At 61.0% G+C, this 55,288-nt stretch carries 55 protein-coding genes, 1 tRNA gene and 1 pseudogene (1 of these 57 cut by a window edge); 32 read left to right on the top strand and 25 right to left on the bottom strand.

Going from position 1 to position 55,288, the window contains the following annotated elements; translation table 11 throughout:
* The 13 genes from relA to rpoS all read left to right on the top strand — a co-directional run.
* A protein-coding gene (gene relA, locus ACRCYW_RS05875) for a GTP diphosphokinase (RefSeq protein WP_438549208.1) crosses the window boundary here: on the top strand, positions 1–726 show its 3' portion. The gene continues 1,485 nt to the left of window position 1, outside the view; the window shows 726 of its 2,211 coding nt (coding positions 1,486–2,211); the start codon falls outside the window, past its left edge; the stop codon is at positions 724–726.
* A 71-nt stretch (positions 727–797) separates the two neighbouring features.
* Positions 798–1,595, top strand: coding sequence for a nucleoside triphosphate pyrophosphohydrolase (gene mazG, locus ACRCYW_RS05870; RefSeq protein WP_438549207.1), 798 nt, complete (start codon positions 798–800; stop codon positions 1,593–1,595).
* 141 nt (positions 1,596–1,736) lie between these two features.
* Positions 1,737–3,374: a glutamine hydrolyzing CTP synthase gene (pyrG, locus tag ACRCYW_RS05865; RefSeq protein WP_438549206.1), complete on the top strand. Its 1,638-nt coding sequence runs from the start codon at positions 1,737–1,739 to the stop codon at positions 3,372–3,374.
* 89 nt (positions 3,375–3,463) lie between these two features.
* Positions 3,464–4,765 (top strand): phosphopyruvate hydratase, encoded by a 1,302-nt coding sequence (gene eno / locus ACRCYW_RS05860; protein ID WP_438549205.1) that lies wholly within the window; start codon positions 3,464–3,466, stop codon positions 4,763–4,765.
* Positions 4,766–4,952: 187 nt separating this feature from the next.
* Positions 4,953–5,270 (top strand): cell division protein FtsB, encoded by a 318-nt coding sequence (gene ftsB, locus ACRCYW_RS05855; protein WP_438549204.1) that lies wholly within the window; start codon positions 4,953–4,955, stop codon positions 5,268–5,270.
* The gene (ispD, locus tag ACRCYW_RS05850; RefSeq protein ID WP_438549203.1) at positions 5,260–5,949 is read left to right on the top strand and encodes a 2-C-methyl-D-erythritol 4-phosphate cytidylyltransferase; all 690 of its coding nucleotides are present in this window, start codon (positions 5,260–5,262) and stop codon (positions 5,947–5,949) included. The genes ftsB and ispD overlap by 11 nt, the downstream gene beginning before the upstream one ends.
* A 37-nt stretch (positions 5,950–5,986) precedes the next feature.
* Complete coding sequence (gene ispF, locus ACRCYW_RS05845; protein ID WP_438549202.1) at positions 5,987–6,463, top strand: 2-C-methyl-D-erythritol 2,4-cyclodiphosphate synthase; 477 nt, start codon at positions 5,987–5,989, stop codon at positions 6,461–6,463.
* Entirely contained in the window at positions 6,463–7,521 is a 1,059-nt protein-coding gene (gene truD / locus ACRCYW_RS05840; RefSeq protein ID WP_438549448.1) for a tRNA pseudouridine(13) synthase TruD, read from the top strand. Before ispF ends, truD begins: the two co-directional genes overlap by 1 nt.
* A complete protein-coding gene (gene surE / locus ACRCYW_RS05835; protein WP_438549201.1) occupies positions 7,502–8,248 on the top strand; it encodes a 5'/3'-nucleotidase SurE in 747 nt (248 codons plus the stop codon). The genes truD and surE overlap by 20 nt, the downstream gene beginning before the upstream one ends.
* 4 nt (positions 8,249–8,252) lie before the next feature.
* Positions 8,253–8,870, top strand: coding sequence for a protein-L-isoaspartate(D-aspartate) O-methyltransferase (locus ACRCYW_RS05830; protein ID WP_438549200.1), 618 nt, complete (start codon positions 8,253–8,255; stop codon positions 8,868–8,870).
* Positions 8,867–9,448, top strand: coding sequence for a YqaA family protein (locus ACRCYW_RS05825; protein WP_438549199.1), 582 nt, complete (start codon positions 8,867–8,869; stop codon positions 9,446–9,448). Before ACRCYW_RS05830 ends, ACRCYW_RS05825 begins: the two co-directional genes overlap by 4 nt.
* A gap of 9 nt (positions 9,449–9,457) precedes the next feature.
* Positions 9,458–10,519 carry a LysM peptidoglycan-binding domain-containing protein gene (locus ACRCYW_RS05820; protein WP_438549198.1) on the top strand — a complete coding sequence of 354 codons (1,062 nt, stop codon included), beginning with the start codon at positions 9,458–9,460 and terminating at the stop codon, positions 10,517–10,519.
* Between the two features lie 46 nt (positions 10,520–10,565).
* Positions 10,566–11,549 (top strand): RNA polymerase sigma factor RpoS, encoded by a 984-nt coding sequence (rpoS, locus tag ACRCYW_RS05815; RefSeq protein WP_438549197.1) that lies wholly within the window; start codon positions 10,566–10,568, stop codon positions 11,547–11,549.
* A 64-nt stretch (positions 11,550–11,613) separates the two neighbouring features.
* On the opposite strand, the gene tsaD is transcribed toward rpoS, so the two are convergent.
* Positions 11,614–12,627, bottom strand: coding sequence for a tRNA (adenosine(37)-N6)-threonylcarbamoyltransferase complex transferase subunit TsaD (tsaD, locus tag ACRCYW_RS05810; protein WP_438549196.1), 1,014 nt, complete (start codon positions 12,625–12,627; stop codon positions 11,614–11,616).
* 179 nt (positions 12,628–12,806) lie between these two features.
* On the opposite strand from tsaD, the gene rpsU reads away from it, so the two are divergent.
* The 5 genes and pseudogenes from rpsU (at position 12,807) to ACRCYW_RS05785 (ending at position 17,682) form a co-directional block, all read left to right on the top strand.
* Entirely contained in the window at positions 12,807–13,022 is a 216-nt protein-coding gene (gene rpsU / locus ACRCYW_RS05805) for a 30S ribosomal protein S21 (protein WP_005309452.1), read from the top strand.
* A gap of 15 nt (positions 13,023–13,037) precedes the next feature.
* Complete coding sequence (locus ACRCYW_RS05800; RefSeq protein WP_438549195.1) at positions 13,038–13,481, top strand: GatB/YqeY domain-containing protein; 444 nt, start codon at positions 13,038–13,040, stop codon at positions 13,479–13,481.
* A gap of 83 nt (positions 13,482–13,564) precedes the next feature.
* Positions 13,565–15,350: pseudogene (dnaG, locus tag ACRCYW_RS05795) on the top strand (DNA primase).
* Positions 15,351–15,533: 183 nt separating this feature from the next.
* Complete coding sequence (gene rpoD, locus ACRCYW_RS05790; protein ID WP_438549447.1) at positions 15,534–17,426, top strand: RNA polymerase sigma factor RpoD; 1,893 nt, start codon at positions 15,534–15,536, stop codon at positions 17,424–17,426.
* Positions 17,427–17,605: 179 nt separating this feature from the next.
* Positions 17,606–17,682, top strand: a tRNA-Ile gene (locus ACRCYW_RS05785).
* A gap of 48 nt (positions 17,683–17,730) precedes the next feature.
* Here the strand turns inward: ACRCYW_RS05785 and ACRCYW_RS05780 are convergent.
* The 6 genes from ACRCYW_RS05780 to purH all read right to left on the bottom strand — a co-directional run bounded on the left by ACRCYW_RS05780 (position 17,731) and on the right by purH (position 25,440).
* Positions 17,731–18,201 (bottom strand): tetratricopeptide repeat protein, encoded by a 471-nt coding sequence (locus ACRCYW_RS05780; protein ID WP_438549194.1) that lies wholly within the window; start codon positions 18,199–18,201, stop codon positions 17,731–17,733.
* Positions 18,202–18,441: 240 nt separating this feature from the next.
* Positions 18,442–21,018 (bottom strand): alpha amylase C-terminal domain-containing protein, encoded by a 2,577-nt coding sequence (locus ACRCYW_RS05775; protein ID WP_438549193.1) that lies wholly within the window; start codon positions 21,016–21,018, stop codon positions 18,442–18,444.
* 270 nt (positions 21,019–21,288) lie between these two features.
* Complete coding sequence (locus ACRCYW_RS05770) at positions 21,289–21,840, bottom strand: cytochrome b/b6 domain-containing protein (protein WP_438549192.1); 552 nt, start codon at positions 21,838–21,840, stop codon at positions 21,289–21,291.
* Positions 21,821–22,195 carry a cytochrome b562 gene (locus ACRCYW_RS05765; RefSeq protein WP_438549191.1) on the bottom strand — a complete coding sequence of 125 codons (375 nt, stop codon included), beginning with the start codon at positions 22,193–22,195 and terminating at the stop codon, positions 21,821–21,823. Before ACRCYW_RS05765 ends, ACRCYW_RS05770 begins: the two co-directional genes overlap by 20 nt.
* Before the next feature lie 261 nt (positions 22,196–22,456).
* Positions 22,457–23,746: a phosphoribosylamine--glycine ligase gene (gene purD / locus ACRCYW_RS05760; protein WP_438549190.1), complete on the bottom strand. Its 1,290-nt coding sequence runs from the start codon at positions 23,744–23,746 to the stop codon at positions 22,457–22,459.
* A 101-nt stretch (positions 23,747–23,847) separates the two neighbouring features.
* Complete coding sequence (purH, locus tag ACRCYW_RS05755; protein WP_438549189.1) at positions 23,848–25,440, bottom strand: bifunctional phosphoribosylaminoimidazolecarboxamide formyltransferase/IMP cyclohydrolase; 1,593 nt, start codon at positions 25,438–25,440, stop codon at positions 23,848–23,850.
* A 418-nt stretch (positions 25,441–25,858) separates the two neighbouring features.
* Here purH and zntR point away from each other — a divergent pair, with 418 nt between their 5' ends.
* The 3 genes from zntR to ACRCYW_RS05740 all read left to right on the top strand — a co-directional run bounded on the left by zntR (position 25,859) and on the right by ACRCYW_RS05740 (position 27,156).
* Positions 25,859–26,296 carry a Zn(2+)-responsive transcriptional regulator gene (zntR, locus tag ACRCYW_RS05750; protein WP_438549446.1) on the top strand — a complete coding sequence of 146 codons (438 nt, stop codon included), beginning with the start codon at positions 25,859–25,861 and terminating at the stop codon, positions 26,294–26,296.
* Complete coding sequence (locus tag ACRCYW_RS05745; protein ID WP_438549188.1) at positions 26,286–26,822, top strand: dihydrofolate reductase family protein; 537 nt, start codon at positions 26,286–26,288, stop codon at positions 26,820–26,822. The genes zntR and ACRCYW_RS05745 overlap by 11 nt, the downstream gene beginning before the upstream one ends.
* A gap of 118 nt (positions 26,823–26,940) precedes the next feature.
* On the top strand, positions 26,941–27,156 hold the full coding sequence (locus tag ACRCYW_RS05740) for an alternative ribosome-rescue factor A (protein ID WP_438549187.1): 216 nt from the start codon (positions 26,941–26,943) through the stop codon (positions 27,154–27,156).
* A gap of 221 nt (positions 27,157–27,377) precedes the next feature.
* On the opposite strand, the gene hemW is transcribed toward ACRCYW_RS05740, so the two are convergent.
* The gene (gene hemW / locus ACRCYW_RS05735) at positions 27,378–28,523 is read right to left on the bottom strand and encodes a radical SAM family heme chaperone HemW (RefSeq protein ID WP_438549186.1); all 1,146 of its coding nucleotides are present in this window, start codon (positions 28,521–28,523) and stop codon (positions 27,378–27,380) included.
* A 160-nt stretch (positions 28,524–28,683) separates the two neighbouring features.
* Positions 28,684–29,280, bottom strand: a complete 597-nt coding sequence (gene rdgB / locus ACRCYW_RS05730; RefSeq protein ID WP_438549185.1) for an RdgB/HAM1 family non-canonical purine NTP pyrophosphatase — start codon at positions 29,278–29,280, stop codon at positions 28,684–28,686.
* Positions 29,281–29,514: 234 nt separating this feature from the next.
* On the opposite strand from rdgB, the gene ACRCYW_RS05725 reads away from it, so the two are divergent.
* The 3 genes from ACRCYW_RS05725 (at position 29,515) to ACRCYW_RS05715 (ending at position 32,442) form a co-directional block, all read left to right on the top strand.
* Positions 29,515–30,681 carry a multidrug effflux MFS transporter gene (locus ACRCYW_RS05725; protein WP_438549184.1) on the top strand — a complete coding sequence of 389 codons (1,167 nt, stop codon included), beginning with the start codon at positions 29,515–29,517 and terminating at the stop codon, positions 30,679–30,681.
* A gap of 157 nt (positions 30,682–30,838) precedes the next feature.
* Complete coding sequence (locus tag ACRCYW_RS05720; protein WP_438549183.1) at positions 30,839–31,888, top strand: oxidoreductase; 1,050 nt, start codon at positions 30,839–30,841, stop codon at positions 31,886–31,888.
* Positions 31,889–32,196: 308 nt separating this feature from the next.
* Positions 32,197–32,442: a hypothetical protein gene (locus ACRCYW_RS05715; protein WP_050719122.1), complete on the top strand. Its 246-nt coding sequence runs from the start codon at positions 32,197–32,199 to the stop codon at positions 32,440–32,442.
* Positions 32,443–32,545: 103 nt separating this feature from the next.
* Here the strand turns inward: ACRCYW_RS05715 and ACRCYW_RS05710 are convergent, their stop codons facing one another.
* Positions 32,546–33,001, bottom strand: coding sequence for an NfeD family protein (locus ACRCYW_RS05710; protein WP_438549182.1), 456 nt, complete (start codon positions 32,999–33,001; stop codon positions 32,546–32,548).
* Entirely contained in the window at positions 32,998–33,918 is a 921-nt protein-coding gene (locus ACRCYW_RS05705; RefSeq protein ID WP_438549181.1) for an SPFH domain-containing protein, read from the bottom strand. The genes ACRCYW_RS05710 and ACRCYW_RS05705 overlap by 4 nt, the downstream gene beginning before the upstream one ends.
* Positions 33,919–34,116: 198 nt before the next feature.
* Here ACRCYW_RS05705 and cysG point away from each other — a divergent pair, with 198 nt between their 5' ends.
* The 5 genes from cysG (at position 34,117) to cysC (ending at position 40,465) form a co-directional block, all read left to right on the top strand.
* Positions 34,117–35,544 (top strand): siroheme synthase CysG, encoded by a 1,428-nt coding sequence (cysG, locus tag ACRCYW_RS05700; RefSeq protein ID WP_438549180.1) that lies wholly within the window; start codon positions 34,117–34,119, stop codon positions 35,542–35,544.
* A gap of 93 nt (positions 35,545–35,637) precedes the next feature.
* On the top strand, positions 35,638–36,564 hold the full coding sequence (gene cysD, locus ACRCYW_RS05695; RefSeq protein WP_438549179.1) for a sulfate adenylyltransferase subunit CysD: 927 nt from the start codon (positions 35,638–35,640) through the stop codon (positions 36,562–36,564).
* Positions 36,565–36,575: 11 nt separating this feature from the next.
* Positions 36,576–38,003 (top strand): sulfate adenylyltransferase subunit CysN, encoded by a 1,428-nt coding sequence (gene cysN / locus ACRCYW_RS05690; protein WP_438549178.1) that lies wholly within the window; start codon positions 36,576–36,578, stop codon positions 38,001–38,003.
* Positions 38,004–38,007: 4 nt separating this feature from the next.
* Positions 38,008–39,732: an SLC13 family permease gene (locus tag ACRCYW_RS05685; RefSeq protein ID WP_438549177.1), complete on the top strand. Its 1,725-nt coding sequence runs from the start codon at positions 38,008–38,010 to the stop codon at positions 39,730–39,732.
* Positions 39,733–39,871: 139 nt separating this feature from the next.
* Complete coding sequence (gene cysC / locus ACRCYW_RS05680) at positions 39,872–40,465, top strand: adenylyl-sulfate kinase (RefSeq protein ID WP_438549176.1); 594 nt, start codon at positions 39,872–39,874, stop codon at positions 40,463–40,465.
* Positions 40,466–40,692: 227 nt separating this feature from the next.
* Here the strand turns inward: cysC and ACRCYW_RS05675 are convergent, their stop codons facing one another.
* The 13 genes from ACRCYW_RS05675 to ACRCYW_RS05615 all read right to left on the bottom strand — a co-directional run bounded on the left by ACRCYW_RS05675 (position 40,693) and on the right by ACRCYW_RS05615 (position 52,042).
* Positions 40,693–41,040: a hypothetical protein gene (locus ACRCYW_RS05675; RefSeq protein ID WP_438549175.1), complete on the bottom strand. Its 348-nt coding sequence runs from the start codon at positions 41,038–41,040 to the stop codon at positions 40,693–40,695.
* 195 nt (positions 41,041–41,235) lie between these two features.
* On the bottom strand, positions 41,236–41,853 hold the full coding sequence (locus ACRCYW_RS05670) for a nucleotidyltransferase domain-containing protein (RefSeq protein ID WP_438549174.1): 618 nt from the start codon (positions 41,851–41,853) through the stop codon (positions 41,236–41,238).
* A gap of 22 nt (positions 41,854–41,875) precedes the next feature.
* Entirely contained in the window at positions 41,876–42,304 is a 429-nt protein-coding gene (locus ACRCYW_RS05665) for a nuclear transport factor 2 family protein (RefSeq protein WP_438549173.1), read from the bottom strand.
* Between the two features lie 147 nt (positions 42,305–42,451).
* Positions 42,452–43,402: an alpha/beta hydrolase family protein gene (locus ACRCYW_RS05660; RefSeq protein WP_438549172.1), complete on the bottom strand. Its 951-nt coding sequence runs from the start codon at positions 43,400–43,402 to the stop codon at positions 42,452–42,454.
* Positions 43,403–44,053: 651 nt separating this feature from the next.
* On the bottom strand, positions 44,054–45,682 hold the full coding sequence (locus ACRCYW_RS05655; protein WP_438549171.1) for a methyl-accepting chemotaxis protein: 1,629 nt from the start codon (positions 45,680–45,682) through the stop codon (positions 44,054–44,056).
* Between the two features lie 248 nt (positions 45,683–45,930).
* On the bottom strand, positions 45,931–46,782 hold the full coding sequence (locus ACRCYW_RS05650) for a TIGR03899 family protein (RefSeq protein WP_438549170.1): 852 nt from the start codon (positions 46,780–46,782) through the stop codon (positions 45,931–45,933).
* Between the two features lie 170 nt (positions 46,783–46,952).
* On the bottom strand, positions 46,953–47,423 hold the full coding sequence (locus ACRCYW_RS05645) for a DUF3299 domain-containing protein (protein WP_438549445.1): 471 nt from the start codon (positions 47,421–47,423) through the stop codon (positions 46,953–46,955).
* Between the two features lie 23 nt (positions 47,424–47,446).
* Positions 47,447–48,694, bottom strand: a complete 1,248-nt coding sequence (locus tag ACRCYW_RS05640; RefSeq protein ID WP_438549169.1) for an ABC transporter permease — start codon at positions 48,692–48,694, stop codon at positions 47,447–47,449.
* A 73-nt stretch (positions 48,695–48,767) separates the two neighbouring features.
* Positions 48,768–49,454 carry an ABC transporter ATP-binding protein gene (locus tag ACRCYW_RS05635; RefSeq protein ID WP_438549168.1) on the bottom strand — a complete coding sequence of 229 codons (687 nt, stop codon included), beginning with the start codon at positions 49,452–49,454 and terminating at the stop codon, positions 48,768–48,770.
* A gap of 4 nt (positions 49,455–49,458) precedes the next feature.
* Positions 49,459–50,028, bottom strand: a complete 570-nt coding sequence (locus ACRCYW_RS05630; RefSeq protein WP_438549167.1) for a DUF2796 domain-containing protein — start codon at positions 50,026–50,028, stop codon at positions 49,459–49,461.
* 40 nt (positions 50,029–50,068) lie between these two features.
* A complete protein-coding gene (locus tag ACRCYW_RS05625) occupies positions 50,069–50,359 on the bottom strand; it encodes a hypothetical protein (RefSeq protein ID WP_438549444.1) in 291 nt (96 codons plus the stop codon).
* Between the two features lie 43 nt (positions 50,360–50,402).
* Positions 50,403–50,945: a YtfJ family protein gene (locus ACRCYW_RS05620; RefSeq protein WP_438549166.1), complete on the bottom strand. Its 543-nt coding sequence runs from the start codon at positions 50,943–50,945 to the stop codon at positions 50,403–50,405.
* A gap of 221 nt (positions 50,946–51,166) precedes the next feature.
* Positions 51,167–52,042: a hypothetical protein gene (locus tag ACRCYW_RS05615; RefSeq protein WP_438549165.1), complete on the bottom strand. Its 876-nt coding sequence runs from the start codon at positions 52,040–52,042 to the stop codon at positions 51,167–51,169.
* Between the two features lie 140 nt (positions 52,043–52,182).
* Here ACRCYW_RS05615 and ACRCYW_RS05610 point away from each other — a divergent pair, with 140 nt between their 5' ends.
* Entirely contained in the window at positions 52,183–52,515 is a 333-nt protein-coding gene (locus ACRCYW_RS05610) for a hypothetical protein (RefSeq protein ID WP_438549164.1), read from the top strand.
* Between the two features lie 26 nt (positions 52,516–52,541).
* Here the strand turns inward: ACRCYW_RS05610 and ppa are convergent, their stop codons facing one another.
* On the bottom strand, positions 52,542–53,072 hold the full coding sequence (ppa, locus tag ACRCYW_RS05605; RefSeq protein ID WP_349921090.1) for an inorganic diphosphatase: 531 nt from the start codon (positions 53,070–53,072) through the stop codon (positions 52,542–52,544).
* Positions 53,073–53,251: 179 nt separating this feature from the next.
* On the opposite strand from ppa, the gene mpl reads away from it, so the two are divergent.
* Positions 53,252–54,631, top strand: a complete 1,380-nt coding sequence (mpl, locus tag ACRCYW_RS05600; protein ID WP_438549163.1) for a UDP-N-acetylmuramate:L-alanyl-gamma-D-glutamyl-meso-diaminopimelate ligase — start codon at positions 53,252–53,254, stop codon at positions 54,629–54,631.
* 1 nt (position 54,632) lies between these two features.
* Complete coding sequence (locus ACRCYW_RS05595; RefSeq protein ID WP_438549162.1) at positions 54,633–55,244, top strand: flavin prenyltransferase UbiX; 612 nt, start codon at positions 54,633–54,635, stop codon at positions 55,242–55,244.
* Positions 55,245–55,288 lie beyond the last annotated feature (44 nt).

Here is a 55,288-nt window from a genome sequence, read left to right as displayed (position 1 = left end):
GATCGGGACAAGAACATCGCCGCCGGCAAGGAGCTGCTGGAGAAGGAGCTGGACAGGCACAACCTCACCCTCTCCAAGGTGGACAAGGTGGTGCTGGAGCGTTTCCATGCGGAGGAGCTGGAGGATCTGCTGGCGGGTATCGGCAGCGGCGACATCCGCATCAACCAGCTGCTGAACTACCTGGACACCCGCTACAACAAGCCGACGGCGGAGGAAGAGGATCGCCGCCTGCTGGAGAAGCTGGAGCAGAAGGCCAACGTGCCGTTCCGCCCCAAGCCCAAGGATCACATCGTGGTGGAAGGGGTCGGTAACCTGATGACCCACATCGCCCGCTGCTGCCAGCCCATCCCGGGGGATAGCATCCAGGGCTTCATCACCATGGGGCGTGGCGTTTCCATCCACAGGGACGACTGCGAGCAGTTGAAAGAACTGACCCGCCGCAACCCGGAGCGCCTCATCGATGCGGTCTGGGGGGAGAACTACTCCGGCGGTTACGGCCTCACCATCCGCATCCTCTCCAATGACAGATCCGGCTTGCTGCGTGACATCACGACCGTACTCGCCAACGAGAAGATCAACGTCATGGGGGTGCGCTCGCGCTCCAACGTGCGCGAGCAGACCGCCGAGATCGACATGGAGCTGGAGATCTACAACATCAACGCCTTCAACCGGGCGCTCGCCAAGCTCAGCCAGCTCAACGACGTGATCAGCGCCAAGCGCCTGTGATATCGACCGACCGGCCCCTGTGGCCGGTTGTTTTTGATGACCCTTTTCAACGAATCGAAAGTGAAGATCCCATGACCCAGCGCTACGACCTCCCCCAACTGCTCGATATCATGGCCCGCCTGCGGGATCCGCAAGGGGGCTGCCCCTGGGATCTCAAGCAGAGCTTCCAGACCATAGTGCCTCACACCCTGGAGGAGGCCTACGAGGTGGCCGATGCCATCGAGACCCGGGATTGGGAAGGGTTGAAAGGGGAACTCGGCGATCTGCTGTTCCAGGTGGTGTTCTACGCCCAGCTCGGCAAGGAACAGGGACTGTTCGATTTCGCGGACATCGTCGACACCGTGAGCGAGAAGCTCATTCGTCGCCATCCCCATGTGTTCTCCGACGCAGATCTGGGCGACGAACAGGCGGTGAAACAGAACTGGGAGGCGGAGAAGGCCAGGGAGCGGGCGGCGCTCGATAAAGAGAGCGTGCTGGACGACATCCCGCTGGCGCTGCCGGCCCTGACCCGGGCCGCCAAGATCCAGAAGCGTTGCGCCACCGTCGGTTTCGACTGGAAGACCCTCGGCCCCGTGGTGGACAAGATCCACGAGGAGATCGACGAGGTGATGGAAGAGGCGCTGATGGTCGATGTGGACGAGGGGCGGGTGAGCGACGAGCTCGGCGACCTGCTGTTTGCCACCGTCAACCTGGTGCGGCATCTGGGCAAGGATCCCGAGCAGGTGCTGCGGGCCGCCAACGCCAAGTTCGAGCGTCGTTTTCGACAGGTTGAGCAGTTTATTGCCGCTGAAGGGCTGAAAATGACCGATTGCACCCTGGAGAAGCTGGACGCCGCCTGGGACAGGGCCAAAGAAACCGAACAAAGTTGATTTGGCGCAAGACGGGGGGGCGGGGAGCCTGATAGATTTTTGTTCATTGTTTGGGAGAGGGGGTTTTGGTATACTGTTTCCCCGTCCTGCTTCATCCCCGAAGCACCCCTTAAAATTCCCTAAACTTCTTTCAGGTTCAGCATGACGACCAAATATATTTTTGTGACTGGTGGCGTTGTTTCATCCCTCGGCAAAGGCATTGCCGCAGCTTCTCTGGCAGCCATTCTGGAAGCCCGTGGTCTGGATGTGACCATCATGAAACTGGACCCCTATATCAACGTGGATCCGGGTACCATGAGCCCGACCCAGCATGGTGAAGTGTTCGTAACCGAGGACGGGGCCGAGACCGATCTGGATCTGGGTCACTACGAGCGTTTCATCCGCACCAAGATGACCCGCCGCAACAACTTCACCACCGGCCGCATCTATGCCGACGTGCTGCGCAAAGAGCGTCGTGGTGACTACCTGGGCGCCACCATCCAGGTGATCCCGCACATCACCAACGCCATCAAGGAGCGGGTGATTGCCGGTGCCGAAGGCCATCAGGTTGCCATCGTCGAAGTGGGCGGTACCGTGGGCGACATCGAGTCCCTGCCGTTCCTCGAGGCCATCCGTCAGCTGGCGGCCGAAGTGGGTCGCAACAACGCCATGTTCATGCACCTGACCCTGGTTCCCTACCTGGCCGCCGCTGGCGAGGTGAAGACCAAGCCGACCCAGCACTCCGTGAAGGAGCTGCTCTCCATCGGGATCCAGCCGGACGTGCTGATCTGCCGCTCCGATCGCGCCATCCCGGCCAATGAGCGCGCCAAGATCGCCCTGTTCTGCAACGTACCGGAGCGCGCCGTCATCTCCATGAAGGACGTGGACTCCATCTACAAGATCCCGGCCCTGCTGAAGTCCCAGAACCTGGACTCCTACTTCACCGAGCGCTTCGGTCTGGAGTGCAAGGAAGCGGATCTGTCCGAGTGGGAGCAGGTGGTCTTCGAAGAGGCCAACCCGACCGCGGAAGTGACCATCGGCATGGTGGGCAAGTATGTCTCCCTGCCGGATGCCTACAAGTCCGTCAACGAAGCCTTGAAGCACGGCGGCCTCAAGACCCGTCTGTCCGTCAGCATCAAGTACATCGACTCCCAGGACATCGAGACCCGTGGCTCCGAGCTGCTGGAAGGCCTGGACGCCATCCTGGTACCGGGTGGCTTCGGCGAGCGCGGTGTGGAAGGCAAGATCCTGGCCGCCCAGTACGCCCGTGAGAACAAGATCCCCTACCTGGGTATCTGCCTCGGCATGCAGGTCGCCATGATCGAGTTCGCCCGCAACGTGGCCGGCATGACTGGTGCACACTCCTCCGAATTCAAGAAAGACTCTCCGTTCCCCGTGGTCGGCCTCATCACCGAGTGGGTGGATGAGGAAGGCAACGTCGAGACCCGTAGCGAGAAGTCCGATCTGGGGGGCACCATGCGTCTGGGCTCCCAGCTCTGCCACCTGGTGGAAGGCTCCAAGGTGCGTCAGATGTACGGTTCCCCGACCATTTACGAGCGTCACCGTCACCGTTATGAGGTGAACAACAAGCTGTTGCCGCAGATCGAAGCGGCCGGTTTGCAGGTGACCGGTCTCTCCGCCGACAAGAAACTGGTGGAAATTATCGAGATCCCGGATCACCCTTGGTTTGTAGCGGCGCAGTTCCACCCGGAGTTCACCTCGACTCCTCGCGATGGACACGCCCTGTTCGCCGGCTTCGTGAAGGCCGCCGGCGAGTATCAGAAGCGTAATCTGAAGTAATTGAAAATAAATGCGGTTGAGGCCCTGTGCCGCAGCCGCTTTTTTTGGCATATTTTTGTTGTTTTTTTACGAAACCTGAGGAAATACACATGTCCAAGATCGTTAAAGTGATCGGTCGTGAAATCATCGACTCCCGTGGTAACCCGACCGTTGAGGCCGAAGTTCACCTGGAAGGTGGTTTTGTTGGTATGGCAGCCGCTCCGTCTGGCGCGTCCACCGGTTCCCGCGAAGCGCTGGAACTGCGTGACGGCGACAAGAGCCGTTTCCTGGGTAAGGGCGTGCTGAAAGCCGTCGACGCCGTCAACGGCCCGATCGCTCAGGCTCTGCTGGGCAAAGATGCCAAGGACCAGGCCACTCTGGACCAGATCATGATCGATCTGGACGGTACCGAGAACAAATCCAAGTTTGGCGCCAACGCCATCCTGGCCGTCTCCCTGGCTGCCGCCAAGGCTGCTGCCGCCTCCAAGGGCCTGCCGCTGTACGCTCACATCGCCGAGCTGAATGGTACCCCGGGTGTCTACTCCATGCCGCTGCCCATGATGAACATCATCAACGGTGGTGAGCACGCCGACAACAACGTCGACATCCAGGAGTTCATGATCCAGCCGGTTGGCGCCAAGACCCTGAAAGAAGCCATCCGCATGGGTGCCGAAGTGTTCCACAACTTGGCCAAGGTACTGAAGGCCAAGGGCTACGCTACCGCCGTGGGTGACGAAGGTGGCTTCGCGCCCAACCTGAAGTCCAACGCCGAAGCGCTGGAAGTGATCGCCGAAGCCGTTGCCGCTGCCGGTTACAAGCTGGGCACCGACATCACCCTGGCCATGGACTGTGCCGCGTCCGAGTTCTACGACGCCGAGAAGAAAGAGTACAACCTGAAGGGCGAGGGTCGTACCTTCACCTCCAACGAGTTCTCCGACTACCTGGCCGACCTGACCACCAAGTTCCCGATCGTCTCCATCGAAGATGGCCTGGACGAATCCGACTGGGAAGGCTTTGCCTACCAGACCAAGGAACTGGGCAGCAAGATCCAGATCGTGGGTGACGACCTGTTCGTAACCAACACCAAGATCCTGAAGCGTGGCATCGACAACGGCATCGCCAACTCCATCCTGATCAAGTTCAACCAGATCGGTTCCCTGACCGAAACCCTGAACGCCATCAAGATGGCCAAAGACGCTGGCTATACCGCCGTCATCTCCCACCGCTCCGGTGAGACCGAAGACGCGACCATCGCCGACCTGGCTGTGGGTACCGCTGCTGGCCAGATCAAGACCGGTTCCATGAGCCGTTCTGACCGTGTTGCCAAGTACAACCAGCTGATCCGTATCGAAGAAGCCCTGGGTGCCAAGGCTCCGTTCCGCGGTCTGAAAGAAGTGAAGAACCAGGCCTAATGCCTGACTGCACTTGAGCTGTTGAAAGCCCCGCCACTTCGGCGGGGCTTTTTTATATCCACTGCTGCCGCCCCCTTCTCGCCATTCGTCGTATTTTTTATTCCGAGCCAGCCCGTCTGGAACACAGGCTTTCTTTTGTCTTGCCTGCGAATATGGGAAACTAGGCCGCTTGAAGGAGACTCAGTGCATGCGGCTACTCACTCTAATCCTGCTCCTCCTGTTGGGAGGGCTGCAATATGACTTCTGGCTGGGGAAGAACGGCCTCTCCGACTATCGGGAGCTCTCCAACGCCATCGATCGGCAGCAGCAGGACAATCTGGTTCTCAAGGACCGCAACAACCTGATTTATCGTGAGATCGACGATCTGACCTCGGGCCTCGAGGCCATCGAGGAGCTGTCTCGCAACGATCTTGGCTACATCAAGCAGGGTGAGACCTTCTATCGGATCATTCCCAAGGAAAAAGAGCAGGGGACTGAGCCGGATGGGGAGCCCTATGACGACTGATCCGGCCGTCGGTCTGACCGCCATAGTCCCGGCCGCCGGCATCGGCAGCCGGATGGGCGCCGACTGCCCGAAGCAATACTTGCCGCTGGCAGACAAGACCATACTCGAGCACACCCTAGGTGTTTTATTGTGCCACCCTGCGATTGAGCGGGTCATCGTCGCCGTCTCCCCCCAGGATCACTGGTTCGAACGACTGCCGGTGGCGGCGGACCCGCGCATCCTGCGGGTCGAAGGGGGGGCCGAGCGCGCCTATTCGGTGCTCAATGCCCTGCGAGTCGTCAAGACGCCCTGGGTGCTGGTGCACGATGCCGCCCGTCCCTGCCTGCGCCACGCCGATCTCGATGCCCTGATCGCCACCGCCATGGCGTGCGATGGCGCCATCCTCGGCAGCCGGGTGCGGGACACCATGAAGCGCACCGACGCCGCCGGCAACATAGTGGCGACGGTGGAGCGCGAGCAGCTCTGGCATGCCCTGACCCCCCAGATGTTCCCTACCGCCCCCTTGACGCGGGCGCTGGAGGAGGGGCTGGCCCTGGGGGCCGCCATCACAGACGAGGCCTCCGCCATGGAGCGGGCGGGTTTCACGGTGCGCATGGTGGAAGGGCGGGCCGACAACATCAAGGTGACCCGGCCCGAGGATCTCGCCCTGGCCGGGCTGTTTATAAGTCAGCAGGCATAATCCGTTTTTGCGACGAAAGTGACGTAGAGGAGCAGACATGATCCGCATTGGTCATGGTTTTGATGTACACAAGTTTGGCGGGGTCGGCCCCTGCATGCTGGGCGGCGTCGCCGTCCCGTACGAGCAGGGTCTGCTGGCCCACTCCGATGGTGACGTGGTGCTGCACGCGGTGAGCGACGCCCTGCTCGGCGCCATCGGTGCCGGCGACATCGGCCGCCACTTCCCCGATACCGCCGCCGAGTTCAAGGGGATCGACAGCCGCATCCTGCTGCGGGATGTCTATGCCCGGGTACAGCGGGCGGGTTACGCCATCGGCAACCTGGACGTGACCATCATCGCCCAGGCCCCCAAGATGGCTCCCCATATCGAGGCCATGTGCGCCGTGCTGGCGGCGGATCTGCAATGTGAATTGAACCGGGTGAATGTCAAGGCGACCACCACGGAACAGCTTGGGTTCACGGGGCGCAAGGAAGGGATCGCCACCGAAGCCGTCGTCTTACTGGTGAAACAATGATGCTGGAACAGCTTAGCTATCTGCACGGGGTGCCGACCGCCCGCGGTATTCTCAAGGCCGAGGCCAGCGACTTCGTGGTGGTCGAGGATCTCGGCTTCGAGCCCTGCGGCGAGGGGGAACACATCTTCGTGCGGGTGCGCAAGACCGGCGAGAACACCGCCTGGGTGGCGGGCCTGCTGGCGGATGCCGCCGGGGTTGCCCGCAATGCGGTGACCTGGGCGGGCCTCAAGGATCGCCATGCTGTGACCGAGCAGTGGTTCGGCATCCACCTGCCGGGCAAGGGGGAGCCGGATCTCTCTGTCATCCAGAGTGACAGCATCCAGATCCTTCAAGCCAAGCGTCACAATAAGAAGTTGCGGGTCGGCTACCTCAAGGGCAACCACTTCCGTCTGCGCCTCACCGGGCTCGAACAACCCGAGGGGCTGGAGTCCCGCCTGCAGGCCATCGCTGCCCAGGGGGTGCCGAACTACTACGGCGAACAGCGTTTCGGTCGGGGTGGCAACAATCTGGAGGCGGCCAAGGCGATGTTCGCCGGCAAGCGGATCAAGGATCGCAACAAGCGCTCTCTCTACCTCTCCGCCGCCCGCAGCATGTTGTTCAATGCCATCGTCAGCGCCCGTATCGAGCAGGGGCTGGCCCATCGGTTGCTGGCCGGCGACTGCGTGATGCTCAAGGGAAGCCACTCTATCTTCAGCGAAGAGACGCTGACTCCGGAGCTGGAGGCGCGTCTGGCCTCTGGCGATGTGCAGCTCACCGCTCCCCAGTGGGGCCGTGGTCGCCTGGCGAGCCAAGGCGCCGCCGCCGAGTTCGAGCAAGGGGTGTTGGCTCTCTATAGCGAGTGGTGTGAGGGATTGGAGAAGGCCGGGCTGGATCAGGACAGGCGCCCGCTGCTGCTCAAGCCACAAGCCATGGAATGGAGTCTGGAAGCCGGGGTGCTGACCCTGTCGTTCTTCCTGCCGGCCGGTGCCTTTGCCACCAGCCTGGTGCGCGAGTTAATGCAGGCCAAAGAGGCCGATCACGGTTTCAGGGATCCCACCGATGCGAATTCTGGTCAGTAATGACGATGGAGTACACGCCGAGGGCATTCGTGCCCTCAGCACGGCGCTGGCGGCCTGTGGCGAGGTCATCGTGGTGGCGCCGGATCGCAACCGCAGCGGGGCGAGTCACTCCCTGACGCTGGAAGTGCCGCTGCGGGTCACCCGCATCAGCGAGACCGGGTATTATACGGTCAAGGGCACGCCGACGGACTGCGTCCACCTAGCGGTCAACGAGTTGGTGCGCCCGGAGCCCGACATGGTGGTGGCCGGCATCAACCACGGCGCCAACCTGGGGGATGACGTCATCTACTCCGGTACCGTGGCGGCGGCGACCGAGGGACGCCACCTGGGCTTCCCGTCCCTCGCCATCTCCCTGGTGGGCAAGACCCACTTCGCCACGGCGGCCCACTATGCGGCCCAGCTGGTGCGGGGCCTGATGGTGCACCCCTTGCCAGCGGATCAGATCCTCAACGTCAACGTACCTGACTTGCCCCTCGAGCAGATCAAGGGGATCCGGGTGACCCGGCTCGGCAATCGCCACCGGGCCGAGTCGGTGATCCGCGCCGAGGATCCCCGTGGCCAGCCCATCTACTGGATCGGCCCGCCGGGCAGCCAGCAGGATGCGGGGGAGGGGACGGACTTTGCCGCCATCGAGCAGGGTTATGTCTCCATCACCCCCTTGACCATCGACATGACCGCCTACAGCAGTCTGGCCGGTCTGGGTGCCTGGCTGGATCTGCAGGGATGATGCTGTGATAGTTCAGCGCCTGTTAAATCAGCTGATCGCCCAGGACGTGCGGGATTTTCGCGTGCTCGCGGCGATCGCCAAGGTGCCACGCCAGCTGTTCGTGGATGAGGCCATGGCCCACAAGGCCTGGGACAACACGGCCCTGCCCATCGGCCACGGCCAGACCATCTCGCAGCCCTACATGGTGGCGCGGATGACCGAACTGTTGATCCAGAACGATCCGGCCCATGTGCTGGAGATAGGCACCGGCTCGGGTTATCAGACCGCCGTGCTGGCCCACCTGGTGGAGCACGTCTACACGGTGGAGCGGATCAAGTCCCTGCAGTTCCAGGCCAGGCGTCGGCTGCGCCAGCTCGACCTGCACAATGTGTCGGCCAAGCACGGCAACGGCTGGCTGGGTTGGCCCAACAAGGGCCCCTTCGACGCCATCCTGGTGACGGCGGCGGCGAGCGAGGTCCCCAAGGCCCTGACCGATCAGCTGGCCGACGGCGGCCGTCTGGTGCTGCCGGTGGGTGACAGCCAGCAGACTTTGCAGCTGATCGAGCGTTCAGGCTCCCAGCTGACCAGCCGGATCCTGGAGCCGGTGCGTTTCGTTCCCCTTATCGACGGAGATGTTGAGTGAAGTTGTTTTCCCGCCTCTATGTGTTGGTGATGCAGTGGGCTCGCCACAAATATGCCCCCTGGTATCTCGCCATCACCGCCTTCATCGAATCCATCTTCTGGCCCATTCCGGTGGATGTGATGCTGGCGCCCATGGCGCTCGGCAAGCCCAAGCGGGCCTGGCACTACGCCGGCCTCGCAACCTTCTTCTCCGTACTTGGGGCCCTGTTTGGCTATCTGCTTGGCTATGCCCTCTGGGATCCCGTGGTGCAACCCCTGGTGGTCTCGGTCGGCTATGAGGACAAGATCGCCCTGGCCGAGCAATGGTTTGAGCAGTGGGGGATCTGGGTGATTTTTATTGCCAGTTTCACGCCGATCCCCTACAAGGTGTTTACCGTCACGGCGGGACTGCTCCACATGGCGCTGTTGCCCTTCATCCTGACCTCTCTGATCGGTCGCGGCATGCGCTTCTTCCTGGTGGCGGGCCTGATGCGCTGGGGCGGTGAGAAGATGGAGCGCAAGCTGATGCACTATGTGGATGTGCTGGGTTGGCTCTGTATTGGTTTGGCCGTTGCGGCCTATTTCTGGTTTAGTCGTTAAGGATCCACTATGCGTTCGCGTGTTTGGCAAGGTAGCAGTGTCGTCGTGTTGTCATGGCTGCTGCTTGCCTGCTCTTCCAGCAAGACAGCTGCCCCGGTGCAGAGTCTGGGCAATGACCCCATTGCCTCGACCATACCGACCCGTCAGGCCATGGCCAAGCCGGGCATTCAGGGCGGCAGTTACACTGTGGTCAGGGGGGACACCCTCTACTCCATCGCCTTCCGCTCCGGCATGGACGTCGCATCGCTGACCAGCCTCAACGGCATCAGCCCGCCCTACAACATCTACCCGGGCCAGCAGCTCCGGCTGGATGGCTCCTCCGGCGCCGTGGCCAGCACCGGTATGGCGATCAGCCGCCCGGTCGCCACCGGCAATGGCACCTATGAGGTGCGCCGTGGTGACACCCTGAGCAGCATAGGCCGCCAGTTCAATGTCTCCAACCAGACCCTGGCCCAGCGCAACAATCTGCAGGCTCCGTATGGTCTTCATGTGGGTCAGGTATTGAGCGTGCCGACGGCGGCCAGCACGGGTGGCAGCCAGATGGTGGCGAGCACGGCCGTGACCAGTTCGGGGCCCAAACCTCTGGCCACCGCACCGGCAGGTACGACCACTCCATTCATCTCGCAAAAAAGCATTGCTCCGGCATCTTCAACAGCATACGCTCAGGCGAAAGAACAAAAAACCAGCAGCTCCTCGTCGACACTCGCGTGGCACTGGCCGACCCAAGGGCGGATCGTCGAAGGTTTCTCTGTTGCGGAACAGGGTAACAAGGGCATCGATATCTCGGGTCAGAAGGGGCAACCCATCTACGCCGCAAGCGGTGGCAAGGTGGTTTACGCGGGCAGTGCACTGCGAGGTTACGGCAAGCTGATCATTCTGAAGCACAACGATGACTACCTCTCCGCCTATGCCCACAACGACGAGTTGCGGGTGAAGGAGGGAGACTCCGTCAAGGGCGGATCTGTCATCGCGAATATGGGTAGCACGGATGCACCGGATGTGCGCTTGCACTTTGAAATCCGGTACAAAGGCAAGTCAATCAACCCAATGGGTTATTTGCCAAAGCGTTAACCCAGAGAGCTAGGTCTTACTCTGGTTCAGTTCAGGGAGACATATCATGAGCCAAGAACAACTGGTAATGCAGGATGCAGAGTTAGAGTTCGACGAAGAGCTGGAGGCCCAGGAGGAAGAAGAGGTTCAGGAGGTGACCGCAGAAGCCGAGGAGACTATCTCCGACGAGCTGCTGGTGCCCGAACTGAACAAGGTCATGGACGCCACCCAGCTCTATCTGGGGGAGATCGGATTCTCCCCCTTGCTCACGGCCGAAGAGGAAGTCTACTACGCTCGCCGTGCCTTGCGGGGTGATAAAGCCGCCCGCAAGCGCATGATCGAATCCAACCTGCGTCTGGTGGTGAAGATAGCCAGACGCTACAACAATCGCGGCCTGGTGCTGCTGGATCTCATCGAAGAGGGCAACCTCGGTCTCATCCGCGCGGTCGAGAAATTCGACCCGGAGCGCGGCTTCCGTTTCTCCACCTATGCCACCTGGTGGATCCGCCAGACCATAGAGCGGGCCATCATGAACCAGACCCGCACCATCCGTCTGCCCATCCATGTGGTCAAGGAGCTGAACGTCTATCTGCGTACCGCCCGGGAGCTCTCCCACCGCCTCGATCACGAACCCACCGCCGAAGACATCGCCCATGCGCTGGATCGCTCGGTGGACGACGTGAACCGCATGCTCAAGCTCAACGAGAAGATCACCTCGGTGGATACCCCCATCGGTGGCGATCGGGACAAGGCGCTGCTGGACGTGCTCTCCGACGAGCGCGGCATGGGCCCGGAGCTGGAGTCTCAGGACGACGACATGCGCGCCAGCATAGTGCACTGGCTGGAGGAGCTGAATCCCAAGCAACGCGAGGTACTGGCCCGCCGCTTCGGCCTGCTCGGCTATGAGCCGGCGACCCTGGAGGACGTGGGGGCCGAGATCGGGCTGACCCGGGAGCGGGTGCGCCAGATCCAGGTGGAGGGGCTACGCCGTCTGCGGGAGATCCTGCTGGGGCAGGGGCTCTCCATCGAAGCGCTGTTCCGTACCAACTAGGAGAGTCAGAAACAACAAAAAGGGGCCAGAGGCCCCTTTTTTATGTGGCAATGGATCCTGTGGATCACACCGGATCCAGGGTGTCCAGCGGCCAGCGCGGCACCGCCTTGACCACCAGAGGTTCGAACACCCCGGCCTTCAGACGCTGCATGCCGGCGTAGGCGATCATGGCACCGTTGTCGGTGCAGTACTCGGTGCGCGGGTAGAATACCTCGCCGTGCAAACTTTCCATCAGCTCCGCCAGCTGGGCGCGCAGGTGACGGTTGGCACTGACGCCACCGGCCACCACCAGGCGGTTGAGGCCGGTTTCCTTCAGGGCGCGGCGGCACTTGATGGCCAGCGTATCGACCACCGCGTCCTCGAAGGCGCGGGCGATGTCGGCACGGGTCTGCTCATCGTCGCCGTTGGCGGCTATGGTGTTGGCGGCAAACGTCTTGAGGCCGGAGAAGCTCATGTCTAAGCCCGGTCTGTCAGTCATGGGACGGGGGAAGGTGAAGCGCCCCTTGGTGCCCTTCTCCGCCAGGCGGGAGAGCAGGGGACCCCCCGGGTAGTCCAGCCCCATCAGCTTGGCGGTCTTGTCGAAGGCCTCGCCGGCGGCGTCATCGATGGACTCTCCCAGCAGCTGATAGCTGCCGATGCCGTCGACCCCTACCAGCATGGAGTGACCGCCAGAGACCAGCAGTGCCACGAAGGGAAACTCGGGGGCCCGCTCTTCCAGCATGGGGGCCAGCAGGTGGCCCTCCATGTGGTGCACGGCCACCGCCGGTTTGTTCCAGGCCATGGCCAGGGAGCGACCTATGGTGGCCCCCACCAGGATGGCGCCAACCAGGCCCGGACCTGCGGTATAGGCGATGCCGTCGATGTCATCCTTGCTGAGTCCCGCCTCCTTCAAGGCGGCCTGGATCAAGGGGATCGTCTTGCGCACATGATCCCGGCTGGCGAGCTCGGGAACCACGCCGCCGTAGTCCGCATGCAGCTTGACCTGGCTGTATAACTGATGGGAAAGGATCCCTTTTTGATCGTCGAAGATCGCGATCCCGGTTTCGTCACAGGATGTCTCTATGCCCAATACACGCATTGCTAAAAAATTTCACTGCTAAAATGAGACGGCTATGGTAACCTTCGCGGGTTTTTTAAACCAGAGCGATCTCTGCGGGTTTACTTTCATTCCCTGTCCAGAGTATAATTTCGCACCATTTTAAGACATGCTGATCGATTGAAGGTCAGCTAACCAAATATCACTGAGGTGAAAGGCACATGCCAGTAATCAAAGTCCGTGAAAATGAGCCGTTTGACGTTGCTCTGCGTCGCTTCAAGCGTTCTTGCGAAAAGGCCGGTATCCTGTCCGAAGTTCGTAGCCGTGAGTTCTACGAGAAGCCGACTACCATTCGCAAGCGCGCCAAAGCGTCCGCCGTCAAGCGTCACGCCAAGAAGCTGTCCCGCGAAAACGCACGTCGTATCCGCCTGTACTAATCGGGGGAGCATGCCGTGTCTCTGAAGGATCAACTCAAGGATCAACAAAAGCTCGCCATGCTGGCCAAAGACAAGGCCCGGCTGGGAGCGATCCGTCTGTTGATGGCCGAGATCAAGCAGCGTGAAGTCGATACCCGTGTCGAGCTCAATGATGAGGATATCCTCGCTGTGGTGACCAAGATGGTCAAACAGCGCCGCGATTCCATCAGCCAATTTGAAGCTGCCGGTCGTCAGGATCTTGCCGACAAAGAGTCCGCCGAGATCCTGGTGCTGCAGGAATTCCTGCCGCAACAGCTGACCGCAGACGAGATTGCCAGCCTGATCGAGCAAGCCATCGCGCAAAGCGGTGCTGCCGTCATGGCCGATATGGGTAAAGTCATGGCTGTCTTGAAGCCGAAAATTCAGGGGCGTGCCGATGTCGGCGCCGTCAGTGCGCAGGTGAAAACCCGCTTGGCGTAACAGGCATTTCTCTTGTTAGTCGAAAGAAGCCGTGCTTCCCTGTGAATGCGCGGCTTTTTTATTTTCAATGAAACAGGACGGTTATGGCAGGCAGGATCCCACAATCCTTTATCGATGATCTGCTCGCACGCACAGACATCGTCGAGCTGATCGACTCGCGAGTGCGGCTGAAGAAAGCCGGCAAGAACTATCAGGCTTGCTGCCCGTTTCATAACGAAAAGAGCCCCTCTTTCACCGTCAGCCAGGAAAAGCAGTTCTATCATTGCTTCGGTTGTGGCGCCCACGGCAATGCCATCGGCTTCGTCATGGAGTACGACGGTCTCGAATTTCCCGATGCCATCGAAGAGCTCGCCAACCTGCAGGGGATGCAGGTGCCTCGCGAGCAGAATGCGGGTGGCGGCAAGGCTCAGCCGGCCGTCAGCAAGGATCTCTATGAGCTGATGAGCCAGATCGCCCGCTTCTACGAGAGCAACCTCAAGAGTGCCCCCCTGGCGGTGGAGTACCTCAAGGGGCGCGGCCTGACCGGTGAAGTGGTCAAGCGCTTCAACATCGGCTATGCCCCGGGTGACTGGGATCAGGTAAGACGGCGCTTTGGCAGCAGCCGGGATCACGAGCAATTGCTCATCTCCGGCGGCATGCTGATCCCCCGCGACAGCGGCCCCGGCAGCTACGATCGTTTCCGCGATCGCATCATGTTCCCCATTCGCGACAAGCGTGGCCGGGTCATCGGCTTCGGCGGCCGGGTGCTGGGGGACGGTACGCCCAAGTACCTGAACTCGCCGGAGACCCCCATCTTCCACAAAGGCAGGGAGCTGTTCGGTCTCTATGAGGTGAAGCAGGCGCACAAGGATCCTCGCCGGATCCTGGTGGTGGAAGGCTATATGGACGTGGTGGCGCTCGGCCAGTACGACATCGACTATGCGGTGGCGGCGCTGGGCACCGCGACCACCAGCGACCACATCCACACCCTGTTTCGCACCACGGCCGAGGTGGTCTGCTGCTATGACGGCGACAACGCCGGTCGCGAGGCTGCCTGGCGTGCGCTGGACAACGCGCTCTCCCACCTGCAGGACGGGCGCGAGCTCAAGTTCGTGTTCCTGCCTGACGGCGAGGATCCGGATTCCCTGGTGCGCCAGATCGGCAAGGAGGGCTTCGAGGCGTTGCTGGACCAGGCGCAACCCTTCGCCGACTTCATGTTCGAGCGTCTCGGGCGGGATGCGGCGCTCTCCGGCGAGGCGGGCAAGTTTGAGGTGGCGAATAAGGCTGCCGAGCTGATCCGCCGGGTACCGGAGGGCTTCACCCGGGAGGGGCTAATCACCCGGCTCTCCAGCATGATGCGCTGGGGGGAGAACAAGCAGCGCATTGCCGAGCTGTTCGCCCGCAGCGCTCAGCCGAAGGCCGAGGTCAACAAGCCCAAGGCCGCCAAGCTGACCCCCATACGCCGGGCGCTGGCGCTGATGCTGCAATACCCGGCGGTGACGGCCGAGCTGCCGGCCATGCCGGAGCTCGCCGGATTGCGGGTACAGGGCATCCAGTTCCTGCTGCAGCTGCATCAGCAGATCCTCTCCCAGCCCGGCATCACCACCGGCATCCTGCTGGAGCACTGGCGTGGCACCAAGGAGGGGGAGATCCTGGCCCAACTGGCGATGCATGACTTGTTCGAGGAGATCAAGCTCGATCAGGAGCCGGACATTCTGGGGGAGTTGCAGGATACCTTCGTCGGTTTCATCAACCAGTTTCTCAAGCAGCGGATCGAGGAGTTGCAGGCCAAGGTGGCCCAGCAAGGGCTCAGCAGCGAAGAGACTCAGGAGCTGATGATGCTGATCAGAGAGGTACAGATTGGAGAAAAGAAATGAGACTGGGGCTTGATATTTGAGTGATTAGTCTCAATATAAATACCGTTGCCCGAATGGACGGGATTAAAAGCAAACACTTTATAACCGCCTGGCCCCGACAATACTGCGGGCAGGGGTTTCTCATGACCGACGCCGCAACCAGACATAGCATGTCTGGCGGTTTTCTATTAGAATTGGCTATTTGCGCAGCAGCGCACTGTACGCGCAACCTAGCAACACCAACCGGATGAGTTCTATGGAGCAAACCCCGCAGTCTCAGCTTAAACTCCTCGTTGCCAAAGGTAAAGAACAGGGCTACCTGACCTATGCCGAGGTGAACGATCACCTCCCGCAAGACATCGTCGACTCCGACCAGATCGAAGACATCATCCAGATGATCAACGATATGGGTATCCAGGTGGTGGAAAACGCCCCGGATGCCGATGACCTGATCATGGCTGAAGGTGGCACCGCCGATGAGGACGCTGCCGAAGCAGCGGCCCAGGCTCTGGCATCTGTTGAATCTGAGATTGGTCGCACGACCGATCCCGTCCGCATGTACATGCGGGAAATGGGTACCGTCGAACTGCTGACCCGTGAAGGCGAAATCGACATCGCCAAGCGGATCGAAGACGGTATCAACCAGGTACAAAGCTCCGTCGCCGAGTACCCCGAAGCCATCACTTACCTGCTCGAACAGTACGACAAGTACGAAGCCGAGCAGCTGCGTCTGTCCGACATCATCTCCGGCTTTATCGACCCCAATGAAACGGACGATGTGGCGCCGACCGCCACTCACATCGGTTCCGAGCTCAGCGAAGATGATCTGGCTGACGAAGACGAAGATGAAGACGAAGACGAAGACGAAGACGGCGACAGCGATGACGACGGCGACGGTGGTCCGGATCCCGAAGTCGCCCGCGAGAAATTCGGTGAGCTGCGTGCCCAGTACGAAGTCACCCGTCTCTCCATTCAGAAGAATGGCCGTGCCCACGACGACACCCAGGCCGCGATTGCCCAGCTGGCCGATGTGTTCCGTCAATTCCGCCTGATGCCCAAGCAGTTCGATCGCCTGGTCAACAACATGCGCGAGATGATGGAGCGGGTCCGCGTGCAGGAACGCATCATCATGAAACTCTGCGTTGAGCAGGCCAAGATGCCGAAGAAAACCTTCGTCGCGGCCTTCACCAACAACGAGTGCGAAACTGCCTGGTTCGAATACCAGAAACAGGCCGGCAAGGCGTGGTCTCCCCGTCTGCTGGAGATGGACGAAGAGATCCTGCGCTCCATCGGCAAGCTGCAGCAGATCGAAGAGGAAACCGGCCTCTCCATCGCCCAGATCAAGGACATCAACCGTCGCATGAGCATCGGCGAGGCCAAGGCCCGTCGTGCGAAGAAAGAGATGGTCGAGGCGAACCTGCGTCTGGTTATCTCCATCGCCAAGAAATACACCAACCGCGGCCTGCAGTTCCTGGATCTGATCCAGGAGGGCAACATCGGTCTGATGAAGGCGGTGGACAAGTTTGAATACCGTCGTGGCTACAAGTTCTCGACCTATGCCACCTGGTGGATCCGTCAGGCCATTACCCGCTCCATCGCGGATCAGGCCCGTACCATCCGTATACCGGTGCACATGATCGAGACCATCAACAAGCTCAACCGTATCTCCCGTCAGATGCTGCAGGAGATGGGTCGTGAACCGAACCCGGAAGAGCTGGCCATGCGCATGGGCATGCCGGAAGACAAGATCCGCAAGGTATTGAAGATCGCCAAGGAGCCCATCTCCATGGAGACGCCCATCGGTGATGATGAAGACTCCCACTTGGGCGACTTCATCGAAGATACCACGCTCGCCCTGCCGGCGGATGCGGCCACCAGCGAGAGCCTGCGCAACGCGACCCGCGAAGTGCTGGCCGGCCTGACCGCCCGTGAGGCCAAGGTGCTGCGCATGCGTTTCGGTATCGACATGAACACCGACCACACCCTAGAGGAAGTGGGCAAGCAGTTCGACGTCACCCGTGAGCGTATTCGTCAGATCGAAGCCAAGGCCCTGCGCAAACTGCGTCACCCGAGCCGCTCGGAAGTGCTGCGCAGCTTCCTGGACGAATAGTCCTGAAAGTCGCCGACAAGCCTTGTCCAAAAGCCCCGCCATGCGGGGCTTTGTTTTATGGGGGATTGAAGCCTTGACGGAGATGGGCAAGGTTGGACAAAAACTCGGCAAGTGGTTGATCTGCCTATGGACGAGCCCTGCCGCATCCCCTATAATCCACGCCGCAAAACCAAGATTCTGGCCCCTTAGCTCAGTTGGTTAGAGCAGTCGACTCATAATCGATTGGTCGCCCGTTCAAGTCGGGCAGGGGCCACCACATTCAGACAAAGCCGCTCATCATGAGCGGCTTTGTCGTTTCTGGGGTTTACCAGCGCCGGTCCAGATCCTCGGCATAGAGGGCCATGGCGCGTTTGTAGGTGACGAGGGCGGGATCCGCCGTGGTCTCGGCCAGCACCGCCAGCAGGCTCTCCATCCCCTCCTTGTGCTGCCCCAGGTTGTAGCGGGCCATGGCGCCGAACACCCTGAACTCATTGGCGTCGGGGAAGCGGGCCAGGCCCTGCTCGAAGGCGGCCAACGCCTCGGCATACTGACCGATGCAGCGATAAGAGCTGCCGAGGCCGAGCCAGGCCCCACGCAGCGAGGCCTCACTCAACCCGAGCGCTATGGCTTTCTGATACAGGGGGATGGCCTGAGACTCGCGCCCCAGCATGTCGTGCAGGCTGGCCACCTCGTAATGCAGCTCGGCGTGCTGCGGATGTTCCGTTATCTGCAGCAATCCGTGTTGCCTGGCCTCTTCAATCCTTCCCTCGGCCTTGAGGGCTTCCAGCTGTTTCATATGCGCTCCTGCATGGGATCCGGGATCCAGTATGCCTGTGAGTCGGCGGCCGGGAAATGGGGGCGAGAAAGGCCGTCACGGCGCAGCAGCGGCTCGAGCGGTGGCTGGAATAGGAAGGGAAGCGAGCATAAAGTGCCACCGGGCCGGGAACCCGGCGGCACGGTTTTATCATGGTGGGTCAGATAGGCTCCGGCGGCGGGCGGTATGGGAGTTCACCGCCGAAGCCTTATCCCCCGAGGCTTATTGGGCGCTCAGGCTGTAGGCCAGGGTCTGGTCGTTGAAGCGCACCAGATAGGTGCCGACCACTGCGGTGGTGATGTCGGTGCCGGTCTGCTCGGCCACCCCGTCCTTGTTGCTGTCGCCGTAGTTCTGAGTCCAGTCGCCCTTGACGTCGAACTTGAAGCGTTGGCCCCCGCTGGCGTCACCTGCCCCGGTGAAGGTGACGCTGGCCTGCCACAGGTGATCGGCCACCAGGGTCATGGGGGTAGAGCCCCAGTTGTTGGGGGTGCCGCGCAGGTTCAGGCTGGGGAAGGTCTTCGCGTAGCCGACGCTGACCGGGGTCAGGCTGTAGGCCAGGGTCTGGTCGTTGAAGCGCACCCGATACTGGCCGATGACGGCGGTGAGGATGTCATTGCCGGCGAGCTCGGCCACCCCATCCTTGTTGTTGTCACCGTAGTTCTGGCTCCAGTCGCCCTTGACGTCGAACTTGAAGCGCTGATTGGCCTGACCGTCGAAGCTGACCAGCGCCTCCCACTGGTTGTCGGCGACCAGCGTCATGGCCAGCGTCCCCCAGCCGTTGGGGGTGCCACGCAGGTGCAGGGTGGGCAGCACGCTGGCGTAAGCGCCATTGCTGTCGGTGACGTTCACGGTGGCGCTGGCACTGGCGCTCAGCCCCTCGGCGTCGGTGACGGTCACGGTGACGGTGTGGGTGCCCAAGGTATCGAACAACACAGTCTCCGTCTTGCCGCTGCCACCGGTGGACCAGGCGTAGCTCGTCACGCCGACGTCGTCGTTGGAGGCGGAGGCGTCGAACACCAGGCTCTCACCCAGCTTGGCGTTGATGAACTTGGGCGAGATGACCGCGACCGGCGCCTGGTTGCTGGCAAGTGGAGTCAGACTGTAGCTGAGATCGCTCTCCTTGAGGGCGACGCGATACTGGCCGGCGCCGCTGAACAAGATGTCCTTGCTGCTGCCCTTGTCGGCGATGCCATCCCCCTCGTTGTCGCCGTAGTTCTCGGTCCAGTTGCCAAAGACGTCGAACTTGAAGCGCTGGGCTCCGCTCGCGTCACCGGTGCCGCTGAAGGTGATGGTGGCAGACCAGACGCGGTTGGCATCGACTGTCATGGGAGTATTGCCCCAGGCATTGTGGGTGCCGCGAATGTTCAAGCTGCTGAACTTGTTGCCCGGCAGTGTGGTGCCGCCGCAGGGACTGGTCTTGGTGCAACCGGCCAGGATGGCGGCGGCCTTCATGCCCGCCAGGTTCAGGCCGGCCTTGCCGCTGGCGTCGACCGTGATGTAGGAGCCGCTGCAATAGTCACTGCCGCTGAGGATGTTGCAGTACTCGCCGGCAGGCAGGCCGGTCGGGAGCGAGGCAACCAGGTTACCGCTCTCGTTGTTGATGGTGACGAAGCCCTTGTCCCCCCGGCTGAAGGCGATCTGGTTGTTGCCGTTATCCCACCAGTTGCTGACCGCAGTGCCCTCGGTGCGGTTGTGGAACAGGGCCATGTTCATGATCTGTGGGCGGCGCTGCTCGCAGTTCCACTGGCTGTCGGAGCAGGGCGTGCTGGCCGGGGCTCCCTTGTCGGTCTCGTACTTGCCCATGTCGGCGAAGCGGTAGCCGGACATCAGCTGCTTCCAGCCATAGGGCCAGGCCATCATGAAGACGTTGGCCAGCTCATAGCGGGCGCCGTTCATGAAGGTGAGCATGCCGCCGCCCCCGTGGCCGCGCTCGCGGTCGTGGTTGACCACGAAGATGAAGGACTTGTCGGAGGGGAGCAGGCCCCAGCTCTCGCCGAGGGTCTTGAGGTTCTTGATCTGGCCGTTGAAGTTGGCGGCCAAATCGGTGCCGTACTTGAAGTCGGTGACTCTGTCGATATAGGTGTAGCGATTGGGCTGGATGTCGGCGGATTCACCGCCTGCGCCTATCACCTCCAGGTAGGCCTTGGGGCTGCCGGCCTTGTCGAGGATCGCCTTCACCTCGCTCGGGGCCATGTGCTTGGCCGCGTCGATGCGAAAACCGGCGACGCCCCAGCCGAGCAGGGTCTTCATGTAGGTGGCTATCTGATCCTGCACATAGGCGGAGCCGGTGTTGAGATCCGGCATGCCGTAGAGGGCGCCGTTCCAGACGTTGTTGCTGTCACCGTAGTTGGTGATGTCGCCGCTGTGGTGGAAGTCGTTGTAGCCGAACTGGGGATACTGGAACTGGCCCGAGTTGTAGCTGCCGCCGCCGGTGGCTGTGCCCGTGCCCGAGGCAAGCTGGTTGAAGACGGCATCGGCGTAGATCTTGACCCCGGCGGCGTTGCAACGGGCGATCATGCTCCTGAGCTCCGCCTCGCTACCGCCGAAGCTGTTGAAGTTCTTGAAGCTGACCGGTTGGTAGACGGTCCACCAGTACTCGCTCCCCTGCTTGTGCTCGGCCGGCGGGGTGATCTGGACACCCCCGAACCCCTTGGGGCCGAGCACTGTCTCGCACTCGTTGGCGACGTCGTTGAACTTCCATTGGAACAGGTGAACCATGACCCCTTCGGCGCTGGCGCTCTGGCTGAATGGGCCGAGCACCGCGGCGAGCAGGGCGGTTCGAAACAGTGTGTTGTGCATGACGATTTTCCCTTCGATGTTGTTATTGGTTATCACTGCCTGCATATCGAACGGACGACGAACAACCTCGTTCGGCCAGTAGCATTGATGAAATCCAGGTGGTTGAAAATCGAGCAGGCGAATTTAATTAAAAATTGTGAATGAAAATGTTTTCATATAAGGCCGTCTAATCAGCCGGTACGAGGGCGAGTTGCGAGGGGGTGAGAGGCAGGGACAGAGGGAATGGCCGGACCATGAAAAGCAAGACGGGCACCCTGGGTGCCCGTCTGCTCAAAGGTTTGGCTCCTGCCGCACCGGGTTGCCGCCGCGGCGCAGTGGCAACATGCGCGCCAGCAGGTTGCTGCGCTGGCGCCAAGAGGTGAGGGCGATGGCGCACAGGTGCAGGGCTATCATGGCTTGCAGCGCCCAGGTGCACCACTCGTGCCAGTCATCGGCGCCGAGTTCGAACCCCATCTCGGTGTTCTGGAACCAGCCGGTGCCGGCGGTGGCGAGTATGATGAGCCAGAGCGCCCAGACCGCCAGCTTGCCGCTGCCGTGATGGCCGGGGGAGGCGGGGGCGCGCTCGCGCAGGGCCTGGCTCTGCCGGGAGAATTCGTTTCGCGTCGGGATGAGGGCGCTCAGGCGGGCGTGGCCCTTCGCAAAGGAGAGGCCCCAGCCGAGGCGGACGCTGATCAGTATGATGGCCAGGTAACCGAGTCGCTCGTGCCAGGTCTCCCCCGCCTCGTTGAACCAGAGGTTGGCGACACAGGCGGCCGCCACACCCCAGTGGGTGAGGCGGACCAGGTTATCCCAGCGAAAGGGTTCAGCCTTTCTGCTTGGCATAGGTGTGATACTCCTTCTTCAGGTCATTGACCTTGGCCAGGTGGGCGCGGGCCTTCTCCTGATCGCCGGCCTGCAGGGCCGCCAGGCTGGCGTCCAGCTCACCTTGCACCTCGTTCATGCCTTCCAGGAACTTGGCCTTCTTGGCTTCCGGCATCTTCTTCTCTTTGGCGACGTCGAGCTGGGCCTTCATCTCCTTGATGTGCTTCTCCATGGTGGCGGCATCGTCAGCCTTGAGGGCCTGCTTGTAGTTGAAGCCGATCTTCTTCATGGGCTGCTCCAGCTCACCGGCCAAGGCGGGCAGGGTCAGCAGGCCGAACATCAGGGGCAACAGCAGGGGGCGCACGGTTTTCAACATGGGATTTCCTTATGAAACGACGACATTGTGGGTTCTTATGGCACTCATTTGAGTGCGTTATCATACAGCATGATGCCACGAAAGCAGGGCAATTGTATGAATAAAGTGCGACCAATTGTGACGAAATGTGCCCATTGTGCTGATGATTTGTAGCCAGCCAGTGAGGATGTGCTGGTGGATGGGGAGCGGGATCCCCGAAGAATGGACAGCAAAAAGGGCCCGCAGGCCCTGATGGTAAAGATGCTGTGACGAGCCCGGTTTTTATTGGGCCTGCTCGCGCAGGATGGCACGCCAGCCGATGTCCTTGCGATAGAAGACGCCGTCCCACTGAATGCGGGCCGCGAGCTGGTAGGCCCGCTTCTGCGCCTCGGCGACGGTGTGACCCAGGGCGGTGGCACAGAGCACTCGGCCACCGGCGGTGACCACGGTGTCTCCCACCAGGCGGGAGCCGGCGTGGAACACCTTTTCGCCGCTCGCCTCTTCCACCGGCAGGCCGCTGATGGCCTTGCCCTGCTGGTAGTCACCGGGGTAGCCGCCGGCCGCCAGCACCACGCCGATGGCGACGCGGGGGTCGTAGATGGCTTCCACCTGATCCAGCTTGCCGGCGCAGGCGGCCAGGCAGAGCTCCACCAGATCGGAGCGCATGCGCAGCATGATGGGCTGGGTCTCGGGATCGCCGAAGCGGCAGTTGAACTCGATCACCTTGGGGTTGCCCTGCTCGTCGATCATCAGACCGGCGTAGAGGAAACCGGTGTAGACGTTGCCCTCGGCGGCCATGCCACGCACGGTGGGCATGATCACCTGCTCCATCACCTTCTTGTGTACCGCATCGGTCACCACGGGGGCGGGGGAGTATGCCCCCATGCCGCCGGTGTTGAGGCCGGTATCGCCGTCGCCGACCCGCTTGTGATCCTGGCTGGTGGCCATGGGCAGCACGTGCTCGCCGTCCACCATGACGATGAAGCTCGCCTCTTCCCCGCCGAGGAACTCCTCGATCACCACCCGGGCGCCGGCATCACCGAACGCATTGCCGGACAGCATGTCCTGCACCGCTTCCTCGGCTTCTGCCAGGGTCATGGCGACGATGACCCCCTTGCCGGCGGCCAGGCCGTCGGCCTTGATGACGATGGGAGCACCCTTCTCGCGCAGGTAGGCCAGGGCTGGCTCTACCTCGGTGAAGTTCTGATACTCGGCGGTGGGGATGGCGTGGCGGGCCAGGAAGTCCTTCGCGAACGCCTTGGAGCCTTCCAGCTGGGCGGCGGCGGCGGTCGGGCCGAAGATGGCCAGCCCCTCGGCACGGAACGCATCCACCACCCCTTTCACCAGGGGCGCTTCCGGCCCGACTATGGTGAGGCCGATGCGCTGCTCCTTGGCAAAGGCGAGCAGGGACTGAATGTCGGTGGGTTCTATGGCAACGTTCTCGATGCTGCCTTCGTGGGCGGTGCCGGCATTGCCGGGGGCGACGAACACCCGGGTCACCAGGGGGGATTGCTTGGCCTTCCAGGCCAGGGCGTGTTCACGACCGCCATTGCCAATGATCAGTACTTTCATCCTGTTCCTCGCTGCTGTTCGTGCTGACCGGCCGCGCCTGTGAGGGCGGCCGGTTGAAAAGAGTCCGTTGAAGGAAGGGCCGCACGGCGCGGCCCCAAGTATCAGTGACGGAAGTGGCGCATGTTGGTGAACAGCATGCACATGCCGTGCTCGTCGGCGGCGTCGATCACTTCCTGATCCCGCATGGAGCCACCCGGCTGGATGACGCAGGCGATGCCGGCGGCAGCGGCGGCATCGATGCCGTCGCGGAACGGGAAGAAGGCATCGGAGGCCATGACGGAGCCCGCCACTGTCAGCCCTTCATCCTCGGCCTTGATGCCGGCTATCTTGGCGGAGTAGACCCGGCTCATCTGGCCGGCGCCGACGCCTATAGTCTGGCCGTCTTTGGCGTAGACGATGGCGTTGGACTTGACGAACTTGGCGACCTTCCAGCAGAACAGCAGGTCTTTGAGTTCCGCTTCGGTGGGTTGACGCTTGCTGACGACCTTCAGATCCCCGAGGGTCACCATGCCGAGATCCCGCTCCTGCACCAGCAGGCCGCCGTTGACACGTTTGAGGTCAAAGCCTTGCGCCGGGGCCGTCCACTGGCCGCACTCCAGCAGACGCACGTTCTGCTTGGCGGCGACGGCGGCGCGAGCCTCTTCGCTGACGCTCGGGGCGATGATGACTTCCACGAACTGACGATCGACGATGGCCTTGGCGGTGGCGCCGTCCAGTTCACGGTTGAAGGCGATGATGCCGCCAAACGCCGAGGTGGGGTCGGTCTGCCAGGCGCGCTCGTAGGCCGCCAGTAGATCGGTGCCGACGGCCACGCCACAGGGGTTGGCGTGCTTGACGATGACGCAGGCGGGTTCATCGAACTCTTTCACGCACTCGAGCGCCGCGTCAGTATCGGCGATGTTGTTGTAGGAGAGCGCCTTGCCCTGCAGCTGGGTGGCGCTCGCCACCGAACCAGGGGCGGCCTGCTCCTCGGCGTAGAAGGCGGCGGCCTGATGGCTGTTCTCGCCGTAGCGCATGTCCTGCTTCTTGATGAACTGGCTGTTGAAGGTGCGCGGGAAGCGGGACTCGGCGTAGCCTTCCTTGTTGTCACCGTAAGAGGGGACCAGGGTACCGAAGTAGTTCGCGATCATGCCATCGTAGGCGGCGGTGTGTTCGAAGGCTGCGATGGCGAGATCGAAGCGGGTAGCAAGAGTCAGGCTGTTGCCGTTGCCATCCATCTCGGCGATCACCCGGCCGTAGTCGGCGGCCTTGACGACGATGGTCACGTCTTTGTGGTTCTTGGCGGCGGAGCGCACCATGGTCGGGCCACCGATGTCGATGTTCTCGACCGCATCGGCCAGGGTGCAGCCCGGCTTGGCGACGGTGGCGGCGAAGGGATAGAGGTTGACGACGACCATGTCGATGGGGGAGATAGCGTGCTGGGCCATGATGGCGTCATCCAGATCGCGACGGCCGAGGATGCCGCCGTGCACCTTGGGATGCAGGGTCTTGACGCGACCATCCATCATCTCGGGGAATCCGGTGTAATCGGAGACCTCGGTCACCGGCAGACCCGCCTCGGCAAGCAGCTTGGCGGTGCCGCCCGTGGAGAGCAGGGCGACGCCACGTTCGTTGAGGGCCTTGGCAAATTCCAGGATGCCAGTCTTGTCAGACACACTCAGCAGTGCACGGCGAATGGGTCGAGCTTGTTCCATCACACTATCGTCCTCAGCATAACGGGGACAGGTCCATGAGAGGCGAGGCTCACCACAGAGAGTCCCCAAATAAATGGAAGTGGGGGATTTCACAAACCACTCTCGCCAGGCCCCGGGCCGGCAACAGCATTTTAGGAAATGCCCGTTTGATGTGACGCTCTCTTGTGGGCGCGTATTCTACACAAAAAATATGAGCCGTGGTGGATTTTTTAAGATGACAAAGCCTTGTATGGCGCGGTGTTAAACGTTTTCTGGTCAAATTTTGTGAAACGTTTGTCTTTTCAGTGTATTGGCAGGGAAAACCGCTCCGGCCTCCCCTTGTCTGCCCCTTTTCTGCCTTTGGCTGGCAATCGGCGGGCAAAGGGGTGATAGTGGAGGCCGGTTTATTTTGAGTACCAACTCCAGCAGGAGAGTGATGATGTATCGCATCGGAGAACTGGCCAAGGTGTGCGGGGTGAAGGCGGATACCTTGCGTTTTTACGAGAAGAACGGGCTGCTCTCGCCGGGCCTGCGCAATGACTCCGGCTATCGCGTCTACGGCGAGCAGGACAGGCGGCGGTTGGAGTTCATCATCCGTGCCAAGTCGGTGGGTTTCTCCCTGGCCGACATCGGCGAGCTGCTGGATCTCGACACCAACAAGGCCAGGGTCACCTGCCAGGAGGTCAAGGCGGTGGCCGATGCCAAGCTCAGCCAGGTGGAACAGAAGATCCTCGAGCTGACACGCTTTCGCGAGAACCTGAAGGAGCTCTCCAACATCTGTTGCGGCGGCCCGCGCTCGGCGGAGCACTGCGCCATCCTGGAGACCCTGGAATCCGGCGCCCCGTCCCGCCATGAGCACCACGATCATGAGCACTGAGCGCCCCCGGGTTTCGGCCTTCTTGGCCCTCTCCCTCGACGGCTTTATCGCCGGGGAGGGCGGCGATCTTGGGTGGCTCGAGCCCTATGGCGGCGACTCTCAGGAGGAGACGGGGTACAGCGCCCTGATGGCGAGCGCGGATGCGCTGCTGATGGGCCGCAACAGCTATGAGACGGTACGCGCCTTCCCGGACTGGCCCTACGGCGACAAGCCGGTGGTGGTGCTGACCCATAGAACGGCCGAGCCGGATGCCAGGGTCTCCTTCCGCCAAGGGGAGCTGGGGCCGATGCTGGCGAGTCTGTGGCGAGAGGGGGCACGGCATCTCTATCTGGACGGGGGCATCATGGTGCGTCAGGGGCTGCAGGCCGGGCTGGTGGATGAGCTGATCCTGTTCTGGGTACCCGTGGTGCTGGGCAAGGGGGTCTCGCTGTTTGGTGGCGAGCCCCTGCCCGGGCGGCTTGTCCCGGTTTCCAGTGCCGTGCTGGCGAGCGGCCTGGTGCGGGTGATCTACCGGCCCGCCCCCTGATCCAGGCCTACCCGCTGCTGACCCCTTGCACTCGGGGGCCGGGAGGCGCACAATCGGCGCGTTTTTACTTACCTTGGCGTATTTTTAGCCAATCATGACGACACAGACAGGAGCCAATATGGCCAAGAAGAAGTTGGTCGATATCGTCGACCAGGCCCACGATCATGGGCGGGGCATCATTCAGGACAATCATCTGAAGGCGCTGGTCACCTCCACCCTGTTCCAGGCCAGGGTCGAGCCGAGCAAGAAGGGCAAGGGCAGTTATCAGCGCAAGGCCAAGCATGGCAAGCGGTGGGAGCCCGGCCAACAGCGGATGCAAGGCGTCTGCTGCTGAGCGGGTTTCTGCCCCTTTGAGTGAAAACAATCAGGGCGCCCATGGGCGCCCTGATTGTTTTGTAGAAACACGGTTTTACAAAACTGGCTCACGACCTGTCGCGAGAAGCTGTCAGCAAGGTGAAGAGCAGCGCAGGAACCGGAGCGTATAGACATACGTGAGGATTCCGAGCAGTGCATGAACCTTGATCACGGCTTCGCAGCAAGATCGTGAACACGTTTTCACTCGTCCATAAAGAGCTCGAGCAGCACGTTCAGATAGCGATGGCCGAGGGAGGTGAGCTGCCAGCTGTCGCCAAGATCCTCGATCAGCTCCTTGGTCTGGGCGATGGCGAGCATGGTCTCCACCCGCTCAAGGGGCAGGCCGGTATAGGCCTCGAACTCCGCCTTGGGGGCGGGCTCGAACAGCCGGAACCGGTTCATAAAGTATTCGAGCGGCAGATCGTCCTCGGTCACCGTCCACTGGCTGTCCAGATAGGGGCGGGCTGGATCCAGGTAGCCCTTGGGGTGCTTCACCTTGGCGGTGCGCAGGATCTGCTGTCGGGCAAGGTCCGTCACCTTGCCGTGGGCGCCGCAGCCGATGCCGAGGTAGTCACCGAAGCGCCAGTAGTTGAGGTTGTGGCGACACTGATAGCCAGGCTTGGCGTAGGCGGAGATCTCGTACTGCTGGTAACCCTGGGCGGTCAGCATGGCGTGGCCCTGCTCGTAGATGTCCCATAGGGTGTCATCCTCCGGCAGCTTGGGGGGCTTGGAGGCGAACGCCGTGTTCGGCTCTATGGTGAGCTGATACCAGGACAGATGCGGCGGCGCGCAGTCGATGGCCTGCTGCAGGTCGTAGAGCGCATCCTCCAGGCTCTGATCCGGCAGGCCGTGCATCAGATCCAGGTTGAAGGTGGGCAGCGCTATGGCGTGAGCGAGCTCGGCGGCTTTGCGTGCCTCCTCCGGCCCGTGGATGCGGCCGAGGCGGGTCAATTTCTCCTGCTGGAAGCTCTGCACCCCGATGGAGATGCGGTTGATGCCCGCCTTCTGGAAACCGGCGAACTTGTCCGCCTCCACCGTACCTGGGTTCGCCTCCATGGTGATCTCGCAATCCGGGGTCAGGGGGATGCGTGCGCGCACCCCGTCCAGCAGGGCCTGCATGGCTGTCACGCTCAGCAGGCTGGGGGTACCGCCGCCGATAAAGATGGAGGAGAGCGGGCGCCCCTGGGCCCAGTGCAGATCCTGCTCCAGATCCTCCAGCAGGGCGGCCACATACTCGAGGTGCGGTAGCTCCCCCTTCTGGGCGTGGGAGTTGAAGTCGCAGTAGGGGCACTTCTGGACGCACCAGGGCACATGGATATAGAGGGAGAGAGGCGGCAGTTGCAGCATGGGGCTTCCAGTAATCAAAGCGGGGAGCAATGGGGCTGACCCCGTTATAAATGACAATGCGTATCTGTTGGTCAGCGGTGCATTAAGCACAATGGGGGCCGACGGCCCCCATTGTAAATGAAATGCGCGCCGGCGTATGCCGGCGATCTGCGCTGTAGACTCAGTGGGCTGCGGCCAGGGCGGCCTTCAGCTTGGCCAGGGCCTGACCCCGGTGGCTGAGCTGGTTCTTCAGCTCGCTCGGCATCTGGGCAGAGGTGCAGTCCTGATCCGGTACGAAGAACACGGGATCATAGCCAAAGCCGTGCTGACCGCGGGGCTCGTCCAGGATCATCCCCTCCCAGCTCGCCTGGCAGATGATGGGGGTGGGGTCGTCGGCGTGACGCATGTAGACCAGCACGCACCAGAAGCGGGCGCTCTTGAGGTAGTCGGGGGCGCCCTTGAGCTCCGCCAGCAGCTTGTCGATGTTGTCCTTGTCGCTGGCACCGATCCCGGCGAAACGGGCGGAGTAGACGCCGGGGCGGCCGTGCAGCAGGTCCACTTCCAGGCCGGAGTCGTCGGCGACGGCGGGCAGGCCGGTGACGCGGGCGGCGTGGCGGGCCTTGATGATGGCATTCTCGACGAAGGTGGTGCCGGTCTCCTCGGCATCGGTGACGGCGAACTCACTCTGGGGGATCACCTGGATCTTCATATCGGCCAGCATGGCGGCCAATTCCTTCACCTTCTTCTGGTTACCTGTTGCCAGGACAAGCTTGCTCATCACGCACCTCCGCAAAATTAATCTGCGCATTCTATGCGGGGCAGGCGTTTAGGCAAAGCGCTGATTACCCCTCGCCGGGGCCGGCGCGGCGAGAGGGCGGGCTGCTCGGAGCTGTGGGAAAGATACATCTTTCCTCACAGGAATAACCAAAGTGATTAAATGCCATTTCAATTCATTACTCTGAGCCAGTAGACTCGCGCACCAATCAAATTCCCCCTGGTCTTGAGGTGACTGATGCCATTGATCCTTCTGCTCGTACTCCTGGTGTTGTTCAGTCCGCTGGCCATCGACATCTATCTGCCCGCCATTCCGCAGATGGCCGAACAACTCGGCGCCGAGGTGACCCTGATGCAGGGCACCATCACCTGGTTCCTGTTCAGCATGGGGCTGGGCCAGTTGTTGGTGGGGCCGCTCGCCGATCGCTACGGCCGCAAGCCCATCGCGCTCGGTGGCGTGTTGCTCTACGGCCTGAGCGCTTTGGCCGCGGGCTTTGCCGCCAGCCTGGGCGAGCTGATGCTGGCGCGGGTGCTGCAGGGCTTCGGCGCCTGCGCCACCTCGGTGGCCGCCTTCTCCGTGGTGCGTGACAGCTATGGCCCCAAGAAGAGCGGTCAGATGATCTCCTACCTCAATGGCGCCATCTGCTTCATCCCCGCTCTGGCCCCTCTGCTGGGGGGCTGGCTCACCGCCAAGGCGGGCTGGTCGGCGAACTTCTGGTTTATGGCAGGGTACGCCCTGATCGTCGGTAGCTGGTTGCTGTGGCGCATGCCGGAGACCCGCCCTGAGGAGACCAGCAGCGCCGGTCCGCTCATCAGCTGGTCCCGCTACAGCCCTGTGCTGCGCTCCCCGAACTTCTTGTTCAACGCCAGCCTCTGCATGCTGTCGATGGCGGTGATCCTGGCCTATGTCACCGCAGCACCCGTGCAGCTGATGGTCAAGCTGGGTCTGGACATGAACGGCTTCAGCTACTGGTTCACCGCCAATGCGGCCCTGAATATCCTGGCCTGCTTCCTGGCGCCGCGCTTCATCGCCAGAGTGGGTCCGAGACGCACCCTGCGCATCGGCCTGCTGGTGATCTCGCTGTCGGCCATCGCCCTGACCCTGGTGCAACACATCGAGCATCCGCTCGCCATGATGGGTCCCGTGTTCTTCTCCAGCATCGGCTTCGCCATGGTGCTGGGGGCCGCAGCCGGCATGGCGCTGGCGCCGTTCGGCCACTGCGCCGGTACGGCGGCGGCTCTGCTCGGCCTGTTCCAGATGAGCGGTTCCGGCGCCCTGGTGGGGCTTACCGGGGTCCTGGTTTCGGATCCCCTCAACCAGCTGGCGCTGCACATGTGGCTGCTGCTGCCTCCCCTGCTGCTGTTGCTGACCCGTCACGGCCGCCGGCTCTGCCTGCAACCTTGATGCCAAGGGGCGTTATCCTTGATGGATAACGCCCCTTGTACTGACGATAAATCCTGTGCTCTGATGGGCACAATCAGGGGGCCTTGAGCCCCCTTTCTTCTTGGGGTAATACGCACCTGTGCCCCTCTCTACGGACTATCTCAGCGGAGAACAGCGGATGAGCCACACAATCAACGCCGCCCTGGTGGGCTATGGCTTTGCGGGCCAAACCTTTCATGCCCCCTTCCTGGCAACGACCCCGGGACTGACCCTGCGCTGGGTGGTGAGCCGGGATGCCGCCAAGGTGCAGGCCGAGCTGCCCGGTTGCCTGGTCGGCTCGCTGGAGCTGGTGCTGGCGGACGAGAGCGTGGATCTGGTGGTCATCGCCACCCCGAACGATACCCATGCCCCCATCGCCCGTCAGGCCCTGCTGGCCGGCAAGCACGTGGTGATCGACAAGCCGTTTGCGCTGGACCTGGCAGAAGCCGAAGCCCTAGTGGAGCTGGCCGAGAAGCAGCAACGGCTGCTCAGCATCTTCCACAACCGGCGCTGGGACGGGGACTTCCTCACGGTACGCCGGCTGCTGGCCGAGAGTGCCCTTGGGGAAGTGGCACAGTTCGAGTCTCACTTTGACCGTTATCGTCCCGAGGTGCGCCAGCGCTGGCGGGAGGCGGGGGGCCCGGGTTCAGGTCTCTGGTTCGATCTCGGCCCCCACATCCTCGACCAGTCGCTGCAGCTGTTTGGCCAGCCGGACTGGATCCAGGCCGATCTCGCCCAGCAGCGCCCCGGCGCCCTGAGCGATGACTATTTCCACGTGGTGCTGGGCTACGGCCAGCTTAGAGTGATACTGCACGGCAGCTGCCTGGTGTCCGCCACCATGCCTCGTTTCGTCATCCACGGCAGCACTGGCTCCTTCATCAAGTTCGGCATGGATGTGCAGGAAGAGCAGCTCAAGGCCGGTCTGCGGCCGCCGGTGGCGGGCTGGGGTCGGGATCCGGATCTGGGTCAGCTCAGCCGAGTGGTGGATGGCCAGTCTCAGTCCCAGCCGGTGAACGGCGAGGCGGGAGACTATGGCGCCTACTATCGCGGGGTTTGCGCCGCCATCAAGGGGGAGGGGGCCAATCCGGTGCCGGCCCAGGAGGCGCTGGCGGTGATGGCGCTGCTGGATCTCGCCCGCGAGAGCCACAGCCAGGGTAAACGGCTGAGCTGTCAGAAGCTGTCTGACTGATCCCGAACTTTCAGGCAGAGTCAGGCGGTATTCAATAGCAACCAGTGACTGATAATTGGCACTTTTATGGATGATTATTGTGCCACGATGCGTCCAAGGTTGGGTTTTGTATTAATTTCTGTCGCTATAGTAGTTATTTTTATCCAGGCAACGAGAAAATATCATTGTGATACGCGTTTTCATTGGCTGGGTATGGCGTTATATTTCGCGCGTCTCTTGGCTCCCGCTCTGATGGATTTTCCACGGGAACAAGATGCTCAGTGATGGCCCTGACGGCCGTCTCTCCATCTTTATTTGAGGATATGTACATGAACAAAGTACTGGTAGCCGGTATCCTGGGTCTGATGTTGACCGCCTGTGGTCAGAAAGAAGAAGCCGCCGCTCCGGCCGCTACTCCGGCCGCCGACGTTGCTGCAACCGTTGAGAAGGCTGCTTCCGACGCTTCCGCAACCGTAGAGAAGGCTGCTTCTGAAGCGTCTGCTACCGTTGAGAAAGCTGCCGAAGACGTGGCCACCAAGGTCGACGCTGCAGTGAGCGATGCCAAGGCCAACTAAGCCTGCACCTCATCTGAAAACGGGCCCGGCATTGATGCCGGGCCCGTTTTTTTATGGCCATTTTTAAGTGCAGCGAGTGCCCGGATCCACCGTATGAGTCAGCTTAGGCCAGCGGCTCCACCAGCAGGATATGGGAGTCGGCGCCGACCACTCTCACCTTGCTGCCCGCCGGCAGGGCTACCTCACAGCGCACCGTCCAGACGGAGTCGTCAAGGCGCACCCGGCTCATGCCCTGGCTCACCTCGTCGAGCAGGGTCAGCTCCCGCCCCAGATAGCTCTGCATCCGCTCGTTGATGGGGGCCGCGGCGTCCTGCTGCGAGCGATCCCGCCTGTGCTGCCAGCGCCACCAGGCCCAGGTGGTGAGCAGGGACTGCACCGCAAACAGCAGCAGTTGCGCCTGCCAGCCGAAGGGCCAGAGCAGCAGCAGGATCCCGACTTCCAAGGCGGCGATGCCGGTCCAGAGCAGGAAGCCCACCGAGCCCAGCACCTCGATGGCCAGCAGGGCGAAGCCCAGCCCCAGCCAGTGCCAGTGGGTCAGCCCCTCCAGCAGCTCTGTCATGATTTGCCGCCCTTGCCATCCTTGAACAGCTCGGCCACACCGGCAACAGACCCGATCAGGCTGCCCGCTTCCAGCGGCATCATGATGATCTTGCTGTTCGGGCCTTCCCCGATGCGGGCCAGCGCCTCTGTGTATTTCTGTGCCACGAAGTAGTTGATGGCCTGCATATCCCCGGCGGCGATAGCCTGGGAGACCATATGGGTTGCCTTGGCTTCCGCCTCGGCGGCCCGCTCCCGCGCCTCGGCGGCGAGGAAGGCGGCCTGACGCTCACCCTCGGCCTTCAGGATCTGGGACTGCTTCTCCCCCTCGGCTTTCAGGATCTTGGACTGGCGCACCCCTTCGGCCTCCAGCACCTCGGCCCGCTTCTGCCGCTCGGCCTTCATCTGGGCGTTCATGGCATCGATCAGCGCCATGGGTGGGCGCACATCCTTGATCTCGATCCGGGTCACCTTGATGCCCCAGGGGGCGGTGGCGGCGTCCATGGTGCGCAGCAGCTTCTCATTGATGGTGTCGCGCTGGGAGAGCATCTCGTCCAGCTCCATGGCGCCAAGCACGGTCCGCATGTTGGTCATGGTCAGGTTGCGGATGGCGCTGGTGAGATCGTTGACCTCGTAGCCCGCCTTACGTGCATCCACCACCTGCACGAAGCTGATGGCGTCTATGGTGACGTTGGCGTTGTCCCGGGAGATCACCTCCTGGGCCGGGATGTCGAGCACCTGCTCCATCATGATGATCTTGTGGCCAACCCTGTCCACATAGGGAATAAGCAGGTTGAGGCCGGGGGAGAGGGTGCGGGTATAGCGGCCGAAGCGCTCCACCGTCCAGTTAAACCCCTGGGGCACTATCTTGATGCCTGCGCTCAGGGTGGCGAGCACCAGGAACACGAAGATCCCCAATACAATCAATGACTCATTCATTATTAAGCTCCTTATGAAACACTTTCACTAGCCTAGAGTCTGGTGCGCAGCACCACAAGGACATTCACTCGCCTTTGCCATTGTGCAGGTTTACTAATTACCAAAACGCATTAAAGAGCATTTTTTATTATTTTGAAGGAATAAGCAGCCTGCCTATAGTCGCCCCAGTTGTCGTCGTATGCCGAGGAATGGGCCGAAATGGATTATTTACCTATGTTTGCCAAGTTGGAAGGCCGCCCGGTACTGCTAGTAGGCGGGGGCGAGGTAGCCCTGCGCAAGGCGCGCCTGCTGCTGGCCGCCGGTGCCCGCCTGACCCTGGTTTCCCCGACCATCGACGCCGCCTTCAACGAATTCCATGGCCGCTTCACCCATCTGGCGGCGCGTTTCACCTCCGATCATCTGGTCGGTCATATCCTGGTGGTGGCCGCCACCGACGATCTCGAAGTCAATGCCCTGGTCTACCAGAGCGCCAACCAGCGCGGACTGTTCGTCAATGTAGTGGACGATCCGGTGCGCTCCAGCTTTATCTTCCCCTCCATCATAGACAGATCCCCTGTGGTGGTGGCCGTCTCCAGCGGTGGCAAGGCGCCCGTGCTGGTGCGCCTACTGCGCGAGCGGCTGGAGAGCCTGCTCCCCCGCCATCTCGGCGGCCTGGCTGAACTCTCCGGTCGGGTGCGCGGCAAGGCCAAGCAAGTGCTGGTGTCGCTGTCCGATCGTCGCCGCTTCTGGGAGCGGGCGTTTGCCTCCAACACCCTCGGCAGCCTGATCGAGAAGCAGGACTGGCAGGGGGCAGAGCATTGGCTGAACGAGGGGCTGGACAAGGCCCAGACCGAAGTGGGCGAAGTGGTACTGGTCGGCGCCGGCCCCGGCGATCCGGGTCTGTTGACCCTCAAGGCGCTGCAACAGATCCAGCAGGCGGAGGTGGTGCTTTACGATCAGCTGGTCTCCCCCGAGATCCTGGAGCTGGTGCGCCGGGATGCAACCCTAGTATCGGTCGGCAAGAAGGCGGGTGCCCACAGCGTGCCCCAGGAAGAGACCAACCGCCTGCTGGTGGAATACGCCAGGGCCGGCAACCGGGTGGTGCGCCTCAAGGGGGGCGATCCCTTCATGTTTGGCCGCGGTGGCGAGGAGCTGGAAGTGCTGGCCGCCGAGGGTATTCCCTTCTCGGTGGTGCCGGGTATCACGGCCGCTGCCGGTGCCACCGCCTATGCAGGCATCCCGCTCACTCATCGTGACTATGCGCAAAGTGCGGTCTTTATCACGGGCCACTGCCAGAGCGATGGCAAGGAGCCGGACTGGCAGCAGCTCGCCGCCACTGATCAGACCCTGGTTATCTACATGGGGCTGATGCGCTCCGAGCACATTCAACAGCAGCTGGTAAGCCATGGCCGCAGCGGCGCAACTCCCCTCGCCATCATAGAGAGAGGCACCCAGGCCAGTCAGCGAGTGCTGACCGGCACCCTGAATGAGTTGGCGACTCTGGCGGCGCAAGCCGAGAGCCCATCCCTTATCGTCATCGGCGAGGTGGTTTCCTTACGCGAGCAGCTCGCCTGGTTTGGTGAGCAGGGGAGTGCGCTGAGCGATGAGTTCGGCAGCACGGATCTGAAACTGGTCAGCCTGGCCTGAACGGCTTATCTGGCAGAGCACAACCAATTTGACGCTGTCGCCACTGCGGCCGCGAACTGAACCACCATCGCGCCCTGACCAAGCGCGTTAGCAATGACTGAGGACCAAGACATGGATCGTGAAAGATTGACCCACCTGCAGCAGTTGGAAGCCGAGAGCATCCACATCATCCGCGAGGTGGCTGCAGAATTTGAAAACCCGGTGATGATGTACTCCATCGGCAAGGACTCCTCCGTCATGCTGCACCTGGCCCGCAAGGCCTTCTACCCGGGCAAGATCCCCTTCCCGCTGCTGCATGTTGACACCAACTGGAAGTTCAAGGAGATGATCAAGTTCCGGGACGAGACCGCCGCCAAGTACGGGCTGGATCTCATCGTCCACAAAAACCCGGACGGCCTGGCCATGAACATCAACCCCTTCGTGCACGGCAGTGGCAAGCACACCGACATCATGAAGACAGAGGGGCTCAAGCAGGCGCTGAACAAGTACGGCTTCGACGCCGCCTTCGGTGGCGCCCGTCGGGACGAGGAGAAGTCCCGTGCCAAGGAGCGGGTCTACTCCTTCCGTGATAAGTCCCACCGCTGGGATCCCAAGAACCAGAGACCCGAGCTGTGGCGGGTCTACAACGGCCAGGTCAACAAGGGGGAGAGCATACGGGTGTTCCCGCTCTCCAACTGGACCGAGCTCGACATCTGGCAATACATCTACCTGGAAAACATCGACATAGTGCCACTCTACTTCGCGGCCATGCGCCCAGTGGTGGAGCGGGGCGGCATCAAGATCATGGTGGATGACGAGCGCATGCCCATTGGCCCGGAAGACGAGGTGAAGCAGGAGCTGGTGCGCTTCCGTACCCTCGGCTGCTACCCGCTGACCGGGGCCATCGAATCCAGTGCCACCACCCTGACCGAGATCATCGAGGAGATGCTGGTGACCACCTCCAGCGAGCGGCAAGGGCGATTGATCGACCACGATCAGGCGGGCTCCATGGAGCAGAAGAAGCGTCAGGGATATTTCTAAGGAATCGACACATGAACAACCATATTCAAACCGCCATCACGGAACAGGGCATCGAAGCCTACCTGCACGCCCAGCAGCACAAGAGCCTGCTGCGCTTTCTTACCTGCGGCAGCGTGGATGACGGCAAGAGCACCCTGATCGGCCGCCTGCTGCACGACTCCCAGCAGATCTATGAAGATCAGCTCAAGGCCCTGGAGTCCGACAGCCAGAAGCTCGGCACCGCGGGTGAGAAGCTGGATCTGGCGCTCTTGGTGGACGGCCTGCAGGCCGAGCGCGAGCAAGGCATCACCATAGATGTGGCCTACCGTTATTTCTCCACGGCCAAGCGCAAATTTATCATCTCGGACACCCCGGGCCACGAGCAGTACACCCGCAACATGGCCACCGGCGCCTCCACCTGCGATCTCGCCATCATATTGATCGATGCCCGCAAGGGGGTGCTGGATCAGACCCGTCGCCACAGCTTTATCGCCAGTCTGCTGGGGATAAAACAGTGTGTGGTGGCGGTCAACAAGATGGATCTGGTGGAGTTCAGCCAGGCCGTGTTCGAGCGCATCAGCGCCGAATATCGCGAATTCGCCAAGAAGCTCAGCGTCGACAACATCCACATCGTGCCGGTCTCGGCGCTGGATGGTGACAACGTGGTCAACCAAAGCGACAAGCTGGCCTGGTATCAGGGCGAAACCCTGCTCTCCCTGCTGGAGTCTGCGGAAGTGGAGCGTGAGCTGGAGCGCCATCCGGTGCGCCTGCCGGTGCAATATGTGAACCGCCCGAACCTGGATTTTCGCGGCTTCGCGGGCACCCTGGCCTCCGGTGTGCTGCGGGTGGGTGACACCCTGGCGGTGCTGCCGTCCGGCAAGCAGAGCAAGGTGACCCGCATCGTCACCTTTGACGGAGATCTGGACTACGCCCTGCCGGGTCAGGCCATCACGGTGACGTTTGCCGACGAGATCGACATCAGCCGAGGCGACCTGCTGGTGGATGCCGCTCGCCAGCCCCAGGTGACCCAGAACGTGCTGGCTCACATCGTCTGGATGGGGGAAGAGTCCCTGCAGCCGGGCCGGGTCTACGACGTCAAGCTGGCCACCAAGAAGAGCCGCGGCCAGGTGGAGGCCATCCGCCACCGCGTCGAGATCAACAGGCTGGACGAGCTGGCGGCCTCCGAGCTCAAGCTCAACGAGATCGGTCTGTGCGAACTGAGCCTGACCGACCCCGTGGCCTTCGACCCCTACCAGGAGATCCGCGATACCGGCAGCTTCATCCTGATCGACCGGCTGACCAACGTCACCGTCGGTGCCGGTATGATAGTGGAAGGGCTGGCGGCCAAGGCAGTGAAAGGGCAATACAGCGAGTTCGAAATAGAGCTCAACGCCCTGGTGCGCAAGCACTTCCCTCACTGGCAGGCGCTGACCATCGGTAACGGCGCAAGCAAGGAATAAGCCCATGACCTGGCAACAATCCCTGGTGCTGGGTCTGCTGGCTGCCCTCGTCGTCCTGCTGATCCAGGGCAAACTCCGGCCGGCGCTGCTCTTCTCGGGCGCCGTGCTCATCACCTATCTGAGCGGCCTGGCGGACATCAACGCCGTGGTGGCGGGCTACACCAACAGCGCCCTGCTGACCCTGGTGCTGCTGTTACTGGTGTCGCTCGCGGTGGAGAAGACCCGGATCATGAGCTGGTTCGCCAACCTGGTGGGCACGGGCTCGTTCAACAAGGTACTGGTGAAGGTGTGGTTCTCCACCGCCTTCCTGTCGGCCTTCGTCAACAACACCGCCGTGGTGGCCTCCATGTTGGGGGCGGTCAAACGCAACCCCAACCATGCTCCCTCCCGGCTGTTGCTGCCCATGTGCTTCGCGGCGACCTTCGGCGGCGTGCTGACCCTGATCGGCACCTCCACCAACCTCATCGTCAACAGCTTCCTCATCAAGATGGGAGCCGAGCCCCTCGGCATGTTCGACTTCTTTATGGTGGGGGCGGGGACCCTGCTGGCCGGTCTGGTGGCCGTACTGCTGTTTGCCCGCCACTTGCCGGAGCAGGATACCGAGATGAGCCGGGAATCCGGCTACTTTCTCGAGGCCAAGGTGGGCCCCGGCTCGCCCCTGGCCGGGCGCAGCGTCAAGGAGAACGGCCTGCGCAGCCTGAAAAGCCTCTATCTTGCCGAGATCATCCGCGGCAATCAGGTGATCTGCCCGGTGCAGCCGGAGCACGAGTTGCACGAGGGGGACATGCTGCTGTTTTGCGGCGACGTGGAGAGCGTCGGCGTGCTGCAGGAGCTCAAGGGGCTGGATCTCTACGGTCAGCATCGCCTCAACGGCCAGCACCTGGTGGAGGTGATCGTCAGCCACAGCTCGCGGTTGGTGGGGCAATCCATCAAGGATGCGGAGTTTCGCACCCACTTCGATGCCGTGGTGCTGGCGGTGCGCCGGGGCGAGACCCAGCTCACCGGCGGCCTCGGCCAGATTGAGCTGCATGCGGGGGATACCCTGCTGCTGGCGCCTGGCCCCAAGTTTGCCGGCAACAAGTCCCTCGCCCGGGAGTTCGTGGTGGTGAGCGGGCTGGAGGCTTCCACCCGCCTCGATGGCAACCGCAGCGCCGCCGTGATCCTGGGTTTTCTCGGGGTGTTGGCCCTGTCGGTATTCGATCTGGTGCCGCTGTTCAAGGGGCTGCTGGTGATGCTGGTGGTGCTGCTGTTCTCCCGCATCCTGACCCTGGACGAGATCCGCCGCCGCTTTCCGCTGGATATCTGGCTGGTGGTGGGCGGGGCGCTCGCCATCGCCGATCAGCTGGAGCGAAGTGGCTTGGCCCGCCTTATCGCCGACTGGTTAATGGGGGAGTTCGACGGTGCCAGCCCCTTCATCGCCTTCCTCGGCATCTACTTGTTCACCCTGGTGCTGACCGAGTTGATGAGCAACAACGCGGCGGCGGCCCTGGCCTTCCCCATGGGCTATCAGCTGGCGCTGAGCATGGACGTCTCCACCATGCCGTTTATCCTGGCGGTGTTGTTTGGGGCCAGCTCCAGTTTCATACTGCCCTACGGCTACCAGACCAATCTCATGGTCTATGCGGCGGGCAACTACAGGATGCCGGACTATCTCAAGCTGGCCCTGCCGGTCTCCCTGGCTTACAGCCTGGGGGTGATCTGCATGGTGCCCCTGCTGTTCCCGTTCTAAAGCTGCGCCACCTGGGTGTTTAGCCGGGAAGATTAATAGACGACGGCCTAGTTACCCGTCAGTGGCTGGTAACTTGGCCGGGCTCCAAGGAGTCAGAGAGTTTCAGCATTGAGGCGCGAGCGCCAAGCAAGGAGTGTGAATGAGCAATATCGTGTGGCACGACCATGCCGTCGACAAGCGGAGCCGGGCCGAATTGAAAGGGCAAAAGCCCCTGGTGATCTGGTTCACCGGCCTCTCCGGGGCGGGCAAGTCCACCCTGGCGGGAGCGCTGGAGCAGGCGCTGGCCGCCTCGGGCAAGCACACCTATCTGCTGGATGGGGACAATGTGCGCCACGGTCTGTGCGGCGATCTCGGCTTCGATGACGCCGCCCGCCAGGAGAATATCCGCCGGGTTGGGGAAGTGGCGAAATTAATGGTGGATGCGGGCCTCATCGTCCTCACCGCCTTTATCTCGCCGTTCCGCGCCGAGCGGGACCTGGTGCGCAATCTCGTGGGTGAAGGGGAGTTTGTCGAGGTATTCGTCGATGCGCCCCTCGCCGTCTGTGAAGAGCGCGATCCCAAGGGGCTCTATAAAAAAGCGCGGGCGGGGGAGATCCGCAACTTTACCGGAATTGACTCAGCCTACGAGGCACCGGAGCAGCCGGAAATCCATCTGCTTAACGCCGTCAAGCCGGTGGAAGCGCTGGTGGATGAGTTGTTGACCGCACTGCGTAAGCGTGGACTGATCGACTGAGGACGTTGGTCTGTGCGAGTATTCATATTCGAGGGGGCGTTTGCCCCCTTGTTTATTACCTACCCACTATTCCCCTTGTTGTCGGTGGTTAACGGCTTAATGGGGTGTTTAACATGGTGATCAAAGGAGGATTCCTTCTGACTAACGTCAAGTTTTGGGGCGGCTGAAGCACAGCGGAAGCCACCCCAGCCACGTAAGTGGCGACCATCGCACCTTGTTATAAGCAATTAACCACCAAACTCTCGGCTGATAATTTTTGTGGGGACAACATTCTCGGGTAAATCACTAGACACTTTTTGAGCAAAATCACCTGCCAAACCAAATGCTTTGTCAACCGGTTCTACTTTCAATCCGCTTTCAACGGCTAACTCCATAAGCTTCTTACCAATATCATTGCAAGTACCAATCCAGTTTTCTGGCAGCTCCCCCATAGTGACCTTAGGCTGGCAGATCAGTTGAAAAGTTTTTTTACCTTCTTGTACTTGAATTGAAACATCAACAAATTCACTTTTATATGGGTTGGCTAACACACTTGAACTAAGTGCAAAAACTGCCCCAATAAATAATTTTCTCATAACACTTCCTTGTGATTTATAACGCGGGACATATCCAGTAAAATCTAGGTCGCCCACCAATTTGACCGCAGCGTAGCATGCTGCTTCGTATGATGGATAACCAGTTGAGGAGAAAGATGGTAGGTGCACTAATAGTTGAGTTAAACAAAAACATAGTGAAAGTTTAATATGCTGTGACTTTTGTTGGAATGTTTGTTATATACGTACAACTTTCTTTGATAGGACTGCCAATAAATCCGTATTTAACGGATCTTTGTACGTTTTCTCAAATAGACTGAATGTGGGTTGGTCATACTGCTGTAAATAGCGGAAGCTTTTCTTTGAGCCTAGATACCACAAGTCGCGCATTTCAAAATATATCTCTAGAAGGTCATGCTGAAGCCAGGTACGACGATAATGACTATCTATGTTTTTATCATGCACACGCTCCAACATTTTCATTACCCACTGTTGAAGGTGTGCCTTATCCATTTCCGATGTTGCCGGTTTACCATCTGCGAGCTTCTGCTTAATGCGAGCCAGGTAGCTGCTCCCTAGACCTTGTGTATCATAAATGACTTTTCCGTCACCGAAGCGAAGGGCTTCTTCGGGAATTGAACTTAGATAATCGGTTGGGTAAACCCATACATCAAGATGAATGCCGTGAAATAACCTTGCATCTTTTTGTTCGCTCGGACTATCGCAAAAACAGGCTATGTCGATATCACTGGTTTCGGTTGCCTCATTGCGGGCATAAGAACCATAAAGAATGATTGTATGAGGTGCATATTTCTCTTTCAGCTCTTCCATTGCTAAATCTAGAATGTTGTCCATTTCTACTCCGAGCATATAACAGCTAATAATTTTTCCCTGACAACACAGCAATCCTTGCTACATCTCTACTCGGAAAATCAGGGTCGACATACACGTACATGCGGCTTATCAGCGAGCCTGTAAATTCAAATACACTACAAAAACGGCCCATGGAGATATTATTATCCGGCCAAGAGGTACCATCACTCATTACTCCCCCCTCTTGTCCCTCAACAATCACAGTGTTGCCAGCAGTCGTTATCTTAAAGCCATCTATGTCATGCCAGATACTGGTGAGCGAGCTACCAATTCTATTGCCAAACTCAACCAATGCATCCTTTCCTTTAGCCTGGCCAAATTTGGGGAAGAAAAAATCAACATTCTCCGAGAAGAGGTCAAGATAACTGGGATCACCTGCATCTACTCTCTTGAAATACTCAATCGCTATCTCAACTAAACTTTCCTGTTCCATTACCATTTCTATATCTCTATTAGTTGTTCGCATAACCGTGATTGGAAGGAGGGGGGGGACTGATGAGTGACGCCTCTTTATGACTCCACTCCATCCTGGTCGTCGTTATAAAAAGCGTTAAATCAATGCATCATAAGCAAGCCTAAATCAGTGGGGATTGAACTTCTTCGGGTCGCCTAGCTTGGACTGTAACCATATATTCATATCCTTTACTACCTCTTTGCGCTGACTTTTCCCGTCACTATTTTTTAGTCCATGATCGAGTTCTTCGTAACGCCGATACTCGATATTGTTCTTCCCGAGTTCTTTAAAGTGCTGCATCAGCTCATCTGTTTTTTGCGGTGATATCGCAGTGTCCCTCCCACCCTGCACGACCAGCAAAGGAGATTTTATTTTTTTCAGGGTATCCAGCTGATCGATGGAGAGCATCTGCTGCCACCAATGATAACCATGCCCGCTCACATCAAGCTCAAAGGGTTTGCTGTTAAGAACATGCTCGGCAAACCCTTTAAAGTCATCGACCTCTTTTCTCACCGCTTCGGGGTTTTTATGCTTTGTCGCGATGCTGTGTGAAACGTCATCAATAAACCAGCGGCCACCTCCATTGAAGGAGATCGTGGCATCAATAAAATCAACATCTGCGGTCACCAGGTTGGCGATAACGGCTCCTTCACTGCCGCCCAAGAGGATAATTTTCTTGTATTTCCCATCTTTTCGAACGATATCGAGTACAACCTTGATATCTGCTACCCGCTGCGCAGGGCTGTCCTTTTCAAGGTACTGAGCAGGGCAATCCTTGCGTGCCGGATCGGTACTGTATTTTAATTTGCGATAGATGCCGTACTTTTCGACCAGCAGAACATCAGCTTCTGGCCAAACATCTTTATAGTCTGAAAGTATCGAATCAATGTTAAGCACACTGTTGCAATCAGAGCCTTGCAGAATCAACAGCAGTGTATCTACATCATGGGAATGTTGGGCCAGATAATAGGAGATAGGCGAGCCATCATCCCTGTTGGCTGTGCGAGTGGTGATATCTTCTGCGTTACTAGTGAGTGTCAAAAAGAGCAAAAGTAAAAATATCGCTCGGATTTTCATCTTGGCCTCTGACAGTGATGAGATTAAAGATATTACTTATCCGATAATCCGACCGTTTAAATAATTTTTATCACTTTTATGGCGGTGGTCTGAGAACTCACGCTCTCTGGTATCAGAATGTATTTGTATTGCCACTCGTTTATCTATTTCATCAGGCAAGGCTACCGCCCCTGAATTCCAGCCTCCAGCCTGCTGCTTGTTACCTGTGGTGTTGCTCTGGTCTGGTACATGGCTGACTCCGACAAGAGATGTTCCTGATGGTTATGTTACCGAACGGAGCCGGTTAGGGAAGGGCGAGATGGTCGTTTCTCGGGCAAGATCAATAAATTAAGCGGTCAGCGGGTTGTGTTCGAAGAGGGGATGATATGGTGATGGGTGTCCTAACTCTCTCAAGGCTCGACGGTATCGGGCGGGGCAGTGAAATTGGGGCAGCCACCCTGTTGAGTGCAGTGTCGTGCAACCGTCATTTAGAGAGCAGCAAAGGCAAGCTGTGGTGCGGGCGGATCAGCGGCTGGCCGCCTTGTGGGGTCGGGGTCTGATATAGAGATCCCAGCCCCGTAATGTCGATGGGCCCGTCTCGTGAGAGACGGGCCCATGCTTTTTTGTGTTAGCGCACGGTCTTTAATGGCTTCTGGTTTCCTCCGTGAAGGCTCAGCGGGCGAGCAGGGGGTGGCCGTCAGGCAAGGGCGTACTGGCTGCATGGGGGGAGGGGCGTTGTTGGAACTGGCGCACCAGCCGTTCCAGTTCGCCGAGTTGCCGCACCAAGGCCATGACCCCTTGCACCGCGTGCTGGCTGCCCTGACTGGAGTCGTCGGCGAGGCGCTTGATGCTGAGCACGCTGCGGTCTATGTCGGCCGTGACTTGGGATTGCTCCTGCACCGCCTGGGCTATCTGGTTGCTGCCGGCGGTCACCTGCAGCAGGCGATCGCTTATCTGTTGCAGCACGTCGCCGGTGGCGGAGGCCTTGAGACGGCAACTGGCGGAGAGTCGCTCCCCTTGCGCCATGGCCTGCTCCGCATCTCCGGCACTGCCCTGCAAGAGGCTGATCATCTTCTGGATCTCGCCGGTGGAGGATTGGGTCTTGATGGCCAGCGATCGGATCTCGTCCGCCACCACGGAGAAGCCTCGGCCCGCCTCGCCGGCGCGGGCGGCCTCGATGGCGGCGTTGAGGGCCAGCAGGTTGGTTTGATTGGCGATGCTGTTGATCACATCCAGGATGCCGTCGATGGCCCGGCACTGGGTGGCGAGCGTATTGATCACCCCCTTGGAGGTGACCAGCTCACTGTGCATCCCTTCCACCTCTTCGATGGTTTCCTGCACGCGGAGGTTACCCTCCTTGAAGAGATCTGCGGTCTCGTCCAGCCGATCGGAGGAGGCGGTGGAGCTTTGGGACACCTCGCGGATGGACTGGGCCATCTGGGTGATGGCGGTGGCGACCTGATTGGTCTGGGCCTGCTGTTGCTGCAGGTTGTCGGTGATGGTCTCGGCGTTGTGCAAGTCCGTCTGTGCGGATGTCAGGATCTGCTGGCAGGTCTGCTGGGTGCGGGCCAGCACGGCGTTGAACTCGGCCTGGTTCATCTTCATGGCGAGCTCGACGGCGGCGAGCCGATCGACCCGGCCCGTGTAGAGCAGCTGCATCAGCGGATTGTCAAAGCGGTTGCGGGCAAGCTCGCCGAGCTTGCCAAGGCGCCGGCCAAGGGCGTTCACCACCAGGAGGGCGCCGATAAGGGGCAGGGTGGCGAGCCCGGCCAGCCAGCCGGACTCATGGCCATAGCCGAGGCCAAGCAGGGCGACGAGGGCGAGCAGCAGGCAGCCATTGAGCACCAGCATGTGGGAGAAGGCCGGCAGACGCAGAGCCAGGGGTGCTTGTCCCTCTCTTAGGCCAGCGTAGACCTTCTCGGCCCGCCCCTTGAGCGCCTCGTCCGGCGCGGTGCGCACCGACTGATACTCCACCACCTTGCCGCTCGCATCCTGAATGGGGGTGACGAAGGCGTTGACCCAGTAGTGATCCCCGTTCTTGCAGCGATTCTTGACCGGTCCCATCCAGCTCTTGCCTTCCCGGATATGGCCCCACATATCGGCGAAGGCCTGAGTCGGCATATCGGGGTGGCGTACCAGGTTGTGGGGGGTGCCCTGCAACTCCGCCAGGGTGAAGCCGGCAATCTGGCAGAACTCCTCGTTGGCAAAGGTGATGCGGCTCTCCAGATCCGTGGTGGAGATGAGATTCTGATGCGCCGGGTAGAGGCGCTCACGCTGGGTAACGGGCTGGTTGACTCTCATGGGGGCGTCCGACAATGGGAATGATGAGTCCTGACTGCAAACCGCGCACCAGAGTGTCGATAGACGCTTAAAATGCGTTCGACATGTATGTTTTCTGGCCAAGGTACGTGGATTGCCGAAAACGGCCAAGGCCAGCGCGGCGACTAGCTGAATCGATTCGCTTTTTGGGAGCCGTTTTGGCAATAGGGGTGTCGGTTTCGCAATTTGGCAAGCAACAAAGCGGGAGCTCGCTCGGGCTCCCGGCTGATTCAGGCGGGGATATCCGGTGCGCCGGCGGGGGGCTGGGTCAGGGTCTCGATCTGCAGGTTGGTGGAGAGCAGGGTCTTGAGATCCTGCAGGTACTCCTCCAGCGGCGGCTCTTCCAGCAATTGGGCGAGCTCGTTGCCCACCGGGGTGAGGCGGTAGTAGAGCAGGGTGAGGTGACTCTGGCGCTGGCGTAGTCGCCAGTGTTGATTGCCGAACGCAAGCTCCACCCCATCGGCGGGCAGGGGGCCGGATTCGAGCTCCCCTCGGTGCAGCAGACCGAGATCGAACAGCAGCAGCAGGGCGCTGTAGGGCACCCGGTACTTGCCGAGCCCCATGCGGGTGACTCTGGCGCGACTCAGCAGGCTGGCCCCCTTGTGCATGCCGAGCAGCAGGCGCTGCTCATCGCTCCCCTCGTAGTGGCAGCAGAGGGCGCAGATGCGCTGGAACAGCTGGGCCTCGCGCTGGGTCATCTCCTTGAGGGTGCTGAGGGCCCGGATGGAGAAGCGACCCGGGGTCGCCACTTCCAGGGCGAAGATACGCCCCCACAGCTGCTGCATGGGTACCATGCTGATCTCTTCGGCCAGCTGCAGGAAGCGGGTCAGCCAGTCGCTGTCCATCTCGCCGCCGGCGGCCGTCTCCTCACAGTGGCGGGAGGCCATCACCATGATGGATTCCAGATTGCGCTGGCGGGCGGCCTGTTCCGCCAGTTGGCGGAAGGTGGCGCGCTGCTCGAAGGTGCTGTCGCTGTTGCGGGTCAGCATGCCGTCGATGCCGCGGCTGCGGGCCAGGCGCAGGGTCTGCTCCTGGCTGCTCAGGATGGAACTCTCTTTCTTGGGGGGCGGCAGATCGGCCATGCTGGCTCCGTGCTGGCTGAGGGGATTCAGGCTGGTATTGAATGTTACCCCAACCGGGCGGACGAGCAATCCCTCAGGCGGGCCTGGGCCCAGATGTGCAGGCTGGATAACAAAAAGGCCTCCCGGGGGAGGCCATTTTGATTGCGTATCAAGGCAATAGACGCGGCGGCTTACTCCTCGTAGACGCTGACGTCGGTCGCCTCTATGGAGTAGGAGGCGGTAGCCATCTCGTGGCTGGAACTGACGGTGCGCATCTTGCCCTTCACCCAGATGGCGTCCCAGAGATCGTCCACAGGCGCGCCCTTGGGGTAGCTCACATAGATCACCTGGTTGGTGGGGGGCGGTGGCACGTGGATGCAGGCGCCGAAGTAGGGCACCAGCAGGAAGGCGGTGACCTTCTTGGCATTCCCCTCCAGCGGCACCACGAAGCCCGGGATGCGCAGATCCTGGTTGTCCAGCTTCTTGTTGACCCCGCCGACCGGTTGCGGCACCGAGGCAAGGTTGCCGTCGTGGCTGACCTGGGGCGGTGGCAGCAGTTTTTCACCCTCTGGAATGAGCACATCCCAGTCGATTGTCTTGTAATCAACGGCATGGGCAGGCAAAGCCAACACACCCAACAGCACGGTCAGCACTCGCCACATCGTCATCTTCCCTCTTGTCATCGTCATATCCGGATACTCATGCCATCGCTCAGGCTGTAGCGATACGCGCGGGCCGCAGGCAGCAGCCCTATCACCATGCCTGCCAGCCACACCAGTCCCAGCAGCTGCCATTCGTAGGCACTCGGCAGGCCCAGGCCCAGTTGCAGGCCATAGTGGCTGAGCAGCCAGGGGGTGGCAAGCAGTTGTCCGAGGTAGAGGGCCCCGACCCCGAGGGCGATGCCGAGGGTGGTGAGGGCCATGGCCTCCAGCGCCAGCAGCAGGAACAGGTGAGACGGGCCGGCGCCGAGGGAGCGCAGGATGGCGAGTTCACGACGTCGCTCGTTGAGCCCCGCCAGCAATGTGGTCAGCATGCCGATGAGGCCCGCCACTACCACGAAGCCGGCGATGACGGTGAGCGCCGTCTCCATCACGCTCATCATGCCCCACAGCTCCTGCAATGCGGCCCCCGGCAAGATGGCCATCAGGGGTTCGCCCGTGTAGGTGTTGATGCCGCGCTGCAGCTGGAAGGCCAATATGCGATTGCTCAGGCCCACCATAAAGGCGGTGATGGTCTTGGGGGTGAGATCTTGCGCCAGCGCCTGCTCGGCGGTGACGTTCTTGCTGTGACGGCCGGTGTCCCAGCCGAGGTGGATGGCCTCGATACCCGCCAGCGGTACATGCACGGTGCGATCGACCGGGGTACCGGTCGGCGCCAGTATCCCCACCACCTTGAACGGCAGGTTGTCGTGCTGGCTGAAGGAGGTGTTGCCGGCGCCGTGGGCGATGATGATGGACTGATCCAGCTTGTAACCGAGCTTCTCGGCCACCTGGGCACCGAGCACCGCCTCGAACGGCGTCTCGAACGGACGCCCTTCCCGCATCTGCAGAGACTGCTGCTGGCCGTATTTCAGGTGGGTGAAATAGTCGCCGTTGGTGCCGAGTACCCGGAAGCCCTTGTGGGAGTCTCCGAGGGAGAGGGGAATGGTCCAGGCGATGCCGGGGCGCTGCTTGATGGCCTGATAGGTGTCCCAGCCCACGTTGTTGGTGGGGTTGCCGATGCGAAACACGGAGTAGAGCATGAGGTTCACCTGGCCGGAGCGGGCACCGACGATGAGATCCGTGCCGGAGACCGTATTGGCGAAGCTCTCGCGCGCCTCGGTGCGCACCCGCTCCACCCCGAGCAGCAGGGTGACGCTGATGGCCACGGCCAGCAGGGTGAGCCCGGCGGTGAGGCGGCGGGCCCAGAGACTTTGCAGGGCGAGTTTCAGCATGGCGACCTCCGCGTCCTGAATGGCTGGCAGCCTGCCTGCGCGGGCGCGCAGAGGTTCTGGTTATCCGATCTCATCATGCAGCCCTCCGGTTGAGCCGTTGCAGGTTCTCCACCCGGGGGAAGAGGGGTTCGAGGTAGGGGTCGTGGCTGACGAAGATGAGGGTCGAGCCCTGCTTGTCGCACTCCTCGAACAACAGCTTGATGAAGGCGGCCCTGTTGTCGGTATCGAGCGCCGAGGTGGGTTCATCGGCGATCACCAGGGGCGGTGAGCCGATCAGCGCCCGGGCGGCGGCGACCCGCTGCTGCTGACCGATGCTCAAGGCATGGACCGGCCTGTGCAACGCCTCGTCCGGTAACTGCAATTCGCCCAACAGGCGGCGGGCTTCCTGCTCCGGACTGGCGAGCAAGCGGGAGCGTTTCTGGGGGGAGAAGGTGAGCGCCGCGGTGACGTTGTCCAGCACGGATAAAAAGGGCAGCAGATTGAACTGCTGGAAGATGTAGCCCAGATTGGCCGCCCGGAAGTGGTCACGGGCGCGGCCGGAGAGCTGGGCCAAGGGCTGGCCCAGCACCTCCAGGGTGCCGTGGTTGGCGGTCTGGATCCCGGCCAACAGCCCGAGCAGGGTCGACTTGCCGGAACCCGATGGGCCCTTGATGAATACCCGCTCCCCCTGCGCGATGCGCAGGGCGGGCAGATCGAGTACAGCCTCGCCACCTGGCCAGGCGAAGGCCAGATCGCGGATCTCAACCACGGCGTTTGTCATGGGATCACCAGCTCAGTTTGTAGGCAGATGGAGTCAGTTCGGCGGCGGTCTGACCGGCGGGCAGGATGCCTTGCACGCTCAGCTTCTCCAGGCTCGGGTAGAGACTGAACAGGGTGGCTTCCAGCCCGGTCAGCTTGGCTGGTGTCTGGCAGTTGTAGGTGTACATGGCGCCCATGTCGGCGTGACCGTCTTCGTGGTGATGTTCGTCGTGATCGGCGTCGGCCTTGTCATGGTCATGGTCGTGATCATGATCTTCCTTGGGAGCATTGATCTCCTGCTGGGCCAGGGTGCAACCGGCGGCGGGATCGAGGCGGAACAGGGCATCCGGCTGCTTGAGCTGGGCCATGGCCTTGGCGAATTGCACCTTCTCGGCATCCGTCTTGGCGGCGTGCTCGAAGCCCACCAGATCGGCGGCGGGAGCCTGCAGCTCGATCATCAGCTGGTTGCCATCGAGCACCAGGTTGAGGTGGCCGTGGCCATGCTCGTGAGCGCCGTGGCCGTGGCTCTCGTGTTCATCGTGGTTGGCTTGCACGCCAAAGGCGGCGACCGCCAGGAACAGGGTGGCAGCTTTCATCGTTAATCCTTTCAAAATTATTGATAAATAATGGAAATATTTAAACGGACAGACGATGAATGGCGGGCGGTGCACGGATGCTGTAGTGGGGGCTGTACAGACGCGAGACGCGGGTGATCTCGGTGGAGAGGGGCGGGTAGGCGACAAAGGGCTGGGCTGGGGCCAGGGCGCCGGGGGTCAGGGCCAGCTTGCCATCCAGGTGGAGGGCGCAGATCAGGCAATGGTGGCTATGGCCGGGCAGGTCCGCTTCCAGCGGATGCTGCGCCAGTGCCGGTTGCAACCACAACCAGCCCAGCAGCAACAACCCGATTTTCAGCTTGGAACGCACCATAAGCCCCTGTGGAAAGGGCGCCATCAGCGCCCTTCTCTCTGATTCAGAGATGGGACTTGATGAGCCCCATCACCTTGGTGATATCGGTGGCATCGAGCTGGCCATCTTTGGCGAACAGCACCTTGCCTTCTTTATCCAGCAATATGATGGCCGAACTCTCCGGGGTCAGATCCCAGGCGTTGCGGGCCATGCCCTTGGCATCCAGTATCATGGCGGACCAGGGGAACTCCTTCTTGCTGTCTTCGGCGCTGCTCTTCACAAAGCCGGAGGTGCCCCAGATGGCGTCATTGCTGTTGATGATGGTGACCGTCTGATACTGATCATGGGGCAGCTTGGCGGCCTTGATCGCCTCGATCATGGGGCCGTTGAGCTCCTTGGCGCTGGAGCGACCCGCGATGTGCTGGATCAAGAATACCTTGCCGGTCAGCACCTTGCTCTGCCAGGGCTGGTAGCTTATCTCCTTGTCCTTCAACACCAGTTCGCCCTTGTCGGCGATATTGACCAGGGGAACCTGGGCGGATTCCTTGATGTTGTGGGCCATGACCAGGCTCGGCAGCAGCGCCAGAGTAAGTACGAGATGTTTCATCCGTATGACACTCCTTTGTTATGTTATAACGACTTGTGGTTGAGGGAAAGAGGCACCCCACATCCTAAACTGATCGGATCTGTTTAAAAAGTGTTAAATGTTATCGCCTTGTGGATCCTGCCGGCGCGGCCATCTGTAGCGCGGCCCCCTGGCAAGGGCCGCTAGAATCGCATGCAGCCGATAAAGATCAACCGCTTATCAACTGGTTTGAGGAGTGGATTCTAGTAAAGGGGTTCACTGATCAGCGGGATCTGGGCCATGGTCATCTGCTGGGCCAGCAGGGGAGAGCCGGTCAGCAGCACGTGGCGCTGATTGCCGATCACCACCGTATCCCCCTCGAGGCCGCTGTCCGCCGTGATGGCGAGCCAGGCGGGGGAGACGCTGCCGATGCTGATATTGGGGTAGATGATGCTGAGCATGTACTGGGGGGCCAGCTCAGCCAGCAGGCTGGCCATCAGGAGCGCCTTCTCGTCGCTGTCGGCCTTGTTGTCCTGCAGGGCCTGCAGGGGGGGGGAGAAGTGATCCATCTGCTCGGGGGGAGTGGGGATGGCGTTCAGCCACTCCTGCAGCAGATGCACGCTGGTGGCCAGATCCTTGGCGGAAAACTGCTGGGCCAGGGGCTTGAGATCCCCCTTGAACTGGTAGAACAGCTGGGAGTAGTTGGGCCTCACGCAGGGCAGCTTGATGTTGGCCGGATGCACGCAGGGGGAGACCCGCATCTGGTAGAAGGCATCCTCCTGGTATTGCCGGTAGGCCTGCCAGAACTGGGTCGACTCCAGGCTGTTGTCGTGCAGGGTAAAGGCCTGCTCCAGATTGCGAAACTTGGTGGCGGTCTCCGGGCTGCTCTGGTTGATCTGGTTGATGCTGCTGTAGAGGCGCGGGCTGATGTAGGAGTAGAGCGTCTCGAGGGGATAGTTGAGGGAGGCATCGAGCTGGGTCATCTCGTGGCGACTGGCGGAGAGAATGCGTTCGTCCGTGCTCAGTTGCAGGTGCTTCTGCTGGCCATCGGCAGAGAGCCACTGCCAGCTGAAACTGACCTCCTGAGCGCAAGAGGTGCCAACCATCAGACTCCACAGCAGAGCTTGTGCCAGTTTCATGGGGATGCTTCCTGCGCCGGTTGATATTAAACAACTAGGTGAGGGAGCGGGATTTGGATTGCTCCAATGAGGCTTTAGTTGGTAATTACTTGATAAAGCTTTAAATTTAATTTTGAAAATATTCGATTTGGAGGACGACCATGAAAGCTGGTGCCATGTTCCTGCTGCTCTTGACCACCCTGCCGGCGGCGGCGGGCCAGGTGATCGTCAATCAGGGGCTCTCCCCGGCGGACACCTTTGCCCTGCGGGACAGGCTGGCGCGCGAACACGAGTGGCAGGAGTGGCTGCGCTTCCAGCAGGCGGTGAAGTGGCTGGAGGTGTTGCCGGTGAACTGCGATCTGGTGGGCAGTGCGGGCGGGGAGTACCGCTGCGGTGACGACTACTACCGCCCCTATCGCGACAACGGCCGCGACATCTATATCCAGGGGGATCCCCCGGATCGTCAGCCACGGACAAATAAAAAGGCGCCATAAGGCGCCTTTTTATCGCGAGCTGACACTTACTTGGCAGCGTAACGCTCGGCGGAAGTCAGGATCTCGGCTTCGGCGGCGGCCTTGTCGCCCCAACCTTCCACCTTGACCCACTTGCCCGCTTCCAGCTCTTTGTAACGCTCGAAGAAGTGCTGGATCTGGGCTTTCAGCAGCTCGGGCAGATCGTTCACATCCTTGATGTGGTCGTATTGCTTGGTCAGCTTGGAGTGCGGCACGGCCACGATCTTGGCATCTTCGCCAGACTCGTCGGTCATCTTCAGCACGCCGACCGGGCGGCAGCGAATGACGGAGCCGGCCAGCAGGGGGTAGGGAGTCGGAACCAGCACGTCGACGGGATCCCCATCCAGGGACAGGGTGGCGTTCACGTAGCCGTAGTTGCACGGGTAGAACATCGGAGTGGACATGAAGCGATCAACGAAGATGGCACCGCTGTCCTTGTCGACTTCGTATTTGATCGGGTCGGCGTTCTGCGGGATTTCGATGATGACGTAGATGTCGTCGGGCAGGCTCTTGCCAGCCGGTACCAGGTTCAGGCTCATGACATTTCCTTTAGCATGTTGGAGTCGAGTTTGCAGGCCGACATTATAGCGATGTCCCGTCAAATGACCATATTTCGCGGCCACTGCGACAGCCTTGGTACCACAGTGGCAGCTTGGGTCTGCCAAATTCCGGTGACCTTGGTAGAATGTCCACTCCCTTCATTGGACAAGGCAGTGGTATGCACATTCATATTCTCGGGATCTGCGGCACCTTCATGGGTGGTCTGGCGGTGTTGGCGAAGCAGCTCGGCTATCGGGTGACCGGCTCCGATGCCAATGTCTACCCCCCCATGAGCACCCAGCTCGAGCAGCAGGGCATCGAATTGACCGAGGGTTATGATCCGTCCCAGCTCGCTCCCGCGCCGGATCTGGTGGTGGTCGGCAACGCCATGAGCCGTGGCAACCCCTGCGTGGAATATGTGCTGGATCGCAACCTGCCTTATATCTCGGGCCCCCAGTGGCTGCTCGAACACGTGTTGAAAGATCGCTGGGTGCTGGCCGTGGCGGGCACCCATGGCAAGACCACCACCGCCAGCATGCTGGCCTGGGTGCTGGAGTATGCCAAGCTGGAACCCGGTTTCCTCATCGGCGGCGTGCCGGGCAACTTCCCTGTCTCCGCTCGCCTGGGCTCCGCCCCCTTCTTCGTCATCGAGGCGGACGAGTATGACTGCGCCTTCTTCGACAAGCGCTCCAAGTTCGTTCATTACCATCCCCGCACCTTGATCATGAACAACCTGGAGTTCGACCACGCGGACATCTTCCCGGATCTCGCCGCCATCCAGCGCCAGTTCCATCACCTGATGCGCACCGTGCCGAGCAACGGCCGGGTGCTGTTCCCGCAGGCCGATCACAACCTCGGTGCCGTGCGCGAGATGGGGTGCTGGAGCGAGGTTGAGCTGGTGGGCCAGGACGATGCCAAGTGGAAGGCGGTCAAGCTGGCGGACGACGGCTCGGTGTTCGAGGTGTGGCTGGACGGTGTCAAGCAGGGGGAGGTGCGCTGGGAGTGCATCGGCGAGCACAACGTCAACAACGGCCTGATGGCCATCGCCGCCGCCCGCCACGCCGGCGTCATGGTGGAGCACGGGATCAAAGCCCTGTGTCAGTTCAAGTCGCCGAAGCGGCGCATGGAGCTCAAAGGTGAGGTGGCCGGCGTCAGCGTCTATGACGACTTCGCCCACCACCCGACCGCCATCGAGACAACCCTCGGCGGCCTGCGCGCCAGGGTTGATGGGATCGGAGGCAAGGCCCGCATCCTGGCGGTGCTGGAGCCCCGCTCCAACACCATGAAACTCGGGGTGCACAAGGAGGAGCTGGCCGGCTGCTTCGACGGTGCCGACGAGGTGTTCTTCTTCCAGCCGCCGAACATCGGTTGGGATCTCGGCGATGTGACCGCTCACATGCGCCGTCCGGCCCAGGTGTTCGGGGAGCTGGATGCCCTGATCGACGCCCTGGTGGCCGAGAGTCATCCGGGGGATCATATTCTGATCATGAGCAACGGCGGCTTCGGCGGCATCCATGACAAGCTGCTCGCCCGCCTCCAGCAGAAGATCGCGAGTTAACATGGATAAACAGATCACCTTGGCGCTGACGGGGGCTTCCGGTGCCCCTTATGCACTGCGTTTGCTCGAGTGCCTGGTACAAGCCGATTACAGGGTCTATCTGCTGGCCTCCTCGGCCGCCCGGGTGGTGCTCAAGACCGAGCAGCAGGTAGATTGGCCGGGCAGCCCCAAGGAGCTGTCTGCCTACCTCTGCCGCCAATACGGCGCGAGGGAGGGGCAGATAGTGGCCTGTGGCAAGGAGGAGTGGTTCTCGCCGGTGGCCTCCGGCTCGGCGGCCCCCAGGCAGATGGTGGTCTGTCCCTGCTCCATGGGCACAGTCTCGGCCATCGCCAACGGCACCTCGGACAACCTGCTGGAGCGGGCGGCGGACGTGGTGATCAAGGAGCGGGGCCAGCTCATCCTGGTACCCCGCGAGAGCCCGTTTTCCGCCATCCATCTGGAGAACATGCTGAAACTGGCGCGGCTCGGGGTGACCATCATGCCGGCGGCGCCCGGTTTCTACCATGAGCCCAAGAGCATCGAGGATCTGGTGGACTTCATGGTGGCGCGGCTCCTGGATCACCTGGGCATCGAGCAGGTGCTGACCCAGCGCTGGGGTTATGCCAAGCCCTGAATCCTCACAACCAGGCAAACAAAAGCGGCGCCGGACTCATCGTC

Source organism: Aeromonas sp. (assembly GCF_051657805.1).
In the GTDB taxonomy this organism is placed as follows: domain Bacteria; phylum Pseudomonadota; class Gammaproteobacteria; order Enterobacterales; family Aeromonadaceae; genus Aeromonas.
Note: the sequence above shows the minus strand (reverse complement) of the source record. Positions and strands in the feature narration are given on the sequence as shown.

Excerpts from the sequence above, each read along its gene's own strand:
- truD (WP_438549448.1), top strand. The coding sequence starts at position 6,463 with ATGCTGGAACAGCTTAGCTATCTGCACGGGGTGCCGACCGCCCGCGGT.
- ACRCYW_RS05620 (WP_438549166.1), bottom strand. The coding sequence starts at position 50,945 with ATGAAACATCTCGTACTTACTCTGGCGCTGCTGCCGAGCCTGGTCATG.
- ACRCYW_RS05610 (WP_438549164.1), top strand. The coding sequence starts at position 52,183 with ATGAAAGCTGGTGCCATGTTCCTGCTGCTCTTGACCACCCTGCCGGCG.
- pyrG (WP_438549206.1), top strand. The coding sequence starts at position 1,737 with ATGACGACCAAATATATTTTTGTGACTGGTGGCGTTGTTTCATCCCTC.
- eno (WP_438549205.1), top strand. The coding sequence starts at position 3,464 with ATGTCCAAGATCGTTAAAGTGATCGGTCGTGAAATCATCGACTCCCGT.
- ACRCYW_RS05595 (WP_438549162.1), top strand. The coding sequence starts at position 54,633 with ATGGATAAACAGATCACCTTGGCGCTGACGGGGGCTTCCGGTGCCCCT.
- ftsB (WP_438549204.1), top strand. The coding sequence starts at position 4,953 with ATGCGGCTACTCACTCTAATCCTGCTCCTCCTGTTGGGAGGGCTGCAA.
- hemW (WP_438549186.1), bottom strand. The coding sequence starts at position 28,523 with ATGCTGCAACTGCCGCCTCTCTCCCTCTATATCCATGTGCCCTGGTGC.
- ACRCYW_RS05670 (WP_438549174.1), bottom strand. The coding sequence starts at position 41,853 with ATGGACAACATTCTAGATTTAGCAATGGAAGAGCTGAAAGAGAAATAT.
- zntR (WP_438549446.1), top strand. The coding sequence starts at position 25,859 with ATGTATCGCATCGGAGAACTGGCCAAGGTGTGCGGGGTGAAGGCGGAT.
- ACRCYW_RS05725 (WP_438549184.1), top strand. The coding sequence starts at position 29,515 with ATGCCATTGATCCTTCTGCTCGTACTCCTGGTGTTGTTCAGTCCGCTG.
- ppa (WP_349921090.1), bottom strand. The coding sequence starts at position 53,072 with ATGAGCCTGAACCTGGTACCGGCTGGCAAGAGCCTGCCCGACGACATC.
- ACRCYW_RS05640 (WP_438549169.1), bottom strand. The coding sequence starts at position 48,694 with ATGCTGAAACTCGCCCTGCAAAGTCTCTGGGCCCGCCGCCTCACCGCC.
- cysG (WP_438549180.1), top strand. The coding sequence starts at position 34,117 with ATGGATTATTTACCTATGTTTGCCAAGTTGGAAGGCCGCCCGGTACTG.
- ACRCYW_RS05710 (WP_438549182.1), bottom strand. The coding sequence starts at position 33,001 with ATGACAGAGCTGCTGGAGGGGCTGACCCACTGGCACTGGCTGGGGCTG.
- mazG (WP_438549207.1), top strand. The coding sequence starts at position 798 with ATGACCCAGCGCTACGACCTCCCCCAACTGCTCGATATCATGGCCCGC.
- rdgB (WP_438549185.1), bottom strand. The coding sequence starts at position 29,280 with ATGAGCAAGCTTGTCCTGGCAACAGGTAACCAGAAGAAGGTGAAGGAA.
- ACRCYW_RS05705 (WP_438549181.1), bottom strand. The coding sequence starts at position 33,918 with ATGAATGAGTCATTGATTGTATTGGGGATCTTCGTGTTCCTGGTGCTC.
- ACRCYW_RS05630 (WP_438549167.1), bottom strand. The coding sequence starts at position 50,028 with ATGAAAGCTGCCACCCTGTTCCTGGCGGTCGCCGCCTTTGGCGTGCAA.
- rpoS (WP_438549197.1), top strand. The coding sequence starts at position 10,566 with ATGAGCCAAGAACAACTGGTAATGCAGGATGCAGAGTTAGAGTTCGAC.
- ispF (WP_438549202.1), top strand. The coding sequence starts at position 5,987 with ATGATCCGCATTGGTCATGGTTTTGATGTACACAAGTTTGGCGGGGTC.
- ACRCYW_RS05820 (WP_438549198.1), top strand. The coding sequence starts at position 9,458 with ATGCGTTCGCGTGTTTGGCAAGGTAGCAGTGTCGTCGTGTTGTCATGG.
- ispD (WP_438549203.1), top strand. The coding sequence starts at position 5,260 with ATGACGACTGATCCGGCCGTCGGTCTGACCGCCATAGTCCCGGCCGCC.
- purD (WP_438549190.1), bottom strand. The coding sequence starts at position 23,746 with ATGAAAGTACTGATCATTGGCAATGGCGGTCGTGAACACGCCCTGGCC.
- ACRCYW_RS05665 (WP_438549173.1), bottom strand. The coding sequence starts at position 42,304 with ATGGAACAGGAAAGTTTAGTTGAGATAGCGATTGAGTATTTCAAGAGA.
- cysD (WP_438549179.1), top strand. The coding sequence starts at position 35,638 with ATGACTGAGGACCAAGACATGGATCGTGAAAGATTGACCCACCTGCAG.
- ACRCYW_RS05635 (WP_438549168.1), bottom strand. The coding sequence starts at position 49,454 with ATGACAAACGCCGTGGTTGAGATCCGCGATCTGGCCTTCGCCTGGCCA.
- ACRCYW_RS05645 (WP_438549445.1), bottom strand. The coding sequence starts at position 47,423 with ATGTGGCGAGTGCTGACCGTGCTGTTGGGTGTGTTGGCTTTGCCTGCC.
- ACRCYW_RS05655 (WP_438549171.1), bottom strand. The coding sequence starts at position 45,682 with ATGAGAGTCAACCAGCCCGTTACCCAGCGTGAGCGCCTCTACCCGGCG.
- ACRCYW_RS05775 (WP_438549193.1), bottom strand. The coding sequence starts at position 21,018 with ATGCACAACACACTGTTTCGAACCGCCCTGCTCGCCGCGGTGCTCGGC.
- tsaD (WP_438549196.1), bottom strand. The coding sequence starts at position 12,627 with ATGCGTGTATTGGGCATAGAGACATCCTGTGACGAAACCGGGATCGCG.
- ACRCYW_RS05625 (WP_438549444.1), bottom strand. The coding sequence starts at position 50,359 with ATGGTGCGTTCCAAGCTGAAAATCGGGTTGTTGCTGCTGGGCTGGTTG.
- ACRCYW_RS05615 (WP_438549165.1), bottom strand. The coding sequence starts at position 52,042 with ATGAAACTGGCACAAGCTCTGCTGTGGAGTCTGATGGTTGGCACCTCT.
- surE (WP_438549201.1), top strand. The coding sequence starts at position 7,502 with ATGCGAATTCTGGTCAGTAATGACGATGGAGTACACGCCGAGGGCATT.
- ACRCYW_RS05770 (WP_438549192.1), bottom strand. The coding sequence starts at position 21,840 with ATGCCAAGCAGAAAGGCTGAACCCTTTCGCTGGGATAACCTGGTCCGC.
- rpsU (WP_005309452.1), top strand. The coding sequence starts at position 12,807 with ATGCCAGTAATCAAAGTCCGTGAAAATGAGCCGTTTGACGTTGCTCTG.
- ACRCYW_RS05685 (WP_438549177.1), top strand. The coding sequence starts at position 38,008 with ATGACCTGGCAACAATCCCTGGTGCTGGGTCTGCTGGCTGCCCTCGTC.
- ACRCYW_RS05660 (WP_438549172.1), bottom strand. The coding sequence starts at position 43,402 with ATGAAAATCCGAGCGATATTTTTACTTTTGCTCTTTTTGACACTCACT.
- mpl (WP_438549163.1), top strand. The coding sequence starts at position 53,252 with ATGCACATTCATATTCTCGGGATCTGCGGCACCTTCATGGGTGGTCTG.
- ACRCYW_RS05740 (WP_438549187.1), top strand. The coding sequence starts at position 26,941 with ATGGCCAAGAAGAAGTTGGTCGATATCGTCGACCAGGCCCACGATCAT.
- cysC (WP_438549176.1), top strand. The coding sequence starts at position 39,872 with ATGAGCAATATCGTGTGGCACGACCATGCCGTCGACAAGCGGAGCCGG.
- ACRCYW_RS05715 (WP_050719122.1), top strand. The coding sequence starts at position 32,197 with ATGAACAAAGTACTGGTAGCCGGTATCCTGGGTCTGATGTTGACCGCC.
- cysN (WP_438549178.1), top strand. The coding sequence starts at position 36,576 with ATGAACAACCATATTCAAACCGCCATCACGGAACAGGGCATCGAAGCC.
- ACRCYW_RS05675 (WP_438549175.1), bottom strand. The coding sequence starts at position 41,040 with ATGAGAAAATTATTTATTGGGGCAGTTTTTGCACTTAGTTCAAGTGTG.
- ACRCYW_RS05765 (WP_438549191.1), bottom strand. The coding sequence starts at position 22,195 with ATGTTGAAAACCGTGCGCCCCCTGCTGTTGCCCCTGATGTTCGGCCTG.
- ACRCYW_RS05650 (WP_438549170.1), bottom strand. The coding sequence starts at position 46,782 with ATGGCCGATCTGCCGCCCCCCAAGAAAGAGAGTTCCATCCTGAGCAGC.
- ACRCYW_RS05780 (WP_438549194.1), bottom strand. The coding sequence starts at position 18,201 with ATGAAACAGCTGGAAGCCCTCAAGGCCGAGGGAAGGATTGAAGAGGCC.
- ACRCYW_RS05745 (WP_438549188.1), top strand. The coding sequence starts at position 26,286 with ATGAGCACTGAGCGCCCCCGGGTTTCGGCCTTCTTGGCCCTCTCCCTC.
- ACRCYW_RS05720 (WP_438549183.1), top strand. The coding sequence starts at position 30,839 with ATGAGCCACACAATCAACGCCGCCCTGGTGGGCTATGGCTTTGCGGGC.
- purH (WP_438549189.1), bottom strand. The coding sequence starts at position 25,440 with ATGGAACAAGCTCGACCCATTCGCCGTGCACTGCTGAGTGTGTCTGAC.